This is a genomic window from Providencia sp. PROV076 (assembly GCF_028483405.1).
GTDB classification, from domain to species: Bacteria; Pseudomonadota; Gammaproteobacteria; order Enterobacterales; family Enterobacteriaceae; genus Providencia; species Providencia huaxiensis.
The window spans coordinates 115,343-173,013 of record NZ_JAMPRR010000019.1; the positions used below are offsets into that span (position 1 = coordinate 115,343).

Sequence of the window (57,671 nt, forward strand, 5' to 3'; positions counted from 1 at the left end):
AAAATAATGACGAGAATTGCATTATTAACGATAGGTATTGCAACAAACCCACAAATAAAGGCGATAACTGCAGATAACATGCAGCGTTTTTTGTCAACGCGGTCAGCTAACATACCAAAGCCCATGCTAAATAAAACACCGACCACCATAGCCATTGACATTGCGACACCGACAATATCAATAGCCATTTTATATTCGCGGGTTAAGTAAATAGCCATAAAGGGCAATGTTGCACCACGCCCAATAGTTAAGAGCAGTGACGATGCAAGTAATGCACTGTTTGATATATTAAATTTAGATAACATGGCTCACAACCTAACTTATTAATTGTTGTTATATATTTGTTTCAAACTATCTGTAAGCTATAAAATACCTAAATTTACAGTGGTGAGATATGGTGATTAATGCTCAAAATTGAAAACGATATTTTGCTGATGCTAATGTACCATTTTCAATTAAATATCTGGAAATATGAAACACCGACAACCTAATTGAATGTTATATGCTAGTGAGTAATTCTACACAATAAAGGAAAAACTTTATTACTCAATTAGGTCAAAAAAGACTCTATCCTTAAAAAATAGCTTTAAAGTTTTTGCTTTTTTGGCATATAAACTAGAAGCCGATTTCCTTTGTCTATATCAAAAGTCAACGAAGTATAGTCATAGTGCTGAGTGCAGTTTTGGTAACTTATTTCACGAATTCCCGTACAAGGTTGATAAATTTCATGTTTATTCCATAAGGTATTAAAGTAATCTGATTTTGAGCTTAAGGTATTAACCAGTTTTTGAATGTGAGGGTTGTTTTTCGTCCGAGCATAGTCGCGTCGGAAACTGGCTAACAATTGTTGTGTGACAAGAGGCCAATTAGGAAAACGAGTTTGGTAGCGTTCATCCATAAACAGCAAATAGAGAAAATTACAATAGTAGGGCTCTGCGCTTGAAAAATGGAAGTATTTATCAGCCAATGCGTTAAAAGCAAGTACATCCCAGTGTAAGTTGAGAACATAACAAAGATAGTCTGAAGGAAAGTCATTTATCATTCGAGTTATTGCGGCAGGAACATGATGTTCAGTCTGGCCAGTCGCTGTGGGTTCTCTATTTTGTGTAAGTAAATAAAGGTGCTGTCGTTCAGCGCTATTTAATAGTAGAGCCTTCGAAAGGTTATCCAAAAATTGGTTAGAAACGCCAATATCTCTACCTTGTTCTAGCCATGTATACCAAGTTAGGCCAACTCCAGCAAGAGCGGCGACTTCTTCACGCCGTAACCCCGAGGTTCTACGCCGAGTGCTTCTAGGTAAGCCGAGTTGTTCAGGTGAAACACTTTCACGTTTATTTTTAAGAAAATCAGCAAGTTCTGGACGAGTTCTTTGTCTATCTTTCATAGTCTATTGCTTTTAGTAATAGTATAAATGGTTAAATTGTATCAGGATAATTAAGCAATTATAGTCCTCGTTTCCTATATTGTCGAAATGAGAAACAGATGAACAAGCATCAAATTATTGCATTGGTGGTCTTATTACTAGCTGGTTTTGTGACAATTTTTGACTTATTTGTTGTTAATGTTGCAATTGTCAGTATTGAAAAATCATTAAATGCAAACTTAACGGAATTAACACTAATTATTGTTGGTTATGAACTAGCATTTGGTTTGTTATTAATAACAGGAGGGAGATTAGGAGACATATATGGAAAAAGAACATTGTATCGACTAGGTATGGTATTTTTTGTTATTTCATCTGCATTATGTGCGGTCGCTCCTACTGCGGGAATTCTAGTGCTCGCGCGTTGTATTCAAGGGTTATCTGCTGCTTTATTATTTCCACAAGTTTATTCCAGTATTCATGTGAATTTTGAAGGAGCACAAGCTAAAAAAGCGTTTGGTTATCTAGGTATGACATTAGGTCTTGCTGCCATCGCTGGGCAGGCTTTAGGGGGCTGGCTGATTACTATGAATGTTCTAGAATTGGGCTGGCGAATGATATTTTTAATTAATATCCCGATTGGTGCTGTAGCTATAGGGCTGTCCCATTACTTATATGAGGGGAAAAAACTGAGTGTTAATTTAGATTGGTATGGCGTTGTACTATCCAGTATAGGAATTGCTATGGTTCTGTTTCCTTTACTGATGTTGCCAATTTGGGGATGGACATGGCTCTGTAGTGGTTTATTACTCATGGGCAGTTTAATTCTGTTACTGTTTATTGTTTGGGAACGAAAGCTGGAACGCGCAAATAAAGTGCCATTATTGAGTATCCAGCTACTTTTTAATAAAGCTTATGTGGTTGGTCTATTTACCGTGTTATGTGTTTATGCGACATCATCTGCCTTTCCTTTATTAACATCCATACTATTACAACGTGGGTTTGGCTTAACGCCGTTAGACTCTGGATTGATCTTTGTGCCCGCAAGTATCGGCTTTGTACTATCTTCATTATTAACGCCCAAATGGATTAATTGTTTAGGGGATAAGGTTATTGTGGGCGGGGCAATTGGCTATGGTTTGAGCTATTTGCTATTCATTGGATTACTGTTCATTGTTACTCCAACAACCAATCTAAATATTATTACGCCGGCATTATTTCTTATTGGGTTTACCCAAGGAATGATTATGACCCCTATGTTGAACTTAATTTTATCACGGGTTAATTCAACATTTTCAGGAATGGCATCAGGCGTTATGGCGACATTACAACAAGTCGGGGCTGCTTTAGGGGCAACAGTGGCTTCTGTTATTATGCAATATAGCTTATTGGCTTCTTCATACGAAAATGCTTTTCTGCAGTTAAAAGCATCGGTGATTAATAGCCTGTATTTCAATATGGTTATGGCATCATGTGCAGGACTATTATTATGGTGCTTAGTTAATAATAACAAAAAATTAAAAGTGTAGGGGAAAGGAGCAGTATCAATTGCTCCTTTAATATCAGATTACAGTGCAGCCGTATATACGCGACGGCTAACCACTAGGTCAATATCTTGGTGCTCGCCTAATTTCACCATATCGTGTGCAGCCAAGCTGTTGATTAATGGTTCAATAACATCTTGAGTCAGCTGGTAGTCACTAAAACGTGTGCCTACTTGCATTTTTTCAAAGAATGCTCGAGTTAACTCGATAGATTTTAATGCTTTCTCTTGCTCTGAACCAGATGTAATTCCCCAAACTCGTTCAGCATATTGTGCTAACTTAGCTTGTTTCTGTGGTAATCTTTCGGCCAACATAGATGGCAGAACAATAGCGAGTGTTTGTGCATGATCCAAACCATACAGCACAGTGATTTCATGGCCTAACATATGTGTAGACCAGTCTTGTGGAACACCAACACCGATTAAACCATTTAAAGCCAACGTAGCCGTCCACATTAAATTGGCACGAATATCATAATCTTTTGGTGTCTCAAGAGCTTTAGGGCCAATTTCTATTAATGTTTTTAATAAACCTTCTGCAAATGCATCTTGAACGTAGGCATTCACTGGATAAGTTAAATATTGTTCAATAACATGAACGAAAGCGTCAACAACGCCATTACTGATTTGGCGAGTCGGTAAAGTATAGGTTTTTACTGGGTCAAGAATAGAGAATTGAGGAAATACATGGTCGCTCATAAAAGCAAGTTTAGAATGCAGTTCTTCACGAGTGATCACAGAACCTTTGTTCATTTCAGAACCTGTAGCAGGTAATGTTAATACTGTACCAAAAGGCAGCGCAGTTTTTATGGTCGCACCTCTGTTTGTGACTACTTCCCATTTATCGCCTGGATAATTTACCGCAGCAGCGACAAATTTAACGCCATCAATGACGGAACCGCCACCCACAGCTAGTAAAAAATCAAAGCCTTCTTTTTCAATTTTATCGACAGCTTTGATCAAGGTTTCATAGCGAGGATTAGCCTCAATCCCACCAAAATGGTCGAATGTTCGAGACCCTAAAGCTTGCTCAACTTCGCTTAAGGTTCCTGTTTTTCTTGCACTTTCACCGCCAAATAAAATAAGAACCTTAGCATTTTTAGGGACAACTCGGTCAAGTTCGCTGATTTTACCTTCACCAAAAATGATACGAGTGGGGTTATAAAATTCGAAATTGTTCATATATGGCCCTCGTAGAAAGTAGAAGTGAATCTAAATAATTACATGCATATAATTACAAGTAAACATAATACAACCTAAATGATTGCACATCATATCGATTTAATGGTTTATATTTCAATAGAGAAATTATCTTGATCATTGTTAATTGTAGTTAATCTTAATTGTTTTTTTTTATATTTTACTGATGTGGCAATCTTGTTAAGTTGAAGGTGGGCTTTAATTTGACATGGACAGAAAATTCAGATGATAAATATAAATGATAAGAAAATTAATTATAAAATAATTAATAAAGATTTGATATTTTTAACGGAACATATAGATGGTAGGCCATTAGTAGGGGAACAATCTTCTGAACTTAACAATATATCTAATTGGTTTAATCCTATAGATGAATTTACAAGGCTTAAAATTGCTCATCATTCAATGAGTAAGCCAACAAATGACTCTACACATGATTATCACGTTTTGATTCAAATAGGAGGTGATGACACTGCGGCTAAATCAACGGGTCGATTATTAGCGAAATTTCCTAATAATTCACTTGTAATACAGTTTGATATTGCAAATGAACAATGGAAGGTACTACATGGTGACTTAGAAACTAAAATTAAAGGGAAAATACGTTGGGCGGTTATTGGCCATGGGCAGTATAAAGGACGTAACCAGCAAAGTTATTTTGAAGGGTACCAAGCATACCAACTTATTGCAGGGCTGAAGTATCTTAAAAGTCATGTGTTAAAAGCATACCCACCGAGTAAGATTGTTTTAGCCGGCTGCCAATTAGGCCGTGGGGGCGTAAATGAAAATTTTGTTTTTAGGGCAAGTGTTGAATTAGCTAAACAGGGAATATACCTTCCAGTCGTGGGGTATAATAGGCCTATCGGTGTCACGAGTGACAGTAAAAAAATAACGTGGCCATATGATTTAACTGGAGAAAAGCAATCTACTAAAAATTGGCGGTTAGAAATTAATTTTAACCAAACTGACCAACAAGCCTATATTAATGGCAAGCATGCTAGTTTATATTTTATCGATGAATTAAGAAGTGGTGAGCTAGACGTTTGGCAGTTAATAAAAGATTACCACTCTACTGTAATGGATATTTTTAGGGATACAAATAATGAGTATAAAATCGACATTGATTTGATTAAGAAAGTGGCTTTTAATCATGATAGCATACGCTATTTTTAAAAATAAATTAAACACGAAAGGCATTCTATTTAATAGTGATTTTAGACGTGAACTACTTCGTGAATATGAGAATGTTGGAATATTAGAAGCACCATTATGGTTAATGATCAATAAAGACGATGTGAATGTTAACTCGCAAAAAAAAAATGATAATGTCAAAATTATTATTCGAACAGGAAGGAGGATTGTAGGGAAAAAATATACGGAAGATCTACTGAAGGATTTCCCGAATAGCACACTGTTGTTTCAGTTAAATCCGAATACAATGGAGTTTTTCTTAGAGCATGGTGACATAGAGCAGTTACTCAAGGTACCCAAACAACAGTGGATATTAATAGATAATCTTCATCCTGAACCTGGTTATGTACAAAACTATGCTAACTCGTTAAATGTATTAAGATTAAGATATGGTTTTAAAATGCCAGAAAGTATTTCACTGTATTTAACCGATAAAAAATCATTATTAACTAAAGATGAGAAAATAAGTTTTTTTGATGATTTAAAAAGTAAACTAAAAACAAATGGAATATATTCAAAAGTCTTTTTAGAGAATAATTTTGAAACAAGACATAAAATAAGAGCATTACTTGAGGATATTAGCATAGGTAATTTGCTAATAGAAAATATTGATATAAGTAAAAACCTTTATTTAAAAGGACACTTTACATTCCAAGATGGGAGTATTGATAAAGATAAATTAAAAGTTGCAGCATATGACCCGATCATCAGCAAAAGAATTAACAAAATATGTGATGCTGAGAATGAAAACTATTTTTCCCAGATGTGGGATTCAATTTTTTCTGATGATGGCACTACTGGGATTAAGCAACAGGTTATTGAAGTAAAGGAAATTTTGGCATTTTTAAGTCACCAGCCTGAAAAAATAAATTACCTAAGTAAGCAGTCTATAAGCCGTTTGTCTGAGTTATTCCCAAGTGGACAAGGTTATAATCATGCAGAAGTTTTGAAATTAGTTCAAGACCCAATAAAGTTAAAAGAATATAATCAACATATTGAAGACTTTTTAATTATCTATATAGATATTGAAATGCCATTTGCAGATAAAAAATCATTAAGAAAAGAGTTTGAATTAATTATTGATTTAAATGAAAAAATAAAATCCAATTATGCAGCACTCTCTCAGTTATCATTTAAAGACGGGTTCGACATTACACTCAACAAATTACCAGTTGAGATACATTATTTTGAAGGACTCTATTTTTTACATCTTTTAAAATATAGTAATTTAACTAATGAACAACGTTTACAATTTAATGATAAATTAGAGGTTTTAACGAAACTAACACGTAAAAAAGAATTGGGTAATATTACCAGTAATGAGCTGAAATTACTTAATCGGTTTGATGAAATATATCAATTTAATTCTGATTTATTAGGCGCTGTTTCTAATGAAATAAACGAGCAATCTCACATAGTCTTATTTGAAAATATAGGGAACAATCAAATCATCACGTTTCAAAGTGATGAAGAAATATATACAATTACAAGCTACTCGTACAATGATAAGTACTTTCTGACTTTATCCGATACGACAGGTGTCGAGCTGATTATTAGTCATTCAGAATTTAGCCAAGCAAAGCAACACTTATTTAATATTTTCAATGAATATATTAACCAAGAAATAATCAAAGAGGATGGTACAGCGTCCACAAGAGGAAGTATTGCAGGATTTAAACATGAAGTAGGCGAAGCCCTGTTTGGCGAAGTGAAATCTATAAATACAAAGAGTGAAGCATACCAAAGTATGCAGAAAAATATAATGAGTGAGCTAGATGTCGTTTTCAGGTTATCAGAGATATCAGTGACTGATAACTCGGAAATTATTTTTGGCGAGCAGGTCACCTCATTGAAAACGCTTAGAGATATTGGGGCTACGATAGATAACGAGCCATTAGATTTTAAACATACTAAGCTCGCAAGCTGGGAGGATAATGTTAAATTTAATCCTGACAAATTAGTATTTCAGTTAGCCTTTTTAACTGGCAATGAAAAGGATATTAATTTAATTAAAATGCTTAATAAGAGCTTACAAGATGATCAAATAGCAAGACGAATTGATGGTAATTCAATGCTCCAACCAAGGGCCGTACTACAAGAACAATTCCAGATTATTCAGAAATTACAATTTGATGATTGGGCGAATATGGAGACAGCCATAGAAGATTTACGGCGTGTCGGTGCTAAATTACCAGTCTATGCCAGAATGGCTAATCATTTCGGACAAGGAATTGGTTCTACAGGAATATTTTTGACGATCAATTCTGTCTATCAGTTGATAGATGAATTAGATAATCCTAATTTATCAGAGAAAGAAAAGCGAGAAATACAGAGAAATCTTGATCTAGCCTGTGCAAATGCATTTTTTAATTATGGAGATATGGTCTTACAACCTATTTTACTTAAGCTAGCTTATAAACAAGCTGGCTCATTTAATGTGTCATCGAAAATTACGGCTCGTATTACAATTATATTTAACTTAATTGGAATGGGTCTAGATGTATATCAAGCTTGTGAAGCATTTGAACAGCTAGATAAAGTTACAAATGATAAAGATCGGCAAGATTTAATTGTGAATGGTTCATTGTCAATTGCCAACATCGCTGTGGGTGGTGTAACTATGATTGGTATAATCATTGGTTCATCTGCAATACCCGTTGTTGGTTTAATTGTTGCAGGTTCCTTATTAATTGGAGGGATGGTATATACAGGTATTCGCGCAGTAGAAAAAATTGAAGAGGAACTCGGTGAGTCTCTAGACTGGGATGAAAAAGCTAGAGAAGGTATTCGTGCCGCACTTGGTTTTCCCCTTTCAGACAATATATTAAATCGATTTAGTTATAAACAGCATTTAACTTACTTTAAAAATATAAATTGGCAACAAGATTTAGATACTTTTAAGTCATCATTTTTATATCAGGGGTTTGATGAACACTTGCAACTGGTTGGTAAACCGATCCTTGAGGAACATATAAAGTATTATATTTATTATAGAGATAATTCAAAAGCAATTGATAGTATAGAGTTTTCTGATTCGGATAATAGTGTATTTCTTCGTCATATTGATAGTGATGAAATCGGGCCTTACTATACTATCGAGCAAATTAATTTTATTCGGGAAAATTATTATTATGATCCTCAAGATAATCGCTGGGTAAAAAGCACTCAACCTCAAAGCATTAATGAACTGAATTTTAATTATCGTTTTAGGCTTGTGAATAAAAAGGCTCCTATCGATTATAAAGACATTGGTGAGGAGGTTGCCAACGATATTATTGTGCTTAACCCTGAATATGATAGTTCATTATTAAAAGAGTTCTTACATAAAAATAACTTGAGTACGTCTTATAGATTAAAAAAAAGGCAGTCAGTTGCTACACAATTAAGTTCTTTATCGGCATCAGAATTACGGTTATTTCAAGCCAGAAATAATTACACCAATATTACTCACCCAGATATTAGTAGCAATATTTCAGTGAATAGGCTAGGGAATGAATTTTTAAATCAACCTATTGATACTGCAAGGGAATTTTTGAGTGAGGACCCTAGGGTTATTTATGAAGGTATGCAAAATATTGGTTATCGATATGAAAAAGAAGCAAAGCAAAAAAACATTAGTTTTAACCCAGGAAATGGGACAGATATTATCGTTGGGAAAAAAAATTCAAGGAATTTGTTTAACATCAATACAGGGCATAAATTTCTAGTCGGAGGAGAAATGGATGACATTACAAACTTGTCCTTGTTATTTAAGTATGATGTTCAAGAAAACAAAGATATTTATTTTGATGGTAACGGCGGCAGTAATGGCATAATTATTAAAGATATTCCATCTAAGTGTAAAATTGATATCAATTTGAGCAATGAGACATCAGAAGTAGCGTTAATAAATCATGGCGTTAAGCGGATACATCTACGTAATGTTCATGATGTGATGCTAATTGGGGATAGAACTACGAAAGCAGAACTATTAGGCAATAAAGAACCCAACACATTGGATGCTGGGGCAACAATTGCCTTTATTCAAGGTCTGGAGGGAGATGACCAGTTAATATTTGAATCTGGAATAGTTAATGGTGGCGAAGGGGATGATAGTTATTTTCTACGTCGTGTTGATTGGTACAATGAGCAAGATGAATTAAATAATAACTTATTAGAGCTATCTGCTGTAATTATTGAAAATACCCAAAGCCAAAGCAGAGTAAACTTAGGGTATACATTAAACGAAATCAAGGGGGTGTGTATCTCTGGTAATGACCTCATCTTAGCTATTGAAATGAAATTAGCGGAGTCAGAAACCAAAAAATTAATATTGAATGTTACTTTAAAAAACATGTATAAACGCCATAGTAATGGTAGAGAGATTGTTCATCGCTATCAATTACATACACGGGACGGGTTTGTATTAAATACTAAATTAAATGATTTAGACTCAAGTGCTTCACATATTATCAGTGAAAATATTTTCAACATTACTTATCAAAAGGGCGTTGCTACTACAATGAGTATTGATGAGAGTGAAAAAACGATTTCAGTTGATAATAAAATACACCATCAACCCCTATGGGGAGATTTTAAATTTCATGGGTTAGTAAGTAAGCTAGAATATGAGGGAAGCAGTAGTGGTGACTATCTATTAATGGTAAGTAGAAACAGCCATGTTATGATTACTAAAGGGAAAGATATTTATCAGGTTAGCCCAGATCAAATTTTTAAAGGTAAAATAACGTTTGATTTTTTAAATATTAAACCAGAAATGAAAGATGATTTTGATGTGCTAATTTTGTTACCTTATGAGAATGGGTTTAATATTAAGGCATTAGGGACATCAATATTTTTATATGATAAGTTCAGTAATGAAAAACTTGAAATTAATCTTATTAATTTATCATATCCAATGAGTAAAGACATTTACATTAAAGATGGTCATGGAAGTCTATTTAAAATAAAAGTGGGGCAAGAGTTTCATGATGTAGAGGCCGTTGAATGTTTGGAGTTACCCACGGAAAGGGATGATTATATGAAAATCCCTAAGGGATATAATTCCCGCTATCCTATTTTAGATACAAACAATGGTGATGACCTCATTGAAGATAATAGCATGACAGGAAATATCATAAATTCAGGAGATGGTAATGATATTGTGATTGCCAATGGAGGGGCGAATGTTTTGTATGGGGGAAACGGTAATGATTATGTATATGGTGGTGAAAAGAGCGATCTGATTCTATCTGATTTAGGTAATGATAAACTTGATGGACAAGGAGGTGGGGATCATTATTTAATCGATGGAAGTAAAGGCCTCGGTAATACAGAGATAGTAGACCAAGTTGGATTTAATCGTATTCATTTATTTAACTTTAGAACAGAGTATAAGGTCATAAATCAACGAGAAGAGACTTACCATCTTTATACATCGGAATCTAATTTGCGGACAGTCAAAGTAAAAATCCCCCAAGATAATAAAAATAACAATAATCAAGTTTATCACCACCAGCGATTACCCTCACATATGCCAATCCATATTCATAATGATGGCATGGCTCATTTAGTTCGCTACCTTGCTGAACAGCGCCAATATAAAACAGAATTAGCGCCCGAGCAGATTTGGCACCCTATGGATGAATTTAAACATTTTTCTAACGAGCTAAGTTTTTCATCAATTATTGATACAGAGGCAAAGAATATACATATTAGTGAGAATGCACCATTTAGGCGTTTGTTTATTCGGACAAGTGGTTCAGAGCAAAAAATTTGGGATAGAAGTGGAGTTGGACGAGTATTTAAAGGGCAAGCAGTCACAGGAGCTATTTCAATACCAGATGGTATTGAGGGGAATAATGTTCTTTATGCGTCAACAAGTGATACCAATTTATATGGTGGTGAAGGCAATGATGTTTTCATCTCCAATGGTTCAAATGGGTTGTTGACAGATGCCAGTGGGAAAAATAGCTTTATTATTAATGGTGAAATTGTCGGTTGGAATTCGCTGTATAGCTTTGGCGGTGAAAACACGATTTACCTCATTAATTTTAATAAGGACGTCACTCGAGAAGAACCTGATCACCGGAGTAATGCAACTCGATATATTTATACTTCAGAGCAGGGACGCAGTGTGAAAATATTTCAGTATCCGAATACGATAGCGCCTACTGTTGTTCATGTGCAATCTTTAGAGGGGTTAGATGCGCATTCAACCCAACAAAAATTGGATCATCTAGTGGAGTCGTTAGCTGCATTGCGTTTACAAGATGAAGAAAACGGTATTGGTATGCAGGATATTGAACATTTACAGGTGGATTGGGCCCCTGTTAACCTTGTGGATAATTACATGAAAAAAGTAAGTTAGAGAGGCGAGGTAAACCACAAAACTTAAAAATATAGGGAGTTTTGTGGTTTTTAAGTCATTATTTAGCCCAAATCATCTTTATCTACAAAGTGTTGTACTAAAATAGTTTTAAAATTGATGCTAGAATTTAACGATTAAATGTAGCAAGTTATTTAAAATATATTATTTTTTGTTGTAACGGGAGAGTATATAGCAATGAGACGTTTTATTAGTTTAGAGCTGCCTCCTGAACCCATAATTAATGGCCAGTGCGTAAGGAAACGCCTGAAAAATAGCATCTGTGATAATTGTGCCACCAGTTGTCCCGTCGGTGCGGTATCGTTTAGCCATATGAATGCAGAAATTAATAATGAACTGTGTTTCCAATGCGGTAATTGTTTATTTGCTTGCCCTGTAGATGCTATTGAAAATATCAACCCTCATGAGCGTAGTTATCAAGGGGAGTTTCTGATAGTAAACCATGACGAGCCTATTGCGAATGCGGATGAACTGATTGTTTGGCACCGGCAATATGGTATTCGTGGGATGCAAATTGCTGAACCGTGGGTTGATAAATGGTTGCCAACGATAGCGGCATTAAACTTAAAACTCAAAGCGTTACAAGAACCTATTTGGCAATTGCGTATTGTTCAGCCGGAACAAGTTGATAGCGGCCGCCGTATGATGCTATTTCGTCAAAAATTAGATTCGAAACCTTTGGATAAGGGGCAGGTAAAAACTGGGCTTAATGCGAGAAAGCAATTTTACCCTGAAGATAGCTGGTTTAAAGTCGAGCTAGACACGGAAAAATGCATTCTTTGTGGTGCTTGTGCCAAAATGTGTGATGAACATGCGATAGAAATTGAAAATAACCAATTTTTGATAGATGAAAAACGTTGTACGGGTTGCATGAGCTGCCAAGTCGTTTGTTTTCTTAAATCTATTCATGTACAAACCTATACAGCTAAAAATAACGTGCCAAAAATTTTCCATTATTATGATGCGCAGTGCCATACTTGCCACTTACCCTTTTCTTCTTGGGAAGAAAATACCCATATTTGCCCAATTTGTGCACAGCATAAGAAACAAGGGTGGCTATAATGGTGACTAAGGCTCATTTTTAGAGCCTTATCATGCTAACCTATTAATTTAAATGATTAATTACCAGTTTTGCGATTAGTGGATTAATCATTGGTGGCGTTTCGTGGCCCATACCTTCAATAACTTCCAATTTTGCGTTAGGAATATTGTCAGCAATATCTTGCCCTGCGGCTAAAGGGAAGAGCGGGTCGATTGAACCATGAATAACCAACGTTGGTACGTTAATTTGCTGAATATAAGGACGCAGATCTCCGGTAACGGCAACCGCAACAATTTGGCGTTTAGTGCCTTCGGGTGAATGATTACGTGCGAGCGATTGCAGTATATATTCACGGTAATAACTTTCATCAAATGGACCGAATGTTGAGCTGATCCGGCGATAAAATGCGAGTTGTCCTGATAAATATCCTTCTAAATCCTCTTTTGGGTTAGCACTTGGGCTCATCAACATTTGCATTACATCGGGAGCACTTTGTGGCAGCGCTGGGTTCCCTGTTGATGACATGATTGTGCAAAGAGAGAGTGTACGTTCAGGGAATTTCGCTGCTACTATTTGCGCTATCATTCCGCCCATAGAACGTCCAATAAAGTGAGCTTTACCAATAGATAATGTATCCAATAGATGGATAATATCCTCAGCCATCTCGAATAAAGTATAAGGAATAGTGAAAGGCTCACCTTTTTGCATTTTTTCAACCAATTCCCCTAAATTAATAGATGGAAACTCATTGATATGATGAGATAAACCCGCATCACGGTTATCTATACGTAAGAGATAAAAACCGGCATCTGCAATCTCCTGACAAAAATCGGAGGTCCAGCTAATGTTATGGCCACCTAAACCAGGAATAAGGACAATTGCAGGGTTATCTGGTGTTCCAAATGAGTCATAAAAAAGTGGAGCTGAATTAGTTTTGGTCATTTTTCTTCCGGGATCGTTATTAATGAATAGTGCTATTTATATGCCGTAGTTTCGTTGTAATTGCGAGCCATAAAAATTGGTAATGATTACCTTTGATATAATTGAAATATACCATGGCAACGCAATATAAGTCTGTTTTTCAGCCAATTCCGTAAAGCAATTAAAAATCATTGAGATATGATAAGTAGTAAGCAAATCGTTTGCTTGAGTAGAATAATTATTAATATATTTTTAGGTTTTATATGATTTACTTTATTTCAGATACCCATTTTTGTCATTCGAACATTATTAACCTATGTGATCGCCCATTTAAAAGCACCAGTCACATGAATGATACATTAATTCATAACTGGAATGCGTATGTTACTGATCATGATGAGATTTACATACTCGGTGATTTTTTATACAAGGGCAATGGTGCGGATGCCAATAAAATATTACGCCGTTTAGCAGGGAAAAAATATTTGATCCGCGGCAACCATGATAAATTTTTAGACGACCCCGAATTTGACCAATCGTTATTTGAATGGGTTAAAAGCTATCATGAGTTGGAATATCAAAAACAAAAATTAGTGTTATTCCATTACCCAATACTAGAATGGCAAGGTTTCTTCCGTGACGCGATTCACTTATATGGACATGTTCATAATTCAGGTAAAGACCCCGAGCAGTTTAAGCGTTTAGCGGTATTAGGGCCCCGGGCTATTAATGTTGGTGTGGATGTGAATAATTTTTTCCCTATTAGTATTAAACAGATATTAAAAAAGGCAAATAGTTAACTTTCTTTTTTTGCATACAAATAAACTGAAGCTCTTGATACGCCTAAGTGTTGTGCCACTGTTTCCATAGATTTTTTGATATCTAACAGGCCTTCATTGCGCAGCACTTCAATTAAGTTTTTTCTTTCGTCTGCTTTCAATGTCCGAGGTGTCGCTGCTAAGGTTGCTGCATATTGGTCGATACGCATGCGAATGGCTTCCGCACCATTAGGCTCAATATGCTCTTTTATTGGGCTATTTCCCACATCTATAAACTGCGACAGCATACTTTGCATGCCTCTAAACAACGTCATATCCAGATTTAAACACAATGCTGCGATATATTGCCCTGACTCATCTTTAATGCCAATCGACGTACTTTTTACAGGGCGCCCATCAGAAAATTGGTTGGTATAATTGGCGATGATGTTCGGAAAATCTGCAGATTCAATTCTTGCATGACCGAGTTCAGTAGTCGGTTCACCAACTTGGCGACCAGATAAGTTATTATGAATCGAAAGGATTGAGTGTTCTGGGTTTTTAAGGTCGTGTACAACGACTTCACAAAAAGGCGCAAATGTTTCACTAAGGCCTTTTGCAATAATTTCAACTTGAGCCAGTAATGAATTATCTTTTTGATCTGACATGTCATTTCCCTTCATCTATCAAGCGGTAATAGTTAATTTTAACCTATTTTCAGTGTTGCTAATAGATGAAGGGCGGTGAACATTATGAAACCCATTCTCTATGATACTAATTGTGCAAAGTGCTGAATATCGACATTGCCTCCACTGACAATGATCCCCACACGCTTACCTTGAAACAACTCTTTGTGGGCAAGGGCGGCAGCATAGGACAAGCAACCTGTTGGCTCCACGATAATTTTCATTCGTTCAGCATAAAACTTCATGCGGTCAATAAGTTGTTCATCAGTTACAGTGAAAATATCATCAACCTTATTTTTGATAACTGCAAAGGTGTAGTTACCTAGATGTTGGGTTTGCGCACCGTCTGCGATGGTTTTCGGCGTATCAATGTGCACAATTTCCCCTCGACGAAATGATTGTTGTGCATCATTGCCCGCTAAAGGTTCTACCCCATAAATTTGGCAATTAGGGGATAACTCTCTGGTTGCAATGGCACACCCAGAAAGTAAGCCTCCGCCACCTAAGCATACAAACAGGGCATCTAATTCACCCACTTCTTCAATCAGCTCTTTTGCTGCTGTGCCTTGGCCAGCGATGATATCAGGGTGGTCATAAGGAGGAATAATCGTTAACCCTTGTTCCGTTGCGAGTTGTTGGCAAAGTACTTCTCTGTCTTCTTTGTAGCGATCAAAACGGATAACGGTAGCACCGTAACCTTGCGTAGCGGCAACTTTCACGGCAGGTGCATCATTAGGCATTAGAATGGTGGCTGGAATGTGCAGAAGTTGTGCTGCTAAAGCGATGCCTTGCGCATGGTTACCAGAAGAAAATGCAATAACACCGGCTTTTTTCTGCTCAGGGCTTAATAAACTTAACGCATTAAAGGCCCCACGAAATTTAAAAGCCCCCATGCGTTGGAAGTTTTCGCATTTAAAAAACAGCTCACCACCAAATTCTTTATTTGCGGTTGTTGAAGTAAGAACAGGGGTTTTATGCGCAAAACCCGCAATACGTTGTGCTGCTGCTTTCACATCTTGATAAGTCGGTAGTATTAATTCTGACATGATATAACCCCAATGAATAATAAGTCGTTAAACAGAAACTGCAATCGCTTCAATTTCTAAGGCTGCGCCAAAATGAAGTTCAGAAACGCCTGCAACAGCACGGGCTGGGCGGTGCTCTCCTATCCACTTAGCATATATCTGGTTGAATAACGGCCAGTTTTCCATATTTGCTATATAAACTCGGACTTGAACCAAATGCGTTTTATCGCAATTAACGGAACTTAAGCATGCTTGTAAATTAGCAAGTACAAGGGAGGCTTGTTCTTGGAATGACGCGTTCGTAATGGCATTACCGAGTTTATCAACGGGCAATTGCCCTGAGATAAAAACCAGTCCATTTGCAGTAACGCAGTGTGAATAATGCCCTTTTGGGGCAATGAGTGTTGGTGCATTGACACATTCAATATTCACACTCTCAATAAGTTGACTCATATCGACCTCTCGATAAAAAACCATTAACTGGATTTTTAGTCTAATCCTAGACTATCTGTTTAGTCAATGCTTTTTTAGAGAATAAATTTGGTGTAAATAGCAACAAATTGTTATTGGAGTGTCCATCAACATGGCAAAAAGAAAAATATAAATATAAGCGAGTTAATCAAATGATTTATTGGGGAAAAGGTAATTATTAAGCGTAAATTCATCACTATATTCCTATAGGCAGAATTTAAAGTGGCAAGGCGGACTAGGTGATATATCCTAATTGAAAATGATTAAGAATAATCAAATTGTGACGATATCATTTAAATGATAAGAAGTTGTTATATAAATACTTTTAGGGATATCAGATGGCAAAGTTCACATTTAATCTTCTTTCAATTTTTGGGAAAAAAGAATTACCCGTTGCAGAACAATATTTACAAGAAGCGCTTTTGCCTTTGTCAGTACTAGATGAAGCATTGCCTAAAACTGTTTTAGAGTATGTGTTAGATGGAAAATCGCCAGAAGTATTGGTTCAATTAAGCCAATTGGATAACGAAAAAGCCGTTATTTTACTCGATAAACCCGGTACCGTAGATTGGTGGTGGGGAGGAAATAGCTTTAACTCGAGTCAATATAATAAATTAATTCGCCAAGGGGCAAATGCAAGACATAAGTTATATTCAAAAGTGGGTGATGGGATTACTTCGTCGCAAATCGCTCGTTTTGCAAAAGTTTTAGCTGCAGCATGTCAAGATATTAATATCAAAGTATTAACGCCTGAATTACCGTCATGGGTGAGTTATTTAATGGGCGATGCCTTTGCAAAAACCTATGATAATTCGCGGGATACCAAGTTAGAACATCGAAAACATTGGCATTTTGACTTACTAACGGAAATTATCGAACAAGAGACAGATAAACCGGCTAACACCATTTTATATATCATTTTCGATCGGCACCATTTATCCGATTACCATTATGATAACTTAAGTCGGCTCTTTGCTATCCCTGGTTTCAAAGCGTATTTAACTGCAGAGCAAGCGTTTATTAAGCAGACATTAGTGAATCATTTATCTGCTGCTGGGCAAATTCAATTAATCAATACGTTGAAGAAAGACGTTGACCTTTATACGCTTTTTGCTGACGTATTAGTTTCTTTTGCCACCAGCTCGTTAAAGACTGTGCGTGCAGCTGCGGAACCTACAATGGCAATTTTACCTGCACAATCGGTCACGCAACATTTAACCCAAATTTTAACAGAAGGGACGCCCAAACAGCGTACTCAAGCCGCAGATTTATTTGCTCGAATAGGTGAACATCGAGAGATATTAGAAGCTGCATTAACAACAGAAACGAATAAAACCGTCCTGAAAAGTATTGAAAGTGCGATTTCGAGATTTTCAGTGATGGATACAGCTAGCCAGGTTGAAGAAGCCGAGTTACCTGAATTCGTTGAATTAGAAGATACACCGCTGCCTGAAAGTGCAAAAGATATTTTAGTTAATAATTTCAATGAAATGCTGCAAAAAGCAAAAGAAAATGCAGAAAATGAAATTGAAGAAAATAAACAACAGAAGCACAGCTACAATTGGGCACAACGCCATTACAAAGAATTCCAAAAGCTTAATGCACAAGCTTGTTGCAAAGTGATTGATAAACTAAATTCAGGTAAGGAAATTATTACTGACCATGAATATAGCGTGGTGAAATTTAAAGAACGTATTACTAACTTGCCTGAATTTACGTTATTCCATGCATTACGTCTGATCAGCCATAACCGCACAAATGAAGAGCATCTATCCCATTACCATCTTACTCGAGAAGTTCCACCAAGAATTCTTGGGCAAATTGAATTGCGCCAATTAGAAAAAACGTTAACACAATGCCATTTTAATAATGCAACACGGTTAATTGCAGACCTTTGCTTACGCTCATATGCCAATGGGTTAGCCATTTTTAATCAGCCAGCACAAGTTTGGCCGTTTTTTATTCAACACCCAGATTTTATTGCAGAAGCATTGGGTTTAATTCCTCAACAAGAAAAGCAACGTCATTACCAAGAATATGATGCGGCGAGTGGAATTGATGTACTTGCCATGCTGCCGACCATTCCCGCGCGATTCATTCCGCGTATTATGGAGTTGGCTCTTGGGGAAAATAAAACTCATCGTCTGAGTGCGCAGAAACTACTAGAGACATTACCGAATATTCACCTTAATGCGGCTGAGGGGTTAGATTCAGGTAAGCAAGAAATTCGTGTTACCGCAATTGAATGGTTGGCACGATTAAAAAGCCCTGATTCATTGAAACCACTTTATGCATTGTTAAAGAAAGAAAAACGCGAAGTGGTGCGGGCTGCCTTATTAACCGCTCTGGAACAATTTGGGGAAGATATTTCCGGTTACCTTGCGCCTAAAGTGTTATTAACAGAAGCGCAAAAAGGGCTAAAAGCGAAAGCGCCTGCCAGTATGGCGTGGTTTAACTTAGATACGTTGCCCGCATTAACTTGGCAAAATAATAAACCCGTAGAAGCCGATATTATTCGCTGGTGGGTGATCTTGGCCGTTAAATTAAAAATGCCAGCAGGTAATGGGTTATTGCAACGTTATATTGGCTTACTTTCAGTCGATAGCCAAAAGAAACTCGGCAGTTTTATTTTAAATAGTTTTATCGGGCAGGACATTGCTGGGCCGTCATTAGAAATGGCAATGGCGGAAGCAGAACGCGATGCGCCAAAGCGCTTAGCTAATTATCAAGATTGGGTGAAACGTTGGCCTGAATATTATAGCCAATATGAAAACTACACGTTAGAGCAGACGTTTAATGAGATAAAAAATGAAGTACTGCGCCGTTATTTAGGTTCCGCTATTAGTGATAAAGGGATGTTTTAGCACTGATTTGTGGTATTGAAGGGCACCTTGCCGTGACTACATTGCGTAATTATATGCGTGACCACTACCAACGGCGTGCACAAATTGAAGCTATGATTGATGCGGTGGCGACAAGCAATGACCCACTCATCATTCAATTATTATTGTCACTTTCTCGCCGTTATCGTACCGCGTCAGTTCAAGAAAAAGCGTGCGGATTGGTTGCTCAGATTGCCGAGCGTAATGGTTGGAGCGCAGATGAACTTGCGGATAGAACAATACCAACAGCGGGAATGGATGAAACCGGTATTTTGGCACTTGAATACGGTGACCGCACGTTTACTGCGAAACTGGATGCACAGCAAAAATTAGTTTTGTTTAATCCAGAAGGTAAAGAAATCAAAGCATTACCTGCTACACGCAAAACAGACAATGAAGAGTTGGCTAAAGAGTCTAAAAAGTTATTCACTGCGAGTAAAAAAGAGCTCAAACAAGTGATTGAACTACAAACCGCACGTTTGTATGAAGCGATGTGTGCGGAGCGCCTTTGGACAACCGCAGACTGGCAGGAATATATTCAAGCACACCCGGTGATGCGTGGCCTTATTGAAAAACTAGTTTGGATAGAAACCAAAGACAACAATATTCTGAATGTATTTCGTCCATCGGACGATGGCAGTTTATTAAATTTAGATGATGATGAAGTCACTCTATCTACTGATTCTTATATCAAATTAGCCCATGCGGCATTGGTCAGTGAAGATGAACGGAAAGCCTGGATAGCACACTTTAAAGATTACAAAGTGAAATTTTTATTCTCGCAAATGGAGCATAAAATCCCTGATTTGGATCTGAAATTAACCGAAATTGAAGACCGCAAAGGGTGGCTAACCGATACCTACACCTTGCGTGGCGTCTTGACAAAAATGGGTTACCAGCGCGGGCAGGCGGAAGATGGTGGGAGCTTTACCCACTATGCAAAACATTTCGCCAGTTTAGGTTTTTATGTCTATATCGAATTTAGTGGCAGTTATGTGCCAGAGGAAAATATCCCAGCCGTTTTGTATTCATTAAGCTTTGAGAAATCACAACAAAGCTCATGGAACCGCAGCTATATCGAGTTAAAAGATATCCCGCCTATTTTGTTAGCTGAAAGCTATGCGGATTATTTAAAAGTTGCGGATGCGTGTGCAGGTTTTGATCCTGAGTGGGAAAAGAAAACACCTTGGTAAGCGGGTTTAACGTAGGATTTTGGAATGACTAAAAATAAAACAACACAAGGGAATGTTCTGCGTGAAAGCGCAGAAGTTCGTTTTGCCGATGAATTGGCACGTTTAACCGAAGCAGATAAACAGAACCCGAAACCACAAGGGTGGTTGCGATCGCCTCGTGCCGTTAGGCAATTTATCTTAGGTGATGGATCACTCAATATTTCTGCAAAATTTTTCGGTGATGATGCTTTAGTTGACCGCGCAATTGTGACGTTATTAGGAAAACAAGGACTAATGTTAGTGGGGGAACCCGGAACAGCGAAATCCATGTTATCGGAGTTATTAGCTGCTGCAATTAGTGGTGACTCAGGTTTAACCATTCAAGGAACCGCAGGTACAACTGAAGATCATATTAAATATTCGTGGAACTATGCTTTGCTACTAGCAGAAGGCCCGACGGAAAAGGCTCTGGTGAGTTCACCGTTATACCAAGGCATGCAAGAAGGTAAAATCGTTCGTTTTGAAGAGATAACCCGCTGCCCACCTGAAATTCAAGATGTGCTGGTCAGTTTAATGTCAGAAAAGCAAATGATGATCCCGGAAATGAAAGACAATGCACGGATCAGCGCGAAGCAAGGTTTTAATTTGATTGGTACAGCGAACTTGCGTGATCGCGGTGTTCATGAAATGTCATCAGCACTAAAACGCCGATTTAATTTTGAAACTGTGCGGCCAATCCAGGACCCCGCCTTTGAAATTGAACTGATTAATAAGCAATTAACCACAGAGTTAGCCGACCTCAACGGCCTAGTGACTATCCCTAGCAACGTTATTGAACTGTTAGTCACCACCTTTCAAGAGTTGCGTTCAGGGAATACCAAAGATGGGGGCAATATTAAAACCCCAGATGCGGTGATGTCGACAGCTGAGGCCGTGAATATTGCTTATGCATGTGCGCTTGAAGCCCATTACTTAGGCGATGGTACGCTCAATGCAGGGGCCGTTGCACGGCAGCTTATTGGTGTGGTGTTAAAAGATAACCCTGATGATATCAAACGGATGCGTTATTACATTGATAATGTCGCGAGAGAAAGGGCAAAACACAGCCAAGAGTGGAAAGCCTTTTTTGATGCATCAAGGGCATTTTGGCAATAAATTTTTTATCACAATGGCAGAGCCGTGAGGGCTCTGCTAATTCGTCTTCATGATAACTAAATCAGCAAAAGGCCATTTAAGGCGAATAACCCTTAGGGAAACAGCGGTGAGCTTGCTATCGATACCTTTACCAGAACGCATTGAAAAAGCATTACAAGATAGGCGACAACTTGAGTCAGTGGGTATTTATTTTGCGCCAATTCGTCATCATAGCCCTGCGTGTGCATACAGCACACTGTCTTTGATTGAGCACATAAAACCCGATTACGTTTTAATTGAAGGGCCTGATAGTTTTAATGGGCTACTGACCAGTTTGCTACATCATGATACTCAGCCACCTGTCGCTATTATGGCGCAAACAGAGTTAAAAACCACACAGGAGGATGATAAAAGTGACGCCGTCACTCGCTCTGCCTATTTTCCTTTTTGTGAATATTCTCCGGAATGGCAAGCTTTGCACATAGGCCAGCAATACCAAGCCCAATTACGTTTTATTGATTTACCATGGACAGCACAAGTTAATGAAGATGAAGCCAATGATCTGCAATCTCAAAGTTTGCAGAAAGAGCGCTACTTAGCACATAGCTTGTTTATTAGCCAGCTTGCGAAAAAAAGTGGTTGCCGTGACCATGATGAATTATGGGAACAGATTTTTGAATTACGAGCAATTGAACAGCTCGCAGATTGGCCAGCCTTTTTTATGGATAGCTTTATCTGGTGTGCTCTGGCACGACTTGATTATGAACCCCAAGTCCTTGAGTCAGAAGGTTCCATACAGCGTGAGCAATATATGCAGTCGCATATCCAAACCATTAAAGCCCAACATCCGGAAGCTAAAATTGTCGTGGTAACGGGGGGATTCCATACCCTTGCGCTACTTGAAGGGTTGGAAGAAGTGCGCAAACAGCAGTTTAAGCTTTCTGCGGCACAACAAAAAGCGTTTACCCAACAGCAAAAACTGGGCGAACAAGACAAGGCTTGGTTTATTCGCTATAGCTATGACAAACTCGATGCATTGAATGGCTATGCATCAGGGATGCCTTCCCCCGCATTTTACCAGCAGTCGTGGTTGTCATTATTAGAGCAACGCCAAGCCCAGATGGCAGGCGACAATCAACCTACACAAGCTTATCGAAATCGTTTAGGTGTTGCCTATCTGTCTAAAGTTGCGCATGTCTTACGTGAAAAGCAATTTGAAGCCGCTCCTGGCTTTCTATCGGTTAAATTGGCCGCAGAGCAAAGCATTCGTCTTGCCGCCTTTCGTGGGCATGCAGGCCCTGGGCGCTATGATCTGTTAGATGGGTTACAAAGTGTTTTTATCAAAGGTAGCTTAGATGAAAGCCAAATTGAGCTTTGGCAGGAAATAAAAACCTGTTTCTCTGGCTTTTTACTCGGGAAAATCCCCAAAGGGACAGCAACGCCTCCGCTGGTCACTGAAACTTATGAAATCGCAAAAAGTTTTCGTTTCAAACTTGATGACACCTTAAGTAAGGTGAGTCGCTTAGATGTCTATCGTAGTCAACAACATCGTGCGCGTAGCCGATTCCTGCATTTATTAGCATTTCTCGATATCCATTTTGCTAAGCATCTATCTGGGCCAAACTTTTTTTCTGGTAACCAAATGGATTTATTGTTTGAAGAATGGCAATACGCGTGGACGCCCAATGTTGAAGGGGAATTAATTGCCTTATCAGAACAAGGAACGCAATTAAAAGCTATTGCCCTAAACCGTTTGTTTGAAATGGAGAAAAATCTAGAACAGCAAGGTGTTAGTCGTTCAAGCGAAAGTGCGGTCGGGTTACTCATGCAAGCAGCATTGATTGGGTTGCATCAACGGATGCCGGCATTATTTTCCTTGTTAGATGGTTATATTCAACAGGATACAAAGTTTGCGTCATTGATTGCGTGTGGTCATAAACTTGTTCATCTGTGGCGGGGTCGCCAATTCTTTGATATTGACGATGGTTTTGCTATCGAAGCACGTTTAGATGCCTTGTTGCAACAAGCGTTTTATTGCTTTGCACAAATTACGCAGGGGGATGAACAGCAGCAAGAACCCCATTTCTCAGCCTTGCTTTCTTGCCGTGAATTAGTCACTTTCATGCCTGAAATCAATAAAAATCATGATTATGCCATTGATTTTTATCAGGAATTAGACCGCTGTCAAGGTCAATTAAACCATACGCCACTTTTAAAAGGTGCGGTGGATGCTTTGCGCTATCTCGGGGCAAAAATAGATGAATCCGTTCTAACAGAAGAGATTAAGCGTGCGTTCAGCTCCGGTAGTGATCCTGAAATGGCCATTGGCTATTTTATTGGTGTGATGCGAACCGCACCCGAGTTAGTCTTACGCATACCATTACTCATTGATATGTTAAATCAGTTACTTAGTGAATGGGATGAAGGGCGTTTTATTCAAGTGTTACCCGATTTACGGTTTGCATTTAGCCAATTAACGCCTAAACAAAATGCACAAATGGCACAATATGTGGCACAAGACTTAGCGATTGAGGCAAAAGAACTCACACTGCACCAAACCGAGTTTAATGAGCAACAAATGATGCAAGTTATTCAACTCGAACAACAATTACAAAGCCAGCTCACTGAATTAGGGTTACAAAGTTGGTTTGCTCGCGCTCAGGAAGGTAAATAATGAGTCAAAAAAATGTCACATTAACCCCTGAACAACTTCTACTGGCTAAGCGCTGGCGTTTAATACTCGGGCAATATGCCGATAACGCACTTGGCCAAGCCACCTTCAGTGCTGAAGAGTTGAAAATAGAACGTTCTTTGGACTTTTTGTATCGAAGAGAATACCAACGTCGAGGCTTAAAGCAAGAAACTGGACGTCATGGTTCTTTAGATGCTTCCCAATTGACCGCGGTTAATTGGTTAAACCAAGCCCGTAAATTGTTTCCTAATAGTACCTTTGAGCGGATGCAATCTCAGGCTTTAGAACGTTATGAGATCAGTAGTTTGTTAAAGGACCCACAAGCGCTAAATGCCATGGAGCCGACAAAGTCCCTCGCAAAAGTGTTGTTAAGCTTACGCGGGAAGATGAATGAAGAAACCCGTGATGCCGTTAAAAATATTATACGCAAAGTCGTGGATGATATTCTAAGTCAAATACGTAACCAATTTCGCCACGCACTAACAGGACGACGTAACCGCTTTCAACGTTCACTGGTCCCAAACAGCCGTAATTTTGATTGGCGAGGGACGATTGCCGCTAATTTGAAAAATTACGATAAACAAAATCAACGGTTAGTGATAAAAACACCTCATTTTAATTCTCGTCAACAACAACATTTACCGTGGGATGTGATCCTGTGTGTTGACCAAAGTGGCTCGATGGCGAGTTCTATTATGTATGCGGCCGTGTGCGCGAGTATCTTAGCGGCATTACCGACTGTACGCGTGTCTTTGGTCGTTTTTGATACTCAAGTTGTTGATTTAAGTCACCTTGCACAAGATCCTGTTGAAGTGTTAATGACCGTGCAATTGGGTGGCGGAACGGATATCGCTAAAGCGATGCAATATTGTGAAAGTTTGATACGTAACCCAAAACGCACGGTGATTAGCTTAATCAGCGATTTTGAAGAGGGTGGCGCGCTGAATCATTTGCTCAATTGCACACAACGTTTGCATAGCCAACAAGTGAAGTTGTTAGGTTTAGCCGCGTTGGATGATGAAGCACTTCCCGTTTATGATCCTGAAATTGCCCAAAAACTCGCTGATAGAGGGATGCATGTTGCTGCATTAACCCCGGAACATTTTGCTCAATGGTTAGCTGAGGTCATGCAATGAGTTGGAAAAACAGTTATTTACAGTATGACGAGGATGCATTAGCCGTATTTGCGAATGTGGGGTTACTGAGACGTGCCCGCAAAGATGTTGAAAATCAAAAGGTTAACCCAACAGACTTAGACGCTGGAACATTTACGAGTGATGGTCAAAGCGTTTCTTTAGATGCGCAAGGGATCCAAAAAGCCACTTGTGATTGCCCCGCAACAGGGTGTTGTAAACACATTTTGGCGGCAGTTTTGTGGATACAGTCGAATGCAACCACAGAAATTGATCCAGCAGAGCCGATAGCGAGTGAAACGGTACTAAGCGAATTATTCGCACTGCAACCAGAGAGCTTAATCAAACAAGCAACTAAGCCTGATATGCGTTTAGCGTTTAGATTTATACAGGAGTGGCAAGAAAAAGAATTGGTTTATGAAGCGCAATCCAACCAGTTAAAAATTAGTCTGCCAGAATATGATGAGCCAATTATTTATATGCGTAATAGTGGCTTACAGGGCATGATTTCATCTCTACCCGAAAAACAAAAAAATGCGGTTCATCTCGCTATTATTGCAAAATTGAAGCTTCAGCATGGCCAAGATTGGCATTGGCCAGAAGAGTTAACCGCAGGTCAAGTGCATCAACAGGGACTTAGCCAAGACGATAAAGTGGTGATGGGTTCCATCGAACAATTTATTCAGGATATGTTACGGCAAGGACTGTCACATATTAGCCAAAGCAGTGCTAGCCAGTTGCAATTACTGAATATGTCAGCACGAGCTGAAGGGCTGCCTCGCTTAGCTAATGATATGAGACGCCTTAGCCAACAAGTTAAGCGCTTAGCTGACAAACATTTTACGATGGATGAAGGGCAAGTTTTGCGGTTAATTGCCGAGATATCAGCTTATTTGTACCAATTATCAGTAGCAAATGAACATCAGCTTATTGAACTCAAAGGGTTACAAAGACGGCAGTATAGCGATCAATCCATAGAATTTGATTTATTGCCTATTGATGCAAACTGGTGGAAAACCGAGAGTGGTGCGATTGGGGCTACATTGAGTTTCTGGGATCGGCAAAATAAAAAAATCATTCAATGCACGCAAGGTCGTAGTAATAGTCTTGACCCAACGTTTAATCGACAAAATGTTTGGCAAACACTGGCGTTATGGAAACATACAGCCGAAAGTTTGATGAAAACCCCCTTTAAATTGCATTCACCGCGGTTATCAGAGGAAGGTAAATTATCAGCCACTGGCGAAAGCTATGCGGTTAGCACTAAAGAAAAGGGGGTAACAACCAATGATTACCTTAACATTAAAGCTGAATTTGGTTATACCGATTGGCAGCTGGCGGCTAATGAATTGCCAACACTCACACAAGACAATCGGTTTTCCCCGGTTTTATTGCATATTGATGACTATGAGCCGCTCTATTGGGATGAAACAGAACAATGTGTCTTATGGGCGGTGACTGACGCACAACAAAATCGGGCATTTTTACGGTTAAACTGGCAAGGGAGTGATGACCATAAAATTGAAGAATTGCGGTTTATTACGAAACAGCAATGGCCAATTTGTGCTGTGACTGTGCAGGTAAGTCATTCGCAAGAGGCGATCCAGTTGGTACCCAAAACGCTATGGTTAAAAAAGGAACACGGTATTGAGTTGTTCTACTTAGACTTTGAAAGTACACCACGTAAGAAACAACGTTCAGGCTTTTTTAATAAAATCATCGAATATATGGCGAAAAAGCAGCAAAAAAGCCAAGTTTTTGTGCCTGAATTAACGTTGGCTAGCCAGCTTGTTCGGCCAATACTTTCAGTATTGGAAACGCAAGCGTGCACAGGAAGGCAATGTTTATCCCAAACACAACAAAATGAAATTGCGTATGTTATTAGAACGCTAGAGGATTTGGGGGCTCTTTGGTTGGCTAATCAATTCAAACCCTTGATTGCCTCCAGTGACTTACAACCCCAAGTACTATTACAGTTAGTCTATTTATGTGACCGTTTTGAAAAGTTACAAATGCCATTGCCTTTTCAATTTAACCAATAACATAAGGGGGAGTAAGATCACTCCCTCATTATGTATCAACAGTGTGTTACTTCTCATTAGACTCAAATGACGCTAAGAATGTCCGCAGTAACTGATCTAATGCTTGTTGTTCTTGTTGCGATAATTTAGCAACGAGGCGGGCTTGGTTTTGTGTATGTGCTTCAATAAGTTGGTTGATTAGCGTTAAGCCTTCGGTTGTTAGTGAAACCAAAAAACCGCGGCCGTCATCAGGGTTGGCATGGCGGCTGACTAACCCCGCTTTTTCTAATTGGTCTATTCGGTTGGTCATCGTCCCCGATGTGACCATCAACGTCGACAGCATTTCCCCCGGGCTCAGTGTATAAGGGGCTCCTGCTCGGCGTAATGTCGCAAGCACATCGAAGCTTGAACGGTTAAGGCCAAATTGCGTGAAGACCTTTTCCATTTCACGAGTTAAGTGAAACGCGACGTTACCCAACCGGCCAATTAACCCCATTGGGCTAATATCGAGGTCAGGACGTTCTCTTTCCCACTGTTGAGTGATTTTATCTATTCTATCCATAGGCAAATAATGGCGGTTATTTATCTTGACGTCAAGGTAAAATGCACATATCTTGACGTCAAGATAAACTGAAAGAGCAGAAATATGAATCGACTAACGGTTTTAGGGTTGACGGCATTAGCACCGATTGTGTGGGGAAGTACATATTTAGTGACAACAGAAATGTTACCCGCTGGGATACCATTAACATTGGCGGTATTGCGGGCTTTACCCGCAGGGTTGCTATTGATACTCGTGCTACGAAAACTACCTGAGGGTATTTGGTGGTTACGTGTAGTGATATTAGGTGTTTTAAATTTTTCTCTATTTTGGTGGTTATTGTTTATTGCTGCGTATCGCTTACCTGGTGGTGTGGCTGCAACGGTTGGCGCTGTACAGCCATTAATTGTTTTATTTTTAAGTCGTTGGTTGTTAAATAGCCGTTTATCACCAGTTTCTATTATGGCATCAATTGCAGGGGTATTCGGGGTGGCGATATTGCTTTTAACACCGAATGCGGCTTTAGATCCGCTAGGCATTATTGCAGGGTTAGCTGGCGCATTTTCAATGGCGGCGGGAACGGTATTAAGCCGCCGCTGGCAGCCACCCGTCAGTGCTTTAACCTTTACTTCATGGCAATTAACTGCGGGAGGGTTAGTTTTATTACCCTTTGCCATTGTGTTTGAGCCAGCTTTGCCAGCATTGAGCTCATTAAATTTAATTGGATTGGGGTATCTAACGCTTATTGGTGGAGCATTAACTTATGCCTTATGGTTCCGTGGGCTTGCAATACTAGGCCCAAGTTCAGTTGCGTCTCTTGGGTTTTTAAGCCCTGTGAGCGCAGTAGTTTTGGGGTGGTTTTATCTCAACCAACAACTTAGCACCTTGCAATTTATTGGTATGATTGTCATTTTACTCAGCGTGTGGGCGAGCCAACGAGCTGAAACAAGAAAAGTGACTTTAGCTTATCAACGTTAAAGTAAGCTCTGTAGGTTCCTCATTGCCTATAAGTTGTTCATTGTCTGTAAGTTGTTAACTAGATGCAATGAGCAACTTTTCCCTGTGTTAATATTCATTAGAGTATTCATGCGGTCTATAAATAAGTGGCTAATATGTTATTTCCTGATGAAGATAATACGGTGCAAATTGCACCCGAAGCTTTTTTACTCAAAGGGTTTTTACTGGGGCAAAGTGATGCACTATTGCAGTCATTAAACAACGTTATTGCTGCTAACCCATTAAGGCACATGGCAACCCCAAATGGCTATCAAATGTCTGCAGCAATGACTAACTGTGGTGAGTGGGGCTGGGTAAGCGATGAGAAGGGATACCGCTATCGTAGGCGTGACCCTGTCACTAATGAACTATGGCAACCTATGCCTATTCCATTTGTTCAATTGGCAATTTCTGCTGCGAGCACCGCTGGCTTCGATCATTTTATCCCAGATGCCTGCTTAATTAACCGATATGCAGTTAGCGCTGCAATGTCATTGCACCAAGACAAAGACGAAGCCGATTTCACTCAGCCGATTGTCTCTTTTTCTTTAGGATTACCAGCCACCTTTGATTTTGGTGGGGCAACACGAGATGCGCCTAAAGTCGCTGTTTATTTAGAACATGGGGATGTTTTGGTCTGGGGAGGCCAGTCACGGCTGAATTATCATGGAGTACGTCGTATTAAACCAGGTGTACATCCGTTGTTAGGGCCTTATCGCTATAATTTGACGTTTAGGCGTTCTCAACCCTAAATTCACCTTTTACAGTATGCCGATTTATCAATTAAATAGACCATGAATGACTTAATATTTCATTTCAGTAGATTAAATAATATTAATCGTTAAATTTGGTATTTATATAGAAAAAATATCATTGAATAATAAATTGGATACACCTATAAATGATGATTATAAATTAATATAACTAGGTATTGGTAGGTAAGTGAATGTATAGCTTTTTAAATGATTATAATGAGATAGCTCACCCTGCAGTTATGCAGACTTTAAATGATTTATCAGGGAAACGTTTCAAAGGTTATGGCACTGATGAGGTTTGTAGCAGGGTCGCGGCTCAAATTAGATTAAGGATTGGCCAACCTAGTGCTGATGTTCATTTCTTTAATGGCGGTACAATTACTAACCTGTCAACGATTTCCCATGTATTACGACCTCACCAAGCGGTGATCACCGTGGAGAGTGGCCATATCGCAGTCCACGAAACGGGGGCAATTGAAGCAACAGGCCATAAAGTCATTACCATTGACTCACCATCAGGTAAATTAACCCCCGCACATATTACTAAAGTGTTATCTGAGCATGGTGATGAACATACTGTCCAGCCTAAGCTTGTTTATATCAGTAATTCAACCGAAATTGGCACTGTTTAATGATGATTTGTATTTTAAGTTGGGAAGCCACCTTAATGAGATGGCATCACAATTAGCTTCATTTTTTACCGAAAAGGGCTTCCAGTTTCTTGCGCCTGTAGAATCAAACCAAGTTTTTGTTATTTTTCCCAATGCATTGGCGAATAAATTATTAACGCACTACCAGTTAAGCTTAATTTGTAAGCCGACACCGGAAACCACCTGTATTCGCTTTTGTACCTCATGGTCAACAACTCAGCAAGATGTAGATAAATTAAAGCAGACTTTCCAAGCTTTACTTTAGGTAATTATCATCCCAATAAATATTTCCGATATTTCGCCTATATTTATTGGGTTTTATTTATCATGATGGCGGCATATTGATGACGTTAATGAGCAATTTGCCATGCCTTGGACTTTTTCCCATCCTGCGGTTGTTTTTCCGATTAAACAAAGTCGATTTGGGCGCTTTTTAAGCTTGCCTGCTTTAATTTTAGGCAGCTTAAGCCCAGATCTATTTTATTCAATGATGTGGTACTCGGCAGCGACTATGGCTCATGACTTGATAGGCTGGTTATATACTGGCTTACCATTATGTTTACTCATCACTATTTTTGTACAAAAAAGTGCTTTTTTTCTCCACTATGCTGTGCCATTTCCCCTAAAAAGCAGAAGTGTAAGCTCACTTCGACAATTCTGTATTGTCGTGCTTTCTTTTTATATTGGTGCCGCAAGCCATATTATCTGGGATGCTTTTACTCATCAGTCGGGGGCTTTTGTTCGGCACGCTGAATTCTTGCAGCTTGTCGTATTTAACATGACAGATAGCCAAGAAATTGCTATTTATAAATTACTACAACACCTTGGCTCTTTATTGGGGGCGTTGTACTTGTTGATAAAATACAAGCAGTTCTACCGTCGGCAATCTGCAGTTCAGCAGCAACAGTATGCGAAAAAATTAATGGTATTGCTCAAGATTGTCATTATTTCAGCGTGTGTTTCCTTACCATTTGCTTATAATTTAGCCATGAAAGGGGATGCGCTTAGTTTTAATCGCTTTGTATATTTAGAACTGACACTGCTAGTGCCTGTTTTTTTTACAGCAAGTATATTGTTTGCACTGATAAAATATCAGCGCCAGCGAAAGGCAATGCAGAGTTAGCCTTTCGTGAGTAATAGCCCTGATAACATGATATCGATGGCAGCGATACTTTTCTTTAATCGCTGTTGGCTATCACCTTGTGAAATCCAATAGGCCGCTTCAGCGAGACCTCCATTAATCAAAAAAGCCAATGCGTGGGTATCAATATCTTTAATAATGTCTTTTTTGGCGAGCTCATAGAGTAAACGTTCAATCTGTTCGGTACATTGCAAGTTTGATTTAGCTAAGAAATCGCCTAATACGGCTTTCGCGTCACGCAAAATAATTTGTTGATATTCGGGCTCTAATGCCATTTCTAAGTAAGCATGACAGCGCTGACAAAAACTGTTCCATAGGTCTTCAGTATGGTGAGTAATTGCTTGTAAACGTGCATTCATTTGTGAGTCGATTTGCTCAACAACGGCAGTAAATAAGCCTTGTTTGTCGCCAAAGTGGTGGTAAAGGGCACCACGTGTGAGATTGACACTTGCTGCAACTTCATCCATTGAAGTTTCTGCATAACCAAGCCGGCTAAAGTGCTCTCGCGCTGTAGTTAGCAAATTCGCACGTGTTTCTGCCATTTGCGCTTGTGTTCTTCTTGCCATAAAAACTCTCTTACATACAGGGCGTATAATTATTTACATTCAATGTGTATGATTATATCATGATTATACATACACAAAGTATGTATAATCAAATTTCATATTGGAGCTCATATGATAGGTCGCTATCAGCAGTTATTTCAGGCAAAAGAAAACCAACGCTTTGTGATAGCAGGGTTACTGGCGCGTTTATCGTTACCGATGATGGGGATCGGGATCATTACCTTGTTAGCACAGCTAAAAGGGAGTTACACCTTGGCAGGGCTTGTTTCTGCAACTTTTGTATTAACGTATGCGCTGCTATCTCCACAAATTTCCCGTTTAGTGGATAAATATGGCCAATTTCGCGTCTTGCCAGTGGTGACTGTTATCAGTGTGCTCGGTGTGTTTATTATCATCATAACAACGTGGTTATCGTTACCTGATATCGGTTTATTTATCGGTGCATTGCTGACGGGTGCAATGCCTAGTATGTCGGCGATGGTCAGGGCAAGGTGGACTGCGCTGTACAAAAATCAGCCTATATTACAAACGGCATATTCATTAGAAACTGTATTTGATGATGCGACTTTTATTGTTGGCCCTCCGTTGTCTGTCGGGATCACTGTCGCTTTATTTCCCCAAGCAGGCTTGCTGGTGGCAGCAGTTTTATTAGCCGTGGGAATGGCTTTGTTTATTTCACAACGCAGCACTGAACCTAAAGTCGTAGCATCTGATCATCTTGTAATACCGAATAAATCAATCATTTCAATGGTTGGGTTGCAGTTATTGATTGCACTGATGATTGCTTTAGGTGTGATTGTCGGCAGTGTGGATATTTTGAGTGTTACTTTGGCTCAATTACAACAGCAACCGGCGATGGCCAGTTTAGTGTTATCGGCCTATGCAGTCGGTTCATGTGCAATGGGGATTGTTTTTGGGGGGTTAACCTTTAACACGCCTTTGCCTCGCTTACTATTCCTCAGCGGCTTAATGACGTTTCTTTCTATTGTGCCGATGTGGTGGGTCGTCGGGGTTTATTCTCTATCTGTGGTGGTGTTCATTTCCGGGTTGTTCTTTGCCCCGACGATGATCATTGCAATGACATTAGTTGAGAAAATTGTTCCGCAAAATAAATTGACAGAAGGAATGACCTGGTTACTCGCTGGGTTAAATATTGGCGTTGCTATTGGCGCGATGTTAACGGGTAAAATGGTGGATACTTATGGCCCTTATGCCGGTTATGCTGTTGCGATATCTGGTGGTATTTTCGTTTTAATTTCAACATGGTTGAGTTACTTACGCGATAAAACCCAACAAAAAATAGCAGTTGAATGCGAAAATGGCCATTAAAAACAACGAAAAAATAAACCATGTAGTGATAAAATCATAAAAAATAATTTAATGAGGTAATCCAATGCATTCTCCTGTCTTTCGTGCCGCTACACTTGATGATGTCGACCGTTGTTATGCGATTGAAGTCGGATCCTATGAAGGGGATGAAGCCGCAACAAAAGAAAAGATAGCAACACGGATCCAACAATATCCAGATGGTTTTTTATGTATGGAATTAGCAGAGGAAGTGATTGGCTTTATTAATTCAGGTTGTGCATGGGACGTTATGATGTCCGATGAAGAATTTAAAGAGCTTATTGGACATGACCCACAAGCTCCAAATGTCGTCATTATGTCAGTGGTAGTACATCCCAAATACCAAGGTAAAGGGTATTCATCTTTACTGATGAAAGTGTTTATCAATTCTATGAGAGAAATGAATAAAGAAACAATTCATCTAATGTGCAAAGAACGTCATATTGATCTGTATAAGCATTTTGGCTACCAATATGTTAGACCGTCAGAATCCGACCATGGCGGAATGACGTGGCATGAAATGGTGATGAAACTGTAAAATCTATTTTCTTAAGCCTGTGATTTTGTTATCTGGTATCATATTTCATTATATATAATCACTATTTGGGAAGTCATAATGATAATTTGGGTTGATGCGGATGCATGTCCAAAAGTAATTAAAGAAGTTTTATACCGTGCGGCAGATAGAGAAAAAGTGCAAATAACATTTGTTGCAAACCAGCGTTTAACGGTACCACCATCACCTTTTTTAAAAACTTTGCAGGTGCCCGCGGGCTTTGATGTCGCGGATAATGAAATTGTATTGCGAGCTCAAAAAGATGACTTAGTGATCACAGCCGATATCCCTTTAGCCGCAGAGGTTATGGAAAAGGGTGCGAATGCATTAAATCCTCGAGGGGAACGTTATAGTGAAGCGACTATTCGTGAGCGTCTTAATATTCGTGACTTTATGGATACGATGAGAGCCAGTGGCATCCAAACGGGAGGGCCCGCAAGTTTAAACCAGAAAGACAGGCAGCAATTTGCCAATGAGTTAGATAAGTGGTTGTTACAACGTAAAAAAGCATTAGCGTCATCATAGGTCGGCACATTTTCTGATTTAAGCTCAGAAAATGTGCATAGCAAAACAGAATTACACTCTATACCGTGTCTATAATGGGTAACCTTAAATTTTTTGAAGAAAAATGATGGACCCATTACACAGCATTATCATCACACTTTTCTTATTTATACTGACCTTTTTTAATCCTGGGGCAAATTTGTTTATTGTGGTACAAACCACATTGAGCTCAGGTAAAAAAGCGGGGTTAACTTGTGGTTATGGCGTGGTGTTAGGCAATGCCATTTATTCAGGGCTCGGCTTATTTGGTCTGGTCACATTAATGGCGGAATTCGGCTCATTATTTTCAATCATTAAGATCCTTGGTGGCTTATATTTACTTTATTATGCAGTAAGTGTGTTCACTAATAAAACGCAACTCAATCTGTCCACCGAAAATACCATGGAACGTTTTCCTTCAGGTGTCTATTTTAGGCGGGGCTTGATTTCTGATTTATCAAACCCACAAACGGTTTTATTTTTTATGAGTATTTTCTCGACGACTATTTCGCCTTCAACACCACTATGGGCCAAGTTAGTCATTTGGATGGGTATTGTTATTGCGTCATTAATTTGGCGAATTATTTTATGCCAAACATTTTCTTTAACTTCTGTGCGTAGAACTTATTCACGGGTTCATAAAGTTGTCGGTAAAGGCGTTGGGGTAATTTTAGGGGCATTGGCAACAAGGCTGATTTACCAAGGTGTCAGCGAACTGGTTATAAAAAAATCACCGTTCTAAATTGATTAATGATAGATCCATTAATCAATAAAATAGCCTCAAACCCAATAAAATGAAGCTATTCACAGTAGAAAAATGACTGATTATTGATGGGTTAACCAATGTTCAACTTCTTGATAATTACCGCGAAAGACGATGCGCTGCTGTTTTTTACTCAACTGATAGCGATACATTGGGTCGTAATACTCATTCAACAATGGGACTAACCACGAAAAATGTGTTCGGGTATCGCCAGTTATTTTCTGGTCCGCTAAAGCAAGCTCAAGTAAATGAGTCAATTCGATTGTACGTTGTGATCCTAAACGTTTACGAATGGCAGACAAACCATGGTGCAGGTAGTCGCTATATTCCTGCCAACCGCGTTCAAAACCAAAAGCTGCTAAAAAGTCTTGAGTCATACGGTCAAAGTATTCATATTTTAAACGCTCAAGACGTAGTTCAAAAGGGTCGTCAATAATAGCGATGGGCGCTTTTTCCATTTGTGTACGTAGTTCAAGAGGTAGGCTATTTGCCCCAATGGCACGCCCTTCATCCTCCAGTACCCAGCGTTGGCAATGTTGAGCTTTTTTCAATAAGCTGACCGCTAAATAATTTTCAAAAGTGGCTTGGGAATACTGCTGCTGTAACGTACGGCCAAACGAAGAACCTCGATGATGCGCAAGACCTTCTAAATCAATTCCGTTCGCTAAGTGATGAACTAGGGTGGTTTTACCATTACCTGTACAGCCTCCCACTAAAATGATAGGGCGTTGCACCAATTCATTGATAGCATCAATTGCTGTTTGTCGTAATGTCTTATAACCACCATTGATGAGAGGATATTCAATATCCACCTCTTTTAACCACGATTGCACGATATGTGACCGCATTCCTCCACGTGCACAGCAAATATAGCCATGAGTATTTTTTTTACAGGCCTCTTTCCACGCAGTGATCCGAGCCATTTTAATGTCTCCACTGACAAGCTGGTGGCCTAGTTCAACGGCTTTCGCTGAACCTTGTTGTTTATAGCATGTACCGACTGCAGCGCGCTCATCATCATTCATCAAAGGCAGGTTAATGGCATTAGGCATTGACCCTTGCTGAAATTCGATAGGCGCTCTGACATCGATGAGTAGTGTGTCAGTGATTAAAATTTGGCGAATATTTTGCGAAGAAGTGGTTAATTCCATAATAACAGCGAGATTCTTTAAAGTTGCAATAGGATTACTATACTCTTAATCCCATTGCTTAGCATTAATGTTAGGTTTAAAAGGATGGTTAGTATTTTACTACTTAATGATGATATATTGTTGGTAGGTATTTTAATGTGAGTAAGGGGTAATACTATGAAGATGCTAACGATTCAAGAGATGACCGAAACTCAAAAAATCCAAGTACGAACTAGGCTCGCACAAGAAAGGAAAAAACTTGGCCGTGAATTAACAAATTCCGAGCAGAGCAAGGTAAGAAAACAAATTATTACCGAAATATCTCAAGAAGTCGAAAAACAAGCGAAAAAATTACGCGCAGAAAAGAAAAAAGATAAATTAGTTCCTAGTGATGCAAGTTACAGTTGGTCTTCTCAAAATCACAAAAGAGGGTATCGCTAATTTTTAATCAGAGTGTTCCGCTAGTGATTTGTATTAAGGAATTGTAATTTTATGCCATTCAAATCATTTAAAGACCTCAAAAATGAAAAAGATTGCGTTATTATTATTGTTATTCAGTAGCTTAACTGTCGCAAAATCCAATTATCATGGGAAACCATCCCGTAATGATTCTGTTGTTGTGCATGTTTGCGCTTTATCTCCTTTTTCTAACTTTTATGCAGAAGCTGCAATGTCTGAACAAACTGCGCGACACAAAACCTCTCGGCGTTGTGAATTAGGACAAGGGCAAGGCAGTATTTTCTGTAAAGCTCAAGATGCAAAATGCAGTACCAGCAAATTATCGTTTGGTGATCAATATATTGAAGAAAGTCTGATTGTCTACGCTAAATCGTGGCAAAAGGGCGATTATATTGAAGTATTTGATGATATTCCGTATCTTTCCCGCCACCATTTCGCAGATAAAATAGCTTCTTATACTATCCCTGATGGCTGGATGGTACGTTTTTACGAAGGCGATAATTATACTGGCAAATACCATACCGAAATGGGTGGTTCGCACAATACATTGGGCTATAGCCAAAAAACCCGCTCAATTAAAATTATTAAACGGCAATAACGTCAAAGGCCAGTGTGTCTGGCCTTATTGCTCTCTTTTTTTATCGACGGCCTGATTGAAATTAACTTTTTTATTTTGATTGCGGATATGCTCTTTAATTTCTTTTTCTAAAAGTGGTAAATCACCCGTACAAATTTTATCCAGCAACACATGGTGTTCTTGGGTAATTTCTTCCATTGGCTTAGTGAATGTTGATATGCCAATAATAATAGTGAGCTGTTTTGCTACATTTTCCCATAACGACGTTAATGTTTTATTACCGCTTAGTTCACACAATGTACGGTGAAAATGGACATCACTGAGAGAGAAAAGATAGTTATCCTCGAGTGTCGCAGCTTTGGTCATTTGGTTAATACATTCGGTTAGTTCGTCAATGCATTGCTTATCTAAATGCTTTTTCTGAGAAATAAACCTTCTAATAGCATGTAATTCTAATAAGACCCGTACTTCGATAAGCTCATCAAGGCGTTCTTCCGAAACTGGAGCCATACGAATACCTTTAAAAGGCTCATTGATAACAATACCTTGGCTTTCGAGAACTCGAAGGGCTTCCCTAACAGGAACTCGACTTACGTTCATTTTTTCCGCAATTTCTTTCTCGACAATACGATCACCAGGCAAAATATAGCCACGTGTGGCGGCTTCAACTAACCTGTCAACCACATCGTCAGTCAGTGTTCTTGCTTTAATAGGCTGCCAGTAATCATTTTTTGCCGTCCCACCTAAAAAAAGGTTTTTTTTACTATCAGTCATCGTAAATGCCTATAAAATTTTTATTAATCAAATAGTAATGATTTTAGATATTCAAATTTTGTTCTAATAAAATTATCACATCATCAAATCATAGACCACAAAAAACATAGAAATAACAGTCATACGTTATTTAGACCAAACTCGATGCAGATCACAATTAGAACGATTGAATATTGTATACAATCTTACAATCTAGTTTAATGCACCCAATTGATAAGCCGTTATTGAAAGAAAAGTGAAGGAAAAAATGATGGATAAACGATTGGAAGACATAAAAATTACTGAGATTGTTGCAGTTCCACTATTTGGAGAAAGCCCTAAGGGGGGCTGGTCAAATGAAATAAAACCAGAAGATCCTATTCATGCCATCATTGCGGTTCATACTGACGCAGGTATTACAGGCTATGGCAGTGTATTTACTGATGGTCGCTTGGTTGAGGCAGCTATCCCAGTGCTAGCTTCTTTATGTATTGGTGAAAGCGCGTTACAACCAGAGCGAGTATCTGAAAAGTTAAGACAGAATACTTTTTGGATGGGTCGTGGAGGAACTCTTACACACACAATTAGCGGGATCGACATTGCACTGTGGGATATTTTAGGTAAAGCAACAGGGCTGCCGGTGAGTACGCTATTAGGTGGTAACTATAGGTCAAAAGTCCAACCTTACTGTTCGTTGCTGATGGAAAAACCAGATGTTATGCACAAGGTGATCCTAGAATATAAATCATTAGGATTTAAAGCATTTAAAATAGGTTGGGGACCTTTTGGCCGCTGTAATGATCAACAATTAGACCGTGCAATTGTCGAAGCTGCAAGGGATGCTGCAGGGCAAGATTCCCAACTATTTGTTGATGCAGGAGCGAGCGATGCATATTGGCCGAATGGCTTAAAATGGGCAATCCAAACCTCACATATGTTAGCTGAATATCAGGTGGGTTGGTTTGAAGAAGCTTTGCGGCCTGATGATATTGAAGATTTCAAAGTACTGCGTAAAGAGAGCCCTGTAGCGATTGCTGGTGGTGAAGTATTGACTCGCCGTCAGGCTTTTTTGCCATGGTTATCGCAAGGAGCGTTTGATATTGTTCAGCCGGATGTGACGAAGGTAGGCGGAATTTCTGAACAACGCCGAATCGCGTGGCTAGCGGATGAGTTTGGCGTGAAATATGTTGGCCATGGCTGGAATACCGCAATGGGGCTTGCTGCTGATTTACAAATGGCGGCCGCTTTCCCACAAGTGGATTATGTCGAATTTATTGGTGGTAGCCAATATATTGATGGCATCGTTAAAACGCCTTTCAAAGTTGATGAACAAGGGTACCTCACAATACCTAATACACCAGGTCTGGGTATTGAGTTGGATATCGAGAAACTCGCTAAATTCACGATAAATCCTGAACGTTTATTTAAGTAACTAAAGTTATTAGCCAGAAAGAAGCCTCTTTCTGGCCTCCATTTATATAAAGGTCTGGTTACTATGAAATATAAAAATAAAGGTACAAAAGTCAGATTTTCGATAGCAATTTTAATGACACTCGCAATTGTTATTAATTATCTTGATAGAACGGTGATGTCAGCAGCAGCACCAACGATCTCTGCAGAGTTACAAATATCCCCAGAAATGATGGGGTGGATTATGTCTGCCTTTTTTCTTAGTTATGCTCTTTGCCAAATTCCGGCTGGCTTTATTGCAGATAAATATGGACAAAGAAGAACATTGGCAGGGTCTGTATTATGGTGGTCACTAGCTACCGCAGCAACAGCATTAGCTAAAACACCGTTGAGTTTTATTTCAACGCGTATTTTAATGGGAATGGGAGAGGCAGGGGCTTATCCGTGTAATAGTGGTATTGCAGCAAAATGGTTCCCGGATAGAGAACGCGGTAGGATCACGGCATTATTTGATAGTGGCTCAAAATTTGGTACTGCTTTTGCTATGCCATTAGTGGTGTGGATTATTGCTAAATGGGGTTGGGAAGCGGCATTTATTATTTGTGGAGCCCTCGGTATTATTTGGGTATTTGCTTGGCTTAAGGTTTATCACGATCCTGAACAACACCCTAAAATTAGTGCTGAAGAACTTGCTTATATTAGAGAAGGACAAGTTAAAAAAGAGGGTATCGATAATATCCAACCAATGAAATGGTACCAATTAATTCGCTATCGTAATGTTCAAGCAATGTGTATTGGTTTTTTCATGTTGGATTATGCTATCTATTTCTTTATTACTTGGTTTCCCGCTTATTTAATGATGGAGCGGGGGATGAGCCTTGAAGAAATGGGTTTTGCAGCAATGCTTCCACCATTATGTGGTATTGCAGGGCAATGGTTGGGCGGTTGGGTTACTGACTATTTATTTATCAAATATAATAATGTCAGCCTTGCACGTAAAATTCCGATTGTAGGGGGAATGTTAATTGCCACGAGTATTGCATTTTCAGGCTTAGTTGAATCAGTTACGTTAATGATGACATTATTATGTTTATCTTACGCAGCTCTTGCATTTGCCGCATCTGCCATTTGGTCTTTACCAGGAGATGTTGCTCCACGCAATATGACTTCAGTATTAGGCGGCATGCAAAGTGCCGTATCTAATTGCGGTGGAATATTAGGCCCAATAGTGACAGGGTATATTATTGCAGCTACGGGATCATTTATATGGGCCTTAATTGTTTCTGGGATTGCTTGTGCTATCGGAGCTTTGGTTTATTTAATTATGTTAAGAGATATTAAGCCTATTGTTCCCATCGAAAGTAATGAAGAAAAGTGCATTAATATAAAATAAATAACCGCAGAACAAAAACGTTGGAATTCAAGTAATGTTTATTTTCGATAAGACTATAAATGCCAAGAATATTTCGCCTGGAACATCACGGAAAATATTTCATGGTAGTGAAAACATGATGATAGCAAAGGTATTGCTAACAACAGGAACAGTTGGTGAACTACATGAACATCCTCACGAACAGATGAGTTATATCGTATCTGGCTCATTTAATTACCGTGTTGGTTTAATAGAAAATAGAGTCAATAGTGGTGATGTTATTTATATTCCATCTAATGAAAAACACCAATGTGAATGTTTAGAGAGCGGGGAAATATTAGATATATTTGTCCCGATGAGAAAGGACTTTCTTATAGAGAATTAAAATTTTTCACTGTATTATCAAGCGGCAACGTTCTGTTAGCCGCTTTTCTTCATTTATTGATTATGGTATTTCAACAGATAAAAGGAATATTCCTGAATATTCATTTGGTGGAATATCTTTTGTTTTAATTAATTGGCTAGAAACCTGAAACTGTTTTTGGCTAAATGCATCAACATGTAGCGTTGTTTCAGGAGAACCATCAATATTAATTTCTGATTCCAGGCCATCTGCAATAAATATAACATTATCGCCATCAAGCCCAGCTATCGCTGTAATTTTTACATCTGTTGTTTCTGTACAGCTCACTCGAAAATCAGTAGATACCTTATTACCATTTAGTGAGCTATTAGATAATGTGCCATGATCTAAATAATCAGGCCCTTCAATGTTACAGTTAATATTAGTTGGAGTTAATGGAGAGCACAAGATAATTGGATTATTCGCTGTTTGTGCTATTTGCATCTTTTGTCGATATAAGATCCCTAAATTAAAACAGAAGCCTACTCCTGGCTTTCTTGGGTAAAACTGCCAACGGCCTTGTATTTTTCTATTCAATAAATTGCCTTTTTCTAGCGCTCTGGCAACCTCGCTAAAGGTGACGGGTTTTTCATCCCAGGAATTTCTTTCAGTCAATCTAACGGAATGGGTATCAAAACTGACAATGTGCGAGTTTCCTGCACCATAGCTACCATCAGCATAGGTTCCCCATGAACCGAGTTCAATGTCACAAGGGCAGGAACCAGAAGCCTGCATGGCCATTGGACGATTATCATGTTCTAGATCACCACGTAGAATATACCTAGCTTCGATCCATGCACCATAATCAGCAACGAACTCACCTTGAGCAGCAAATTCGGCATGAGCACCTTTTAAAGGTGAAACAAGCAGTAAAATAGCAAAAATAAATTTTTTCATAATATTCTTATAAAATGTGTTATGCATAATAAATATTAAAAGTTGTTGTAGCTGTGAAGTCACCAAGCTGAATACTTTTATTATTAATAGCGTCCTCTTCAGCTAAAATATAGGCTTTAAAGGCAATGATGGTGGGAAAACCATTTTTAGTATCTATTTGTAATGGATAATGTTCATTTAATTGTACTTCACCATGCTCATTCATTAATTTGATGCCATAGCCTGCACTTCCGTTATCGCTATCAATTGCTACAGCACCTTTGATATTAGAGTTTTCGATTCCAGTGAAAGCCATCGAGTAGGAGAAGTCAGGTAAATATTCACAATCAGAGAGAGTGATATCAAATGGTTGCATGACATCTTTTTTTTTGTAGAGATCTTTATCACTGATTTCATTAAAAGGTACAATTAAATCGGAGTCACTATTAATATTGCAGGGTATGGCATTCCTCAGTACACCTGAAAAATTAACTTGGTCGGCTGATACGATATTTGCCGTTAAAAAACACAGTAGGGTAAATACTTGTTTTTTCATTGGTATGCTACCGTTAGTGTGGCATTTGCAGTAAATGCTCCTGCGTGTACACGTGCTGAGCTTGAACTGCTCTTCACTAAGCTGGCTTTTAGGTCTGGCGTATCGTGATCTGAATGATAAGTATATGAAAAATCTGAATTTATCTTTAATGAATTAGAACCTTGATAAAGTTGTAATGCGATATCATCTTGCTCATTAATTGCCAATAGGTCTTTGTCAAAATCAGAGGGAGCCCCATCAAAGCTAAAAATGACATCAGTTCCAGACGAAATTCCATTGCATTCCCATTCAAAATCAATGTCTTGAATGTAGGTTTTCCCATCTTTTGTGGGCACGAGAGCTACAACTAAGTCATCCCCAAAATCAATATCAATAGGGCGGTTATTGTTGATAACACAAGGCACGCCCTCAATTAAACGCCCACTAAAATTAACGGGTACTGCCGATGCCGTATTTATTACGATGATAAATAACGGTAATAAAAAGTGTCTTGTTCTCATAATAAATATCCTAGTGGTATCCCACAGTAAGTGTCGCGGCCGTAGAAAACTCGCCACCAACAGGTCGAATTCCATTTGCTAATGCTAATTCAGCAGTTAAGGCAGGTAAGTTTGAGTCATTATCTATGTAATAACGACTTCCTATCACCATAGGTTTATTATCAATAAATAATTTGATATTAAGCCCAGGTGTATCTGCGACATCAAGGCTGTTTGCTGTTTCACCTTGAACACCATCAAAAATGAGATATAGTTCATCAAAATTAGAATCGCAATATAAGTCATAATCAATGACTTCTATGTACTTCCCAGAATCTATTTGAGATATGACAATATCATCACCAAAATCCACAAAAATTGCTTCATTATCGTTTAAAACACAACCACCGGATAACACATTCACTTTTACTGTTACAAATTTGCCATCAGCCCATGCATAGAGCGATATAAATAACAATAAACTGAAGCATAGAAACTTTGATATTTTAAACATTATGTTACCCATCTTTTGTAAAGAATATTACTTTATTTGTTGTGTTTGGCATTGGGTTGCTGAACAGTTATAGGGTAAATAGACTTGGCCACCATAGTCGTTGATATAATTAATAATAGGGGCTGTTCCGAGTTGTTCGGCACTAATTGATAATTTTTTCTCTGCAAAAGGTTCGACATCGGTTACTGTAAAACCCGCTAATTTTTCTGCCGATTGGCTCTTTTTAATGCTATTTAAAATAATAAAGTAGGGTGTTGGGTTTTTTGCATAAACACCATCACTTTTTTTAATCAAGATAAGCTTGTTTTGCCATGGAGAATTTCTCATTTCGGTTGAATCCATGACTAGTGAAGCAGGGCGATAAAATAATTTGACTCGTGTTTGAAGTGCAATTTGTAATACATTACTTTTTTTACTTGTTGGTGGAATTTCTCGTAAATTAAAGAAAAATAAACTTTCTCTATCCTGAGGTAATTTGCCTATATCAGGTAAAGATTCAATACGTAGTTGACTTGTTTGTCCTGCGTTTATACGTTGGATGGGTGGTAATATAGTGAAGTAAGATGTGAGTTTGTCACCTTTAGCATCCTGTAGCCACCCTTGGGCTAAATAAGGTAACTGAGGGTTTTTGTTACTTACAGTTAATGACACTGAGTTATTATTTCCATCAAAAATAATTCTGGTTCTGTCCATTGAAATAGCTGAATACGCCTGAGCTGCCATTAAACTACTTAATAAAAAAACGGATATTTTTTTCATCATGATTGATTACCTTCAATGAGTTTTTATTAATTACAGGATAATAATAATTTGTCATAAACATTGTGTTCTTCAATATTTTCTGGAAATTGAATTACACACTCAGAACCTTGCCATGAAACATTCATTGTCTCTCCAGCACGGATCCCTCCAATATATGCCTCACCTTGGTCACCAATAATACCAGTAACCTTTCCATCTTTATTCTTAATATCTGAGGCAAAAGGTGGATAGCTACCATCTTTTAGTCGTACTACCGTCATTAATTTTAAACCATATATGACATCAAAGTTGCGGTAACCAATTGCACCCTCTGTTAACGTCGATTGTGTTACTGATTCAGCAACTTCAACATTCTTAGGGAGTTGGTTAATATCGATAACTAAGTTACTTTTATAGTAGCTATTTAAATCAGGCACAATTGCTGTGCCAAAATAATTGGAACGTATATGGCTACCATTATATTTAATAGGAACGTCTTTAACACCGTTTGTATCAACAATAATACGGGTTCCGCCTAATGCAGTGATAGGGTGGAAACCAGATCCATAACTTGTTAATGTCATTCCACCTTGCAATGTCGATGAAACATTTATTGAACTATTACTAATATAGTTAAAACTTGAATTAAAATCAGTATTGTTCCCTTTATGGGAATAATATCCACTAAGTAAAGCACTATGCCTGTTGTTACCGACACTGAGAGAAGCGTTATTTTTTGTATCAATTCGGGTATTTGCGGTCAGTTTATTTGTATTGTCATTCTTTCCGTTATACGTTGAGTAGTTAATGTTTGTTCCACTGGAGAAAGGAACTGAAATACTCATGTATGCACCGTTATCACGGTAACTCTGCATTTTACTGCTAAAAATATTAATGGATAGGCCGACATTACTAAACATATCGGTATCTGAGTACTTTGAAAATGTTAGGTTATATCGATGACTATTTGGCCTATTCCAATAAGTCTGGTGGTTATAGCTTAAATTCATCGATGAACGCCAATCAGTAAAATTTTTACTCATTGAAGCGGTATACAAGTTTTTATTAAAGCCAGTGTAAATAAATTCGTGGTCATTATTATAATTAATGAAGTCTGCCATGGTCATAAACTCACGGTCAATGACTCTCTGTGTCGATAACATCAACTGGCTATTTTGTTCTTGAATGCTTTTATAATAATCGATTTTAATCGATTTCCCTTTATGTGTTGATTCAGAATTTATTGATGAAATAGATTGAGTTAAAGAGGTTGATACTGCACCAAATTGAGATAAGTCGCGACCAATACCAATAGAAAAAGCATTGTAGTCATGACTATTTATTGCTCCCCCAAAAAGAGACCAACCATTATTTACCCCCAAAGATATTTCACTCTGCGCAAATAGGTCGCCATCAATATGGTGCCTTAAATCTGTTGGTCTACCTGTACTTATTTTATAACGAATCGTTCCGGGGCGAGACAAAAAGGGGACATTTGTCGCTTCAACTTCGAATTCCGAGATGCGCCCATCACTTTCTTCAACTACTACTTGTAAGGTTCCTGAAATACCACTATTCAGGCTTTGAATTCTAAATGGCCCTGCGGGTACTAGACTTTCATAAATAATGCGCCCATCTTGGCTGATTTTAACAATCGCATTTGTTTCTGCAAAGCCAGTGACTTCTGGAGCATAAGAGCGTAGATTGGGTGGAAGCATATTGTCATCAGATCGCAGAGCTATACCTGTATATTTAAAGCTATCAAACAAATCGGACTGTAAATAATCTTCACCAACAATTAGTTTTGCTTTTAAGCCTCTTACTGCACGGTATGCATAAATATTATTCCACTTTAGCTCTTTTAAATCATCAGCTTTATTGGTTTGAATATGGTTATAGGTTCCTTGCCAGTGCCCACGAATTCGCCAACTATTTAAATTAGCGCCAATAACACCTAACCCTGAAAGATATATTGCATCGTTTGTATAGTTGTTGCCAAGGCTATGATTATATTGCGATGTCAAGCTGTAATCCGAAATAACGCCAGTGATACCATCTTCCCAGCGTGAGGCAGGCTCCCAATCAAATGTTGAATACTCTTGGTACATTTTGGGAATATTGATTGTTAATGAGTTATTTGATAGCTCAGGTTTTGCAGTCATTCCCGATAAGCTCGCTATGGATAAGCAGGTTAGCTCATCGACTTTTTGCCATTCCAATGAACTTAATGCTGATTTATTGAGGTTGAATTTTTCAACAATATCAGGGGTTAAGCAAGCTTCTGATTTTTCACCATCTAAGCTTACAATATGGATTTTTTCTTCGGGCAAGTGTGTGTTATTGATATAAATTTTTAACGGATAAACGCCAGGAACAATATATAAATCACGAGAGAATACCGCTAAGTTGATGTTTTCTCTATCTTCGGCATTCAAAATATTAATGTTGAATTGAATATCATCTTCATCTGCAAATGAGATGAAACTGTGTAATATGATAAATGACAAAATTACTTTTTTCATAATAGCAGCGTAATTTTTTTCAAAAAGCACAGAAAATATCATGTTATTTTTCTTCATTCTAATGCCTTTATCTTATTAAGCTGAGGCAACGGGTTGTCATTACCTCAGCTTATTGCTATCGATAATTAAATTAATTATATGAAAGCACGAAATCTGTTACTGCTTGGAACTCGCCAGGTACAATTTCCACTGGACCTTGTTGACCCGTTGGAGTACCTAAACCTTTAACGTATGCCGCAAACTGCAATGTGTTCGTTTGCTCTTGTAATTTATGACTAGAATTAGTGGTTTCATTTAAAACGATAGGTGAGTTATTGCTATCTACTATTTGAATTCCTGCACCTGAAGCCGTTCCAGTAATTGCTAATAATGACTTTGGATCATTTGTTGCAGCGGCACCGCTAAAAGTGACATTAACGGATTGCTCAGTTTCTAACGTACAATCAATTAATTTAATATCAAACATTACTGGTGAAGATTGACCATCTGATTTGCCATTATTACTTAATACAGAATCAGCAACCTGGCCTAAATCTACTGTTTGGTCTAATGATGCTGGATCAATAGAGCAGGGGGCACTAATAATACTTCCGGTGAATGTAACTTTACCACTACCATGATTAATAGGAGCAGAAAAAGCACTAAAGCTTATTAAACTTGTCAATGCTATACTTATAACTGACTTTGTAAGTTTCATAGGTAATTCCTCTAGTAAATATAAAAAATGGATTTTAATAAAATATAGAATCATCTCTTTAATCAGGGAAAGAATAGAATTAATAACTATCATTTGACTAATCGGCATGTATAAATAGTATACATACACTAATGCTAAGTAAAGGCAGTGTCTCCTATTAAAATTGTATTTTTTGATAGGTTATTATTCATTTCTTCTAAAAAACATCCAGCATGAATTAAAATTATCTTTTAAATCAAATTGTTAATTATTTTTATAAATGTTTTAAAATTTAAATTTTTTAATAGTGGAAAGTACTTACTTTCATTTTGTTACAGTTTTAATATGAAATTTATATTTATTACTGCAATTTTGAGTAATGCAATTGCTGGAAATGAAATCGATAAAGGTAATTGTGTTGAGTAGTAGGAATGATTAATACGCGAAGAATAGGTATTAAGTGTAGGTGATTTTTTTGAAGGGAATTAATTCATATTTCCGGTACAGCTTTCATTCCTAAATATAAGACATTTCTTAATGATAGAGAAATCGAAGCCTATGGTTATAACTTAATTTTCAATTAATTTGAAATTATAATAAGTATTATTACCTAATTGCATGTGAGCATCATCATAAATAACCAAAAAAATTTATTAGTGAAGATCACCTTGATGAGGCGAGGTCACTAATATCCCGTTTGGAGTGAGACTCCTTGGTATAATTATCTTTGCTTTTAACGTCGCGAATTACACCATGGGTCATTAGAATATGCTCCCGTATTATCAATCGAGTTGTTTTCTATCATATCCAAATAGAGTAACTCAACTTCAGTTCTTGCCCATGGTGTGCGACGAAGAAACTTTAAGCTAGATTTAATACTTGGATCTTTGTTAAAACAGTTTATTTTTATAATGCGTCCAAGTTGGCTCCAACCGTATCTATCAACCAATGCATTAACTTGCATTTCTAGTGTAACCCCATGTAAAGGGTCTTTTGATTTATATTCACTCATTACGGCACATCCGAAGCATAGGCAGGTTATTATTAAGCGCATATAAATAAGCTGAATACCAATCTAAGTCAATAGGGTGTTAGCAATGACTGAACGAGCAAGGCCTATTTTTGCTCTGACATTCTATTTAACATAATATGCATTATGCGAACTTAAGTGTAAAATGAAGAAAACCAGCGTTCTGGCTGGTTAATCGTGTTGGTTCTTTTTGGGTTCTAAACTCAGTTTGACTTCATAAATCTTTCGTTTTTCAATGAATTCTATGAGCCATAAGATAGCCAATGAATTCTGGTAATATGCTACAGGTATTCCCACAAAAGTTATTGACCGACGTTTGATACCAAACAAGAATATGACGGTGTATTGCTTCTATAATTACAGGCTAATTTACTCATATAGATGTGGTCACATGGCTTACAAACTGAATCTTAACTGGCCTGAATTTTTAGAAAAATACTGGCAGAAAAAACCCGTTGTATTGAAAAATGCATTTCCTGATTTTGTCGACCCTATCACACCGGATGAACTGGCTGGCTTGGCCATGGAGTCGGAAGTTGACAGCCGCCTAGTCAGCTTTATTGATAATAAATGGGAAGCGAGTCACGGCCCGTTTGAAGATTTCAGCGAACTAGGCGAAAAAGGATGGTCACTATTGGTGCAAGCGGTCAACCATTGGCATATACCAGCGGCCGAACTAGTGAAACCGTTTCGTGTACTGCCCGAGTGGCGTCTTGATGATTTGATGATCTCCTATTCAGTGCCTGAAGGTGGTGTTGGGCCTCATATTGATAACTATGATGTTTTTATCATACAAGGTATGGGACGCCGCCGCTGGCGTGTGGGCGATGCCCTACCGATGCGTCAGTTCTGCTCACATCCGGCATTATTACATGTCGACCCATTTGAACCGATTATTGACGTGGAAATGGCACCAGGAGATATTCTGTATATTCCGCCGGGATTCCCTCACGATGGTTTCACTTTCGAAGATACCATGAACTATTCTGTCGGCTTTCGCGGGCCGACTGGTCGTGATCTGCTGAGCAGTTTTGCAGACTATGCGCTGGAACAGGATTTGGGTGGCATAAATTATGGCGATCCTGACCTCACGGTGACTGAAAATACAGGTACCATGGAACCTCATGAGGTTGAACGTCTACGAGCCATGATGATTGAAATGATCAACAAGCCGGATGATTTTGAACAGTGGTTAGGCCGTTTTGCAACGACTCTACGTCATGAGCTGGATATTGCCCCCTCAGATCCGCCATATCAACCGGAAGAAGTGCTAAGTGTGTTAAATGACGGTCAAAAATTGATCCGACTGAGCGGCTTGCGTGTGATGCGTATCAATGAGCACTTTTTTGTGAATTCGGAAGGCTGGATTACCACAGAAACAAAGGGTGCAGATGCATTGTGCCAGCTTATGGAAGTCGGCATCAATGAACTCGGTGAAGCACTGGAGAGCCCTGCTTTTATCGCGCAATTAACCGAATTTATCAATCAAGGATATTGGTATTTCGAAGAATAAGTCGCACCTGCCCAACAAGATAAAACACCTGCTAATGGGTGTTTTGTCTCGGCCCACCTAGAAAAATATCTCTTTCAGATTTCAGAAATTTCTACAGGTAAAAAGAAAGAAAAACCCATAAACCAAGTTTATCCCTTCGGTCCTTGTGCTTTTGCCAGTTTTTAGGTTTTATCTGTTATCTAATAAAAGTCAAATAGGCTAGTTTTAGTCATTATCTTACTTAGTGGTACTAATGTTCGGAGTTAAAAATGACAGTTTCTACTCGGCTAGTCAGCGGCTTATTATTCGCAACACTTTTGGCTTCTCAACACGTGCGTGCTGATGCTGAAACTAAACTAAATAAAGATGTTAAGCTAAATCACGCAACCGTATTTTTACGTGGTGCTGAATTAGATAACACCGTGACACTGTCACTTAATAAGGGGGCGAACTCGGTCATCCTCACCAATATCGCAAGTAATATTGACCCGCGTACGCTATCGATTGATCTTGAACAGGATGATGTGGTTATTCGCTCCGTTAATATCCAAAATATAGCAACAGAAGCTAATTATCCAATGGCTATTGCTGAACTTTTGGATCAGAAAAAACAATTAAGCCAGCAGATAGAGACATTGAATATTGCAATTAAAGTCGGTGAAGAACAATTAAATTTATTGAAAGATCACCGCTTTTTTGGGGGAAATACAGCGCAAACCCTAGAAGAATCAGCCCAGAAATTAAATTTTATTCGTCAGCAGATGTCTAATATTTTACAAGAGCAACAAAAAAACCAGTTGGAATTAGTTGAACTACAAGAAAAAGCTACGTTATTGCAGGCAAAAATTGATGAAAAAATGCCCTCTTCAATTGGTGAACAGACCCAAATTGTCTTGTCTATCGATGCGCAAAAACCGGTGACAGCAGAGTTGCAAGTTTCTTATTTAACACCTGATGCGGCTTGGTCTCCAAGTTACGATATCCGCAGCCTGAATTCGCAATCCCCTATTGTTTTAACGTACAAAGCGGACATAGTGCAAAATACAGGCATTGATTGGGATAAAGTTAATTTAACACTTTCAACGATTAACCCGTCTAAAAATATCACGCCTTCTGTCTTACAGCCTTGGCGCTTGTCCGTTTATGATAATAACGCTCAAATAGCACGCCAGGCTCGAATGAAAATGCCAGCAGCGCCAATAGCAATGTATGAAGAAAGCAGTGTCAGTGAGAAAAAAACAATAAATTCAGGTGTTTCAGATTTTGTAACTACATCTAACAATGGTGTCAATTTAAATTACCAAATTGCCCTGCCTTACTCCCTGAAAAGCACGATCAAACCGAATTCGCTCACCATTAAACAACAAAATATTGATGTAAAATACAAGTATACTGCCACGCCAAAATTGACTGAAGAAGTATTCTTACAAGCGAATATTGAAGATTGGCAATCACTTAACTTATTGAATGGAAATGCTAATGTATATTATGGAAATACGTATGTAGGCAATTTTATAGTCAATGCCAATCAATTGGTTGACACATTGAGCGTTCCTTTTGGTGTTGATAAGAGTATTCAAGTCTCTCGTGAATCAAATGAAAAGATGAAGAAAAAACCGAGTTTTATGGGGTCGACTATTCAACAAACAGAAAGTTACTTGGTCAAAGTAAAAAACATGCATACGAAACCCATTGAATTGACTGTTTATGACCAAATTCCAGTGAGTGAGGACAGCGATATAAAAGTGTCTGCAATAGAGGATAAAAATGCGGTTACCAATAAAAGCACTGGTGAAATAACATGGGATATTGCCTTAGAACCGAATGAAGAAAAGCAAATTTCATTTAGTTATTCGTTGAGCTACCCAAAAGATAAACAGATACTAGGGTTGTAACAATTTTTGTAGTTCTTTTTCGATGGCGTTAGAATAAACCCACACTGACACGACAATTATAACTATGAGGTTTCCATGATTATTTTAGTAACAGGTGCTTCTTCTGGTTTTGGTGAATCAATTGCCCGCAGATTTATCAAACATAATTACACCGTTATTGGAACAGGACGTAGAACTGAGCGTTTAGATGCTCTCCATCAAGAGTTAGGTGATAAATTTTACCCTTTAACATTGGATATCCAAGATAGAACAGCCATCCAAGATGCGATTTCAAGTTTACCTGCACACCTCAAACATATTGATATTTTAGTTAATAATGCCGGTTTGGCTTTAGGCTTAGAACCGGCGTTTGATGCCAATCCTGACGATTGGGATGTGATGATTAATACGAATACCAAAGGTTTAGTTAATATGACTTACGAGGTATTGCAAGTCATGGTTGCTAATAACCACGGTCATATTATTAATATTGGCTCAACTGCAGCGAGCTGGCCTTACAAAGGTGGTAATGTTTATGGTGCAACCAAAGCCTTTGTGAAACAATTTTCACTTGGCTTGCGTGCTGATTTACAAGGGAAAAAAATTCGAGTTACCGATATCGAGCCGGGCCTCGTTGGTGGTACAGAGTTCTCAAATATTCGCTTTAAAGGGGATGACGATAAAGCAGCTAGCACTTATCAAGGCGCAGATGCTCTGACCCCTGAAGATATTGCTGAAACAGTTTATTGGGTTGCTACTCTACCGGCTCACATGAATGTAAATACATTAGAATTGATGCCTGTTTGCCAAACTTTTGCTGGTTTAACCGTATATAAACAACTTTAATTTTTAGTACTATTCTATACAGACGTACTGATACACTTTTAGCTATACTGAGATTATCGGTCCTGTTTGGTAAGGAATTTACATGAATTCACATAAAATGTTGAAAACTGGCTTAACTGCAATATGTTTCTGTCTCCCTTTACTTTGGGCTACATCATCTTCCGCTGCACAATCAACGACATCATGTACTGCAGGCAGTACGTGTGTTTCAGTAGGTCAAGGTGATGACTCTCTTAATAAAGAGCAAGCGCGCCAAGAAAAGGAACAATGGGATGATACCCGTATGTTGCGCAAAAAGGTTAATACTCGTACCGAAAAAGAGTTTGATAAAGTAGATCAGGCTTTTGATGCAAAAGATAAATGCGAGAAAAGCCTCAATCTAAATGCTTACTGGGAACCGAGCACTAAACGTTGCCTTGACGTAAGTAATGGCCGTCCAATTAATAATCCATAACCTTATAGGTTGTTTTATGGAGCTGTTGATCAAGGAGAGAAGATGAAAAAGAAATTATTGTTACCCTTATTTGCACTGGTGCTAGCACCAGCTTTCGCGCAAGCTTCATGTGAAAGCGTAATTGAGGAAATCAAACAAAAGATTATCAATAATGGTGTTCCTGCAGATAACTTTAGTTTGGTTGCAGTGCCTAATGATGAAGTTGACGCGTCTAAAGGCCAAGTCGTCGGCCACTGCCAAAATGATTCTTATAAAATCATTTATACCCGTCATTAATTATAAGTTATAAGTAAAAAACAGGGCGCTACTCATGATGGCGCCCTATTTTTTGATTAATAACTTACTTAGTTCGTAACGTGCTTAGTTAGGAATGGTAATAAGTTCTTGTAGTTTATCTGTATTAAGGTAATGCCCTAACTCTCTTTCTTCTGGCCGCAATAAATACGGGATCTCCCCAATTAATGGTGCCTTAATATGATGTTGTAACCGTTCAATGATTTGTGCGTAGTGCGCCAATCCTGGATTGATGCGGTTTGCCATCCAACCAATTAATGGTAAGCCATCAGCTCGAATTGCATCCGCTGTTAGTAATGCGTGATTAACACAACCATGTTGAATGCCGACGACTAAGATCACACCAACAGGTTGACCTTTTAACCAGTCTGCATAAAAAGTATTGTCATCAAGTAGATAGCGCCATCCCCCATTACCCTCGATAACAACCATGTCACATTGATGATGTAAATGGTCTAGACCATGCTTTATTTTATTAAAATCAATGCTATTTTCATGGCTGTAATTGTCTGTAATACGCACAGGGTTAACTTCATCATAAGAAACAAGGTCTTTAGAAACACTGTGGATGAGTAATGCATCTTTATTTCTGATTCCTTCAGGGGTATCAATGCATTGATCTGCAATAGGCTTATAGCCCACTGCTTTAATTCCTTGGTTATTTAGTGCTTGCAAGATGGCAAGCGTCGATACTGTCTTCCCGACATCTGTATCTGTCCCGGTAACAAATAGATTGATCATGGTCTTTTTCTATCCTGAAGTGACAGACTTATACAGCAATAAGCTGCAAAAATGATATGGATTCAGTTTATTGGAATGGGTAAGTGAGAAGTTTGCGTTAGCTCAATTTTGTGTACGATAGTATAAATATTATCGAATTGTTTTAACCTTGTAATAGTTGTAGTAGCAGTGAACCATCATATAATGCTCTCTGTATTAATGATGTTTCACTCTCCTTTACTGTAAATAAAGATTTTTCTATCGATAAATTGGATGAATACAGAGGAACTGCGTATTTATTTATATGGTCATGTAAACATTTTAAAAACAGCTCAGAACCTTGATTCAAAGGTGAATTGACTAAAATTAACTCACTACCAAATAAATTCACCATCAGTGCTAATGGTTTAGCTAATTGCTGGGCAACTTGATTAATAAGGTAAACACAAAGTCTGTCGTTTAATGTTGCTCCAGCGCAAATTTTTTCAATTGAAATATCGTGTTGATGCAAAAAAGAATCAGGGTAGTTTATTAGGAAATTATTAGCTTGCCGCAATATTGCAGGAATGGACGTTTTTGTTTCTAAGCAATCGTTGCTACCGCAATAGCAAAAGTTATGTTGGTATGGCTCACATTGGGTATGGCCAAACAAAATAGGTCGACGGGTATTCGCATCTAAGGCTGTTCCATGGTTTAACACCATGACATTAATAACATCTTGTAGCTGTAAGTAAATGATGTTTTTTGCTTTTCTTTTCTCCTGATGAGAAAAGTGGTCCATTAACGCCAACGCATCCACTGGCGGATGTAAATAGGTGGGTAAACCCGTTTGCTTGGTAAGGTGTTCCGCAATGGCCAATTGATGGATTTTAAAAGAAGGATGCTGATAAATAACACCGGTATGGGGATCTAAAATACCATCAATAAGAATGCTAATGGCGGTGACTCTTTCTAATATGTTTTGATGACTAGCAAAAAATTGACTAATTAATTCAGAAAGTGAATCCATAAATTCGCTATTCCCTAGCGGTGTAAATGGATATTCTGTTTGCGCTAAGGTAACCGCATTAATTTCTTTCAGGGAAATGGTAAGTTTCTGCTCTTCAATACGGATCGCTAGAAATTGCCACCCTTCACTTTCAATCACTAGCCCTATCGCTGGGCGTCCACGTAAACCGAGTACAGGAAACTCTAATTCTTTGATTAAGTGGGCATCCATAAGCTCGCGTGTAATTTTAGTGATACTTGCAGGCGCAAGCTGTGCTTGTTTTGATAAGGCAATACGCGAAATTGGACCATGCTGATCAATGATACGATATACAATCCCCGTATTTAATTGTTTGATTTGGTCAATATGGCCTGTTTGATTCACCATGGTAATAATTCAATTCCTTTATAAAGCAATGAGTTATTATGCCTTAATCTGTGTATGAATGATTTCGTTTGCATTGAAAGTGTGAGCTTACTCACTTTTGTTGACCAACAATATTGGCCATCAAAAGATTTGTTAATTTTTTGGCGACAGCAGGTAATGCTCTACGCGTATTGTAGACTAACCAGACTTCAGATGAAGCATTAATATTTGTGAGTTTTAAGTATTTCACACCATCAATTTTCATACGTGTGAATGATTCTGTAATTACGGAAATTCCCATACCTGCGGCAACTAACCCCAAGATAGTCATTGCTTCCCCTGCTTCTTGAGAAATGGTCGGTACCACCCCTGCAGATGTTAACAATTGGTTTATTTCATCATATAACGCAGTACCGACATCACGTTCAAAGAAAATAAAAGGATAATCAGCAAGCTGTTGAATATCGACACCAACATCAATAAATTCTAACAATGGGTGCCCTTCATAGACAGCGACCATAAATGGCTCTTTAAATAATAGCTGGTAATCCAATTGCTCTGGTAACACCGTATTTCTCATAATGCCAAAATCAATTCGCCCCGTAATTAATGGTGCAATCTGTTGTTTCGTATTCATTTGGTGCATATGAATAGAAACCTCTGGGTATGTTTCCCGATATTGCCGTAAACTCATTGTGACCTTATGCATAAACGGCGTAGTTGAAGTAAATCCAATGGACAACTCCCCAAGTTCGCCTTTTTCCATGCGAGCCGCTTTTGTCGCAGCTGCATCGACTTGCGCTAAAATTTGATACGCTTCTTTTAAAAACATCGTGCCTGCTGGCGTTAAGGCAACATTTCGATTATTCCTTTCTAACAGTTTTGCATTAATTTTCTCTTCAAGCATTTGTATTTGTTGGCTTAACGGGGGCTGTGAAATATGTAAACGTTCAGCAGCCTTGCCAAAATGGAGCTCTTCAGCGACAGCAATAAAGTACCGCAGGTGCCTAAGTTCTATACTCATCGTTTTCTCGATATCATTGATATGTTTAAAATATCATTGTTAATGATTAATATATTAGACAAAAAAATAGAAAGTTTCTATTCTTTGATCGAAATCAAACGTGTTGGTATGACAAGGAATATACATGGAACACTCACAGAATAGTCTTACATCTGAGCAACCTAACGAAGGAATAAGGGCACCCCAGCAAGGAAATACCACACAAAAAAAACATTACATACAAAGAGATGATGCGCTGTATTTACGTGTGACTTTATCTTTTTTTACGGTGGGTTTTGCCACATTTGCATTACTGTATTTTGTGCAGCCAATTCTGCCTATGCTGTCAGAGGATTTTAATATTTCCCCTGCCACTGCAAGCTTATCATTATCACTGAGTACTGGCTTGATGGCATTAGGTTTATTAATTACAGGGCCAATTTCAGATGCAATAGGTCGAAAAAATGTGATGGTGATTGCATTGACCTGTGCCGCATTATTTACGCTACTTAGTTCCGTCATGCAGAGTTGGCAAGGGATCTTAATTGCGAGAGCATTAGTTGGTTTGTCGCTAAGTGGTGTTGCCGCGGTTGCGATGACCTATTTAAGCGAAGAGATCCATCCAAGCTATGTTGCACTATCCATGGGCTTATATATTAGTGGTAATTCATTGGGTG

General features: G+C 38.4%; 49 protein-coding genes and 2 pseudogenes (2 of these 51 running past the window's edge). 29 read left to right on the forward strand and 22 right to left on the reverse strand.

Translation table 11 applies throughout. The features are described 5' to 3' along the window. On the reverse strand, positions 1–305 hold the start of the coding sequence (gene ydeE, locus PSF67_RS13960) for an efflux MFS transporter YdeE (RefSeq protein ID WP_272677130.1). Its footprint begins 883 nt before the window's first position; 305 of the gene's 1,188 nt are visible here — the first part of the coding sequence; the start codon lies at positions 303–305; its stop codon lies beyond the left edge, outside the window. Positions 306–586: 281 nt separating this feature from the next. Beyond that, the gene (locus tag PSF67_RS13965; RefSeq protein WP_102138538.1) at positions 587–1,384 is read right to left on the reverse strand and encodes a helix-turn-helix transcriptional regulator; all 798 of its coding nucleotides are present in this window, start codon (positions 1,382–1,384) and stop codon (positions 587–589) included. A gap of 98 nt (positions 1,385–1,482) precedes the next feature. Here PSF67_RS13965 and PSF67_RS13970 point away from each other — a divergent pair, with 98 nt between their 5' ends. Then, a complete protein-coding gene (locus PSF67_RS13970) occupies positions 1,483–2,892 on the forward strand; it encodes an MFS transporter (RefSeq protein ID WP_272677132.1) in 1,410 nt (469 codons plus the stop codon). Between the two features lie 38 nt (positions 2,893–2,930). Here the strand turns inward: PSF67_RS13970 and PSF67_RS13975 are convergent, their stop codons facing one another. Further along, positions 2,931–4,088, reverse strand: coding sequence for an iron-containing alcohol dehydrogenase (locus tag PSF67_RS13975; RefSeq protein ID WP_102138540.1), 1,158 nt, complete (start codon positions 4,086–4,088; stop codon positions 2,931–2,933). 243 nt (positions 4,089–4,331) lie between these two features. On the opposite strand from PSF67_RS13975, the gene PSF67_RS13980 reads away from it, so the two are divergent. The 3 genes from PSF67_RS13980 (at position 4,332) to PSF67_RS13990 (ending at position 12,726) form a co-directional block, all read left to right on the forward strand. Next, positions 4,332–5,279: a C80 family cysteine peptidase gene (locus PSF67_RS13980; RefSeq protein WP_272677134.1), complete on the forward strand. Its 948-nt coding sequence runs from the start codon at positions 4,332–4,334 to the stop codon at positions 5,277–5,279. Then, a complete protein-coding gene (locus PSF67_RS13985; protein WP_272677136.1) occupies positions 5,257–11,646 on the forward strand; it encodes a calcium-binding protein in 6,390 nt (2,129 codons plus the stop codon). The genes PSF67_RS13980 and PSF67_RS13985 overlap by 23 nt, the downstream gene beginning before the upstream one ends. A 195-nt stretch (positions 11,647–11,841) precedes the next feature. Then, complete coding sequence (locus tag PSF67_RS13990; RefSeq protein ID WP_272677138.1) at positions 11,842–12,726, forward strand: DUF362 domain-containing protein; 885 nt, start codon at positions 11,842–11,844, stop codon at positions 12,724–12,726. Positions 12,727–12,769: 43 nt separating this feature from the next. Here PSF67_RS13990 and PSF67_RS13995 read toward each other — a convergent pair whose 3' ends face one another. Next, a complete protein-coding gene (locus PSF67_RS13995) occupies positions 12,770–13,648 on the reverse strand; it encodes an alpha/beta fold hydrolase (protein ID WP_272677141.1) in 879 nt (292 codons plus the stop codon). A 242-nt stretch (positions 13,649–13,890) separates the two neighbouring features. Here PSF67_RS13995 and PSF67_RS14000 point away from each other — a divergent pair, with 242 nt between their 5' ends. Next, positions 13,891–14,427, forward strand: a complete 537-nt coding sequence (locus tag PSF67_RS14000; RefSeq protein WP_102138544.1) for a metallophosphoesterase family protein — start codon at positions 13,891–13,893, stop codon at positions 14,425–14,427. Here the strand turns inward: PSF67_RS14000 and PSF67_RS14005 are convergent. The 3 genes from PSF67_RS14005 to PSF67_RS14015 form a co-directional block, all read right to left on the reverse strand. Continuing rightward, entirely contained in the window at positions 14,424–15,053 is a 630-nt protein-coding gene (locus tag PSF67_RS14005; protein ID WP_102138545.1) for a helix-turn-helix transcriptional regulator, read from the reverse strand. The two genes, PSF67_RS14000 and PSF67_RS14005, sit on opposite strands and share 4 nt — an antisense overlap. 98 nt (positions 15,054–15,151) lie before the next feature. Further along, positions 15,152–16,117 carry a threo-3-hydroxy-L-aspartate ammonia-lyase gene (locus tag PSF67_RS14010; RefSeq protein WP_125894729.1) on the reverse strand — a complete coding sequence of 322 codons (966 nt, stop codon included), beginning with the start codon at positions 16,115–16,117 and terminating at the stop codon, positions 15,152–15,154. Between the two features lie 27 nt (positions 16,118–16,144). Continuing rightward, positions 16,145–16,549, reverse strand: a complete 405-nt coding sequence (locus tag PSF67_RS14015; protein WP_102138721.1) for a RidA family protein — start codon at positions 16,547–16,549, stop codon at positions 16,145–16,147. A gap of 356 nt (positions 16,550–16,905) precedes the next feature. Between PSF67_RS14015 and PSF67_RS14020 the strand changes: the two are divergent. The 5 genes and pseudogenes from PSF67_RS14020 (at position 16,906) to PSF67_RS14045 (ending at position 27,622) form a co-directional block, all read left to right on the forward strand. Continuing rightward, positions 16,906–20,642, forward strand: a pseudogene (locus tag PSF67_RS14020) (DUF4132 domain-containing protein). 24 nt (positions 20,643–20,666) lie between these two features. After that, on the forward strand, positions 20,667–21,776 hold the full coding sequence (locus PSF67_RS14030) for an ATP-binding protein (RefSeq protein WP_102138548.1): 1,110 nt from the start codon (positions 20,667–20,669) through the stop codon (positions 21,774–21,776). Positions 21,777–21,882: 106 nt separating this feature from the next. After that, positions 21,883–24,429 (forward strand): DUF5682 family protein, encoded by a 2,547-nt coding sequence (locus PSF67_RS14035; RefSeq protein ID WP_272677145.1) that lies wholly within the window; start codon positions 21,883–21,885, stop codon positions 24,427–24,429. Next, positions 24,429–25,583, forward strand: coding sequence for a VWA domain-containing protein (locus PSF67_RS14040; protein ID WP_272677147.1), 1,155 nt, complete (start codon positions 24,429–24,431; stop codon positions 25,581–25,583). The genes PSF67_RS14035 and PSF67_RS14040 overlap by 1 nt, the downstream gene beginning before the upstream one ends. After that, positions 25,580–27,622 (forward strand): SWIM zinc finger family protein, encoded by a 2,043-nt coding sequence (locus PSF67_RS14045; RefSeq protein WP_272677149.1) that lies wholly within the window; start codon positions 25,580–25,582, stop codon positions 27,620–27,622. Before PSF67_RS14040 ends, PSF67_RS14045 begins: the two co-directional genes overlap by 4 nt. A gap of 46 nt (positions 27,623–27,668) precedes the next feature. Here the strand turns inward: PSF67_RS14045 and PSF67_RS14050 are convergent, their stop codons facing one another. Then, positions 27,669–28,163 (reverse strand): MarR family winged helix-turn-helix transcriptional regulator, encoded by a 495-nt coding sequence (locus PSF67_RS14050; protein ID WP_166267404.1) that lies wholly within the window; start codon positions 28,161–28,163, stop codon positions 27,669–27,671. A gap of 84 nt (positions 28,164–28,247) precedes the next feature. On the opposite strand from PSF67_RS14050, the gene PSF67_RS14055 reads away from it, so the two are divergent. From PSF67_RS14055 to PSF67_RS14070, 4 genes and pseudogenes are all read left to right on the forward strand, one after another. Then, positions 28,248–29,120, forward strand: coding sequence for an EamA family transporter (locus PSF67_RS14055; RefSeq protein ID WP_272677152.1), 873 nt, complete (start codon positions 28,248–28,250; stop codon positions 29,118–29,120). Between the two features lie 134 nt (positions 29,121–29,254). Then, on the forward strand, positions 29,255–29,890 hold the full coding sequence (gene alkB / locus PSF67_RS14060) for a DNA oxidative demethylase AlkB (protein ID WP_272677154.1): 636 nt from the start codon (positions 29,255–29,257) through the stop codon (positions 29,888–29,890). A 194-nt stretch (positions 29,891–30,084) separates the two neighbouring features. Beyond that, a pseudogene (locus PSF67_RS14065) lies at positions 30,085–30,808 on the forward strand (threonine aldolase family protein). 102 nt (positions 30,809–30,910) lie between these two features. Next, the gene (locus PSF67_RS14070) at positions 30,911–31,666 is read left to right on the forward strand and encodes a DUF4184 family protein (RefSeq protein ID WP_272677155.1); all 756 of its coding nucleotides are present in this window, start codon (positions 30,911–30,913) and stop codon (positions 31,664–31,666) included. Here the strand turns inward: PSF67_RS14070 and PSF67_RS14075 are convergent. Next, positions 31,663–32,250 carry a TetR/AcrR family transcriptional regulator gene (locus tag PSF67_RS14075; protein WP_195698711.1) on the reverse strand — a complete coding sequence of 196 codons (588 nt, stop codon included), beginning with the start codon at positions 32,248–32,250 and terminating at the stop codon, positions 31,663–31,665. The two genes, PSF67_RS14070 and PSF67_RS14075, sit on opposite strands and share 4 nt — an antisense overlap. A gap of 111 nt (positions 32,251–32,361) precedes the next feature. On the opposite strand from PSF67_RS14075, the gene PSF67_RS14080 reads away from it, so the two are divergent. The 4 genes from PSF67_RS14080 (at position 32,362) to PSF67_RS14095 (ending at position 35,438) form a co-directional block, all read left to right on the forward strand. Beyond that, positions 32,362–33,579: an MFS transporter gene (locus tag PSF67_RS14080; protein WP_166267396.1), complete on the forward strand. Its 1,218-nt coding sequence runs from the start codon at positions 32,362–32,364 to the stop codon at positions 33,577–33,579. Between the two features lie 64 nt (positions 33,580–33,643). Beyond that, a complete protein-coding gene (locus PSF67_RS14085) occupies positions 33,644–34,135 on the forward strand; it encodes a GNAT family N-acetyltransferase (RefSeq protein WP_272677157.1) in 492 nt (163 codons plus the stop codon). Between the two features lie 78 nt (positions 34,136–34,213). Further along, positions 34,214–34,678, forward strand: a complete 465-nt coding sequence (locus tag PSF67_RS14090; RefSeq protein ID WP_102138560.1) for a YaiI/YqxD family protein — start codon at positions 34,214–34,216, stop codon at positions 34,676–34,678. A 106-nt stretch (positions 34,679–34,784) separates the two neighbouring features. Next, a complete protein-coding gene (locus PSF67_RS14095) occupies positions 34,785–35,438 on the forward strand; it encodes a LysE family transporter (RefSeq protein ID WP_102138561.1) in 654 nt (217 codons plus the stop codon). An 83-nt stretch (positions 35,439–35,521) separates the two neighbouring features. Here PSF67_RS14095 and mnmH read toward each other — a convergent pair whose 3' ends face one another. Further along, a complete protein-coding gene (gene mnmH / locus PSF67_RS14100) occupies positions 35,522–36,610 on the reverse strand; it encodes a tRNA 2-selenouridine(34) synthase MnmH (RefSeq protein ID WP_272677159.1) in 1,089 nt (362 codons plus the stop codon). A 156-nt stretch (positions 36,611–36,766) separates the two neighbouring features. On the opposite strand from mnmH, the gene PSF67_RS14105 reads away from it, so the two are divergent. Continuing rightward, entirely contained in the window at positions 36,767–37,030 is a 264-nt protein-coding gene (locus PSF67_RS14105) for a DUF3811 domain-containing protein (RefSeq protein WP_102138563.1), read from the forward strand. 82 nt (positions 37,031–37,112) lie between these two features. After that, positions 37,113–37,646 carry a beta/gamma crystallin-related protein gene (locus PSF67_RS14110; RefSeq protein WP_102138564.1) on the forward strand — a complete coding sequence of 178 codons (534 nt, stop codon included), beginning with the start codon at positions 37,113–37,115 and terminating at the stop codon, positions 37,644–37,646. Positions 37,647–37,670: 24 nt separating this feature from the next. On the opposite strand, the gene PSF67_RS14115 is transcribed toward PSF67_RS14110, so the two are convergent. Next, on the reverse strand, positions 37,671–38,399 hold the full coding sequence (locus PSF67_RS14115; RefSeq protein ID WP_102138565.1) for a GntR family transcriptional regulator: 729 nt from the start codon (positions 38,397–38,399) through the stop codon (positions 37,671–37,673). Between the two features lie 247 nt (positions 38,400–38,646). Between PSF67_RS14115 and PSF67_RS14120 the strand changes: the two genes are divergently transcribed. The 3 genes from PSF67_RS14120 (at position 38,647) to PSF67_RS14130 (ending at position 41,545) form a co-directional block, all read left to right on the forward strand. Continuing rightward, on the forward strand, positions 38,647–39,810 hold the full coding sequence (locus PSF67_RS14120; RefSeq protein WP_232368172.1) for a mandelate racemase/muconate lactonizing enzyme family protein: 1,164 nt from the start codon (positions 38,647–38,649) through the stop codon (positions 39,808–39,810). 63 nt (positions 39,811–39,873) lie between these two features. Next, on the forward strand, positions 39,874–41,181 hold the full coding sequence (locus PSF67_RS14125; protein ID WP_102138567.1) for an MFS transporter: 1,308 nt from the start codon (positions 39,874–39,876) through the stop codon (positions 41,179–41,181). 34 nt (positions 41,182–41,215) lie between these two features. Continuing rightward, on the forward strand, positions 41,216–41,545 hold the full coding sequence (locus tag PSF67_RS14130) for a cupin domain-containing protein (RefSeq protein WP_272677162.1): 330 nt from the start codon (positions 41,216–41,218) through the stop codon (positions 41,543–41,545). A gap of 60 nt (positions 41,546–41,605) precedes the next feature. Here the strand turns inward: PSF67_RS14130 and PSF67_RS14135 are convergent, their stop codons facing one another. The 8 genes from PSF67_RS14135 to PSF67_RS14170 all read right to left on the reverse strand — a co-directional run bounded on the left by PSF67_RS14135 (position 41,606) and on the right by PSF67_RS14170 (position 48,939). Further along, positions 41,606–42,460 (reverse strand): MrpH family fimbial adhesin, encoded by an 855-nt coding sequence (locus tag PSF67_RS14135; RefSeq protein ID WP_102138722.1) that lies wholly within the window; start codon positions 42,458–42,460, stop codon positions 41,606–41,608. Between the two features lie 19 nt (positions 42,461–42,479). Continuing rightward, positions 42,480–42,995, reverse strand: a complete 516-nt coding sequence (locus PSF67_RS14140; RefSeq protein ID WP_272677164.1) for a fimbrial protein — start codon at positions 42,993–42,995, stop codon at positions 42,480–42,482. After that, complete coding sequence (locus PSF67_RS14145; RefSeq protein ID WP_102138570.1) at positions 42,992–43,495, reverse strand: fimbrial protein; 504 nt, start codon at positions 43,493–43,495, stop codon at positions 42,992–42,994. The genes PSF67_RS14140 and PSF67_RS14145 overlap by 4 nt, the downstream gene beginning before the upstream one ends. Before the next feature lie 10 nt (positions 43,496–43,505). Beyond that, entirely contained in the window at positions 43,506–43,988 is a 483-nt protein-coding gene (locus tag PSF67_RS14150) for a fimbrial protein (RefSeq protein ID WP_102138571.1), read from the reverse strand. Between the two features lie 27 nt (positions 43,989–44,015). Beyond that, complete coding sequence (locus tag PSF67_RS14155; protein ID WP_311136308.1) at positions 44,016–44,750, reverse strand: fimbria/pilus periplasmic chaperone; 735 nt, start codon at positions 44,748–44,750, stop codon at positions 44,016–44,018. 26 nt (positions 44,751–44,776) lie between these two features. After that, positions 44,777–47,251 carry a fimbria/pilus outer membrane usher protein gene (locus tag PSF67_RS14160; protein ID WP_272677166.1) on the reverse strand — a complete coding sequence of 825 codons (2,475 nt, stop codon included), beginning with the start codon at positions 47,249–47,251 and terminating at the stop codon, positions 44,777–44,779. 130 nt (positions 47,252–47,381) lie between these two features. Beyond that, a complete protein-coding gene (locus PSF67_RS14165) occupies positions 47,382–47,948 on the reverse strand; it encodes a fimbrial protein (RefSeq protein ID WP_102138572.1) in 567 nt (188 codons plus the stop codon). 712 nt (positions 47,949–48,660) lie between these two features. Then, positions 48,661–48,939: a VF530 family DNA-binding protein gene (locus PSF67_RS14170; protein WP_102138573.1), complete on the reverse strand. Its 279-nt coding sequence runs from the start codon at positions 48,937–48,939 to the stop codon at positions 48,661–48,663. Between the two features lie 409 nt (positions 48,940–49,348). On the opposite strand from PSF67_RS14170, the gene PSF67_RS14175 reads away from it, so the two are divergent. The 5 genes from PSF67_RS14175 (at position 49,349) to PSF67_RS14195 (ending at position 53,899) form a co-directional block, all read left to right on the forward strand. Continuing rightward, positions 49,349–50,470 carry a ribosomal protein uL16 3-hydroxylase gene (locus tag PSF67_RS14175; protein WP_231068317.1) on the forward strand — a complete coding sequence of 374 codons (1,122 nt, stop codon included), beginning with the start codon at positions 49,349–49,351 and terminating at the stop codon, positions 50,468–50,470. A gap of 248 nt (positions 50,471–50,718) precedes the next feature. Further along, positions 50,719–52,344, forward strand: coding sequence for a DUF4139 domain-containing protein (locus PSF67_RS14180; RefSeq protein WP_272677168.1), 1,626 nt, complete (start codon positions 50,719–50,721; stop codon positions 52,342–52,344). Positions 52,345–52,419: 75 nt separating this feature from the next. After that, positions 52,420–53,169, forward strand: coding sequence for a bifunctional NADP-dependent 3-hydroxy acid dehydrogenase/3-hydroxypropionate dehydrogenase YdfG (ydfG, locus tag PSF67_RS14185; RefSeq protein ID WP_272677170.1), 750 nt, complete (start codon positions 52,420–52,422; stop codon positions 53,167–53,169). A gap of 82 nt (positions 53,170–53,251) precedes the next feature. Continuing rightward, positions 53,252–53,623: a DUF1283 family protein gene (locus PSF67_RS14190; RefSeq protein ID WP_102138588.1), complete on the forward strand. Its 372-nt coding sequence runs from the start codon at positions 53,252–53,254 to the stop codon at positions 53,621–53,623. Positions 53,624–53,665: 42 nt separating this feature from the next. Next, positions 53,666–53,899, forward strand: coding sequence for a DUF1161 domain-containing protein (locus tag PSF67_RS14195; RefSeq protein WP_102138589.1), 234 nt, complete (start codon positions 53,666–53,668; stop codon positions 53,897–53,899). Positions 53,900–53,983: 84 nt separating this feature from the next. Here the strand turns inward: PSF67_RS14195 and bioD are convergent, their stop codons facing one another. The 3 genes from bioD to PSF67_RS14210 form a co-directional block, all read right to left on the reverse strand. Continuing rightward, the gene (gene bioD, locus PSF67_RS14200; RefSeq protein WP_102138590.1) at positions 53,984–54,658 is read right to left on the reverse strand and encodes a dethiobiotin synthase; all 675 of its coding nucleotides are present in this window, start codon (positions 54,656–54,658) and stop codon (positions 53,984–53,986) included. 142 nt (positions 54,659–54,800) lie between these two features. Beyond that, positions 54,801–56,012, reverse strand: coding sequence for an ROK family protein (locus PSF67_RS14205; RefSeq protein WP_102138591.1), 1,212 nt, complete (start codon positions 56,010–56,012; stop codon positions 54,801–54,803). A 91-nt stretch (positions 56,013–56,103) separates the two neighbouring features. Then, the gene (locus PSF67_RS14210; protein ID WP_272677172.1) at positions 56,104–57,015 is read right to left on the reverse strand and encodes a LysR family transcriptional regulator; all 912 of its coding nucleotides are present in this window, start codon (positions 57,013–57,015) and stop codon (positions 56,104–56,106) included. A gap of 124 nt (positions 57,016–57,139) precedes the next feature. Between PSF67_RS14210 and PSF67_RS14215 the strand changes: the two genes are divergently transcribed. Further along, on the forward strand, positions 57,140–57,671 hold the 5' portion of the coding sequence (locus PSF67_RS14215) for an MFS transporter (RefSeq protein WP_272677174.1). It continues 740 nt past the right edge of the window; 532 of the gene's 1,272 nt are visible here — the first part of the coding sequence; the start codon lies at positions 57,140–57,142; its stop codon lies beyond the right edge, outside the window.

What these genes read in the sequence shown, in the direction of transcription:
- PSF67_RS14145 (WP_102138570.1), bottom strand. Translation starts at nt 43,495, where the DNA reads ATGAGAACAAGACACTTTTTATTACCGTTATTTATCATCGTAATAAAT.
- PSF67_RS14090 (WP_102138560.1), top strand. Translation starts at nt 34,214, where the DNA reads ATGATAATTTGGGTTGATGCGGATGCATGTCCAAAAGTAATTAAAGAA.
- PSF67_RS14210 (WP_272677172.1), bottom strand. Translation starts at nt 57,015, where the DNA reads ATGAGTATAGAACTTAGGCACCTGCGGTACTTTATTGCTGTCGCTGAA.
- PSF67_RS13965 (WP_102138538.1), bottom strand. Translation starts at nt 1,384, where the DNA reads ATGAAAGATAGACAAAGAACTCGTCCAGAACTTGCTGATTTTCTTAAA.
- PSF67_RS13995 (WP_272677141.1), bottom strand. Translation starts at nt 13,648, where the DNA reads ATGACCAAAACTAATTCAGCTCCACTTTTTTATGACTCATTTGGAACA.
- PSF67_RS14005 (WP_102138545.1), bottom strand. Translation starts at nt 15,053, where the DNA reads ATGTCAGATCAAAAAGATAATTCATTACTGGCTCAAGTTGAAATTATT.
- PSF67_RS14015 (WP_102138721.1), bottom strand. Translation starts at nt 16,549, where the DNA reads ATGAGTCAACTTATTGAGAGTGTGAATATTGAATGTGTCAATGCACCA.
- PSF67_RS14000 (WP_102138544.1), top strand. Translation starts at nt 13,891, where the DNA reads ATGATTTACTTTATTTCAGATACCCATTTTTGTCATTCGAACATTATT.
- PSF67_RS14070 (WP_272677155.1), top strand. Translation starts at nt 30,911, where the DNA reads ATGCCTTGGACTTTTTCCCATCCTGCGGTTGTTTTTCCGATTAAACAA.
- PSF67_RS14095 (WP_102138561.1), top strand. Translation starts at nt 34,785, where the DNA reads ATGGACCCATTACACAGCATTATCATCACACTTTTCTTATTTATACTG.
- PSF67_RS13985 (WP_272677136.1), top strand. Translation starts at nt 5,257, where the DNA reads ATGATAGCATACGCTATTTTTAAAAATAAATTAAACACGAAAGGCATT.
- PSF67_RS14175 (WP_231068317.1), top strand. Translation starts at nt 49,349, where the DNA reads ATGGCTTACAAACTGAATCTTAACTGGCCTGAATTTTTAGAAAAATAC.
- PSF67_RS14075 (WP_195698711.1), bottom strand. Translation starts at nt 32,250, where the DNA reads ATGGCAAGAAGAACACAAGCGCAAATGGCAGAAACACGTGCGAATTTG.
- alkB (WP_272677154.1), top strand. Translation starts at nt 29,255, where the DNA reads ATGTTATTTCCTGATGAAGATAATACGGTGCAAATTGCACCCGAAGCT.
- PSF67_RS14010 (WP_125894729.1), bottom strand. Translation starts at nt 16,117, where the DNA reads ATGTCAGAATTAATACTACCGACTTATCAAGATGTGAAAGCAGCAGCA.
- PSF67_RS14055 (WP_272677152.1), top strand. Translation starts at nt 28,248, where the DNA reads ATGAATCGACTAACGGTTTTAGGGTTGACGGCATTAGCACCGATTGTG.
- PSF67_RS14150 (WP_102138571.1), bottom strand. Translation starts at nt 43,988, where the DNA reads ATGTTTAAAATATCAAAGTTTCTATGCTTCAGTTTATTGTTATTTATA.
- bioD (WP_102138590.1), bottom strand. Translation starts at nt 54,658, where the DNA reads ATGATCAATCTATTTGTTACCGGGACAGATACAGATGTCGGGAAGACA.
- PSF67_RS14105 (WP_102138563.1), top strand. Translation starts at nt 36,767, where the DNA reads ATGAAGATGCTAACGATTCAAGAGATGACCGAAACTCAAAAAATCCAA.
- ydfG (WP_272677170.1), top strand. Translation starts at nt 52,420, where the DNA reads ATGATTATTTTAGTAACAGGTGCTTCTTCTGGTTTTGGTGAATCAATT.
- PSF67_RS14040 (WP_272677147.1), top strand. Translation starts at nt 24,429, where the DNA reads ATGAGTCAAAAAAATGTCACATTAACCCCTGAACAACTTCTACTGGCT.
- PSF67_RS14140 (WP_272677164.1), bottom strand. Translation starts at nt 42,995, where the DNA reads ATGAAAAAACAAGTATTTACCCTACTGTGTTTTTTAACGGCAAATATC.
- PSF67_RS13980 (WP_272677134.1), top strand. Translation starts at nt 4,332, where the DNA reads ATGATAAATATAAATGATAAGAAAATTAATTATAAAATAATTAATAAA.
- mnmH (WP_272677159.1), bottom strand. Translation starts at nt 36,610, where the DNA reads ATGGAATTAACCACTTCTTCGCAAAATATTCGCCAAATTTTAATCACT.
- PSF67_RS14160 (WP_272677166.1), bottom strand. Translation starts at nt 47,251, where the DNA reads ATGAAAAAAGTAATTTTGTCATTTATCATATTACACAGTTTCATCTCA.
- PSF67_RS14190 (WP_102138588.1), top strand. Translation starts at nt 53,252, where the DNA reads ATGAATTCACATAAAATGTTGAAAACTGGCTTAACTGCAATATGTTTC.
- PSF67_RS14030 (WP_102138548.1), top strand. Translation starts at nt 20,667, where the DNA reads ATGACTAAAAATAAAACAACACAAGGGAATGTTCTGCGTGAAAGCGCA.
- PSF67_RS14120 (WP_232368172.1), top strand. Translation starts at nt 38,647, where the DNA reads ATGATGGATAAACGATTGGAAGACATAAAAATTACTGAGATTGTTGCA.
- PSF67_RS14170 (WP_102138573.1), bottom strand. Translation starts at nt 48,939, where the DNA reads ATGAGTGAATATAAATCAAAAGACCCTTTACATGGGGTTACACTAGAA.
- PSF67_RS13990 (WP_272677138.1), top strand. Translation starts at nt 11,842, where the DNA reads ATGAGACGTTTTATTAGTTTAGAGCTGCCTCCTGAACCCATAATTAAT.
- PSF67_RS14165 (WP_102138572.1), bottom strand. Translation starts at nt 47,948, where the DNA reads ATGAAACTTACAAAGTCAGTTATAAGTATAGCATTGACAAGTTTAATA.
- PSF67_RS13975 (WP_102138540.1), bottom strand. Translation starts at nt 4,088, where the DNA reads ATGAACAATTTCGAATTTTATAACCCCACTCGTATCATTTTTGGTGAA.
- PSF67_RS14050 (WP_166267404.1), bottom strand. Translation starts at nt 28,163, where the DNA reads ATGGATAGAATAGATAAAATCACTCAACAGTGGGAAAGAGAACGTCCT.
- PSF67_RS14085 (WP_272677157.1), top strand. Translation starts at nt 33,644, where the DNA reads ATGCATTCTCCTGTCTTTCGTGCCGCTACACTTGATGATGTCGACCGT.
- PSF67_RS14195 (WP_102138589.1), top strand. Translation starts at nt 53,666, where the DNA reads ATGAAAAAGAAATTATTGTTACCCTTATTTGCACTGGTGCTAGCACCA.
- PSF67_RS14135 (WP_102138722.1), bottom strand. Translation starts at nt 42,460, where the DNA reads ATGAAAAAATTTATTTTTGCTATTTTACTGCTTGTTTCACCTTTAAAA.
- PSF67_RS14180 (WP_272677168.1), top strand. Translation starts at nt 50,719, where the DNA reads ATGACAGTTTCTACTCGGCTAGTCAGCGGCTTATTATTCGCAACACTT.
- PSF67_RS14080 (WP_166267396.1), top strand. Translation starts at nt 32,362, where the DNA reads ATGATAGGTCGCTATCAGCAGTTATTTCAGGCAAAAGAAAACCAACGC.
- PSF67_RS14205 (WP_102138591.1), bottom strand. Translation starts at nt 56,012, where the DNA reads ATGGTGAATCAAACAGGCCATATTGACCAAATCAAACAATTAAATACG.
- PSF67_RS14155 (WP_311136308.1), bottom strand. Translation starts at nt 44,750, where the DNA reads ATGATGAAAAAAATATCCGTTTTTTTATTAAGTAGTTTAATGGCAGCT.
- PSF67_RS14045 (WP_272677149.1), top strand. Translation starts at nt 25,580, where the DNA reads ATGAGTTGGAAAAACAGTTATTTACAGTATGACGAGGATGCATTAGCC.
- PSF67_RS14125 (WP_102138567.1), top strand. Translation starts at nt 39,874, where the DNA reads ATGAAATATAAAAATAAAGGTACAAAAGTCAGATTTTCGATAGCAATT.
- PSF67_RS14110 (WP_102138564.1), top strand. Translation starts at nt 37,113, where the DNA reads ATGAAAAAGATTGCGTTATTATTATTGTTATTCAGTAGCTTAACTGTC.
- PSF67_RS13970 (WP_272677132.1), top strand. Translation starts at nt 1,483, where the DNA reads ATGAACAAGCATCAAATTATTGCATTGGTGGTCTTATTACTAGCTGGT.
- PSF67_RS14130 (WP_272677162.1), top strand. Translation starts at nt 41,216, where the DNA reads ATGTTTATTTTCGATAAGACTATAAATGCCAAGAATATTTCGCCTGGA.
- PSF67_RS14115 (WP_102138565.1), bottom strand. Translation starts at nt 38,399, where the DNA reads ATGACTGATAGTAAAAAAAACCTTTTTTTAGGTGGGACGGCAAAAAAT.